General features: G+C 70.1%; 54 protein-coding genes. 30 read left to right on the plus strand and 24 right to left on the minus strand.

Annotated features, from left to right (window positions below; all coding sequences use genetic code 11):
- A partial coding sequence (locus AB0J64_RS13340; protein WP_364025314.1) for a glycoside hydrolase family 9 protein occupies positions 1 to 2,088 on the plus strand: 2,088 nt, incomplete at its 5' end.
- A gap of 433 nt (positions 2,089 to 2,521) precedes the next feature.
- Here AB0J64_RS13340 and AB0J64_RS13345 read toward each other — a convergent pair.
- The 5 genes from AB0J64_RS13345 to AB0J64_RS13365 all read right to left on the minus strand — a co-directional run bounded on the left by AB0J64_RS13345 (position 2,522) and on the right by AB0J64_RS13365 (position 8,940).
- On the minus strand, positions 2,522 to 3,049 hold the full coding sequence (locus AB0J64_RS13345; RefSeq protein ID WP_364025316.1) for a hypothetical protein: 528 nt from the start codon (positions 3,047 to 3,049) through the stop codon (positions 2,522 to 2,524).
- Positions 3,046 to 4,119, minus strand: coding sequence for a lytic polysaccharide monooxygenase (locus AB0J64_RS13350; RefSeq protein WP_364025319.1), 1,074 nt, complete (start codon positions 4,117 to 4,119; stop codon positions 3,046 to 3,048). The genes AB0J64_RS13345 and AB0J64_RS13350 overlap by 4 nt, the downstream gene beginning before the upstream one ends.
- Before the next feature lie 234 nt (positions 4,120 to 4,353).
- Positions 4,354 to 5,652 (minus strand): serine/threonine-protein kinase, encoded by a 1,299-nt coding sequence (locus AB0J64_RS13355; protein WP_364025322.1) that lies wholly within the window; start codon positions 5,650 to 5,652, stop codon positions 4,354 to 4,356.
- The gene (locus AB0J64_RS13360; protein ID WP_364025324.1) at positions 5,639 to 6,610 is read right to left on the minus strand and encodes a LacI family DNA-binding transcriptional regulator; all 972 of its coding nucleotides are present in this window, start codon (positions 6,608 to 6,610) and stop codon (positions 5,639 to 5,641) included. Before AB0J64_RS13360 ends, AB0J64_RS13355 begins: the two co-directional genes overlap by 14 nt.
- A 179-nt stretch (positions 6,611 to 6,789) precedes the next feature.
- Positions 6,790 to 8,940 (minus strand): transglycosylase domain-containing protein, encoded by a 2,151-nt coding sequence (locus AB0J64_RS13365; RefSeq protein WP_364025327.1) that lies wholly within the window; start codon positions 8,938 to 8,940, stop codon positions 6,790 to 6,792.
- A 277-nt stretch (positions 8,941 to 9,217) separates the two neighbouring features.
- Here AB0J64_RS13365 and AB0J64_RS13370 point away from each other — a divergent pair, with 277 nt between their 5' ends.
- The 3 genes from AB0J64_RS13370 (at position 9,218) to AB0J64_RS13380 (ending at position 12,011) form a co-directional block, all read left to right on the plus strand.
- Positions 9,218 to 10,495, plus strand: coding sequence for a hypothetical protein (locus tag AB0J64_RS13370; protein WP_364025330.1), 1,278 nt, complete (start codon positions 9,218 to 9,220; stop codon positions 10,493 to 10,495).
- Positions 10,492 to 11,490 carry a hypothetical protein gene (locus AB0J64_RS13375; protein ID WP_364025333.1) on the plus strand — a complete coding sequence of 333 codons (999 nt, stop codon included), beginning with the start codon at positions 10,492 to 10,494 and terminating at the stop codon, positions 11,488 to 11,490. Before AB0J64_RS13370 ends, AB0J64_RS13375 begins: the two co-directional genes overlap by 4 nt.
- A gap of 110 nt (positions 11,491 to 11,600) precedes the next feature.
- Positions 11,601 to 12,011, plus strand: a complete 411-nt coding sequence (locus AB0J64_RS13380) for an STAS domain-containing protein (protein WP_364025336.1) — start codon at positions 11,601 to 11,603, stop codon at positions 12,009 to 12,011.
- Here AB0J64_RS13380 and AB0J64_RS13385 read toward each other — a convergent pair.
- Entirely contained in the window at positions 11,999 to 13,405 is a 1,407-nt protein-coding gene (locus AB0J64_RS13385) for an NAD(P)/FAD-dependent oxidoreductase (RefSeq protein ID WP_364025339.1), read from the minus strand. The two genes, AB0J64_RS13380 and AB0J64_RS13385, sit on opposite strands and share 13 nt — an antisense overlap.
- Positions 13,406 to 13,527: 122 nt before the next feature.
- On the opposite strand from AB0J64_RS13385, the gene AB0J64_RS13390 reads away from it, so the two are divergent.
- Complete coding sequence (locus tag AB0J64_RS13390; RefSeq protein WP_364025342.1) at positions 13,528 to 14,616, plus strand: sialidase family protein; 1,089 nt, start codon at positions 13,528 to 13,530, stop codon at positions 14,614 to 14,616.
- Positions 14,617 to 14,619: 3 nt separating this feature from the next.
- On the opposite strand, the gene AB0J64_RS13395 is transcribed toward AB0J64_RS13390, so the two are convergent.
- Entirely contained in the window at positions 14,620 to 16,140 is a 1,521-nt protein-coding gene (locus AB0J64_RS13395; protein ID WP_364025345.1) for an IucA/IucC family protein, read from the minus strand.
- Between the two features lie 83 nt (positions 16,141 to 16,223).
- Between AB0J64_RS13395 and AB0J64_RS13400 the strand changes: the two genes are divergently transcribed.
- Positions 16,224 to 17,792, plus strand: coding sequence for an IucA/IucC family C-terminal-domain containing protein (locus AB0J64_RS13400; protein ID WP_364025348.1), 1,569 nt, complete (start codon positions 16,224 to 16,226; stop codon positions 17,790 to 17,792).
- Here the strand turns inward: AB0J64_RS13400 and rfaE2 are convergent.
- Positions 17,764 to 19,179, minus strand: a complete 1,416-nt coding sequence (rfaE2, locus tag AB0J64_RS13405; protein ID WP_364025351.1) for a D-glycero-beta-D-manno-heptose 1-phosphate adenylyltransferase — start codon at positions 19,177 to 19,179, stop codon at positions 17,764 to 17,766. The genes AB0J64_RS13400 and rfaE2 overlap by 29 nt on opposite strands.
- Before the next feature lie 158 nt (positions 19,180 to 19,337).
- Between rfaE2 and AB0J64_RS13410 the strand changes: the two genes are divergently transcribed.
- From AB0J64_RS13410 to AB0J64_RS13430, 5 genes are read left to right on the plus strand one after another with little or no spacing between them, the layout of a single operon-like run.
- The gene (locus AB0J64_RS13410) at positions 19,338 to 20,396 is read left to right on the plus strand and encodes a glycosyltransferase family 9 protein (protein WP_364025353.1); all 1,059 of its coding nucleotides are present in this window, start codon (positions 19,338 to 19,340) and stop codon (positions 20,394 to 20,396) included.
- A gap of 54 nt (positions 20,397 to 20,450) precedes the next feature.
- A complete protein-coding gene (locus AB0J64_RS13415; RefSeq protein ID WP_364025356.1) occupies positions 20,451 to 20,960 on the plus strand; it encodes a SigE family RNA polymerase sigma factor in 510 nt (169 codons plus the stop codon).
- Positions 20,957 to 22,174: a hypothetical protein gene (locus tag AB0J64_RS13420; protein ID WP_364025359.1), complete on the plus strand. Its 1,218-nt coding sequence runs from the start codon at positions 20,957 to 20,959 to the stop codon at positions 22,172 to 22,174. The genes AB0J64_RS13415 and AB0J64_RS13420 overlap by 4 nt, the downstream gene beginning before the upstream one ends.
- A gap of 38 nt (positions 22,175 to 22,212) precedes the next feature.
- Positions 22,213 to 22,791 carry a TetR/AcrR family transcriptional regulator gene (locus AB0J64_RS13425; protein ID WP_364025361.1) on the plus strand — a complete coding sequence of 193 codons (579 nt, stop codon included), beginning with the start codon at positions 22,213 to 22,215 and terminating at the stop codon, positions 22,789 to 22,791.
- 20 nt (positions 22,792 to 22,811) lie between these two features.
- A complete protein-coding gene (locus tag AB0J64_RS13430) occupies positions 22,812 to 23,570 on the plus strand; it encodes an SDR family oxidoreductase (protein ID WP_364025364.1) in 759 nt (252 codons plus the stop codon).
- 9 nt (positions 23,571 to 23,579) lie between these two features.
- Here the strand turns inward: AB0J64_RS13430 and AB0J64_RS13435 are convergent, their stop codons facing one another.
- Together AB0J64_RS13435 and AB0J64_RS13440 are read right to left on the minus strand one after the other, a co-directional pair.
- The gene (locus AB0J64_RS13435; protein ID WP_364025367.1) at positions 23,580 to 23,792 is read right to left on the minus strand and encodes a hypothetical protein; all 213 of its coding nucleotides are present in this window, start codon (positions 23,790 to 23,792) and stop codon (positions 23,580 to 23,582) included.
- Entirely contained in the window at positions 23,789 to 24,244 is a 456-nt protein-coding gene (locus AB0J64_RS13440) for an ATP-binding protein (RefSeq protein WP_364025370.1), read from the minus strand. Before AB0J64_RS13440 ends, AB0J64_RS13435 begins: the two co-directional genes overlap by 4 nt.
- A gap of 164 nt (positions 24,245 to 24,408) precedes the next feature.
- On the opposite strand from AB0J64_RS13440, the gene AB0J64_RS13445 reads away from it, so the two are divergent.
- The 4 genes from AB0J64_RS13445 to AB0J64_RS13460 are packed head-to-tail and all read left to right on the plus strand — an operon-like array spanning position 24,409 to position 26,661.
- Positions 24,409 to 25,203 carry a helix-turn-helix transcriptional regulator gene (locus AB0J64_RS13445; protein ID WP_364025372.1) on the plus strand — a complete coding sequence of 265 codons (795 nt, stop codon included), beginning with the start codon at positions 24,409 to 24,411 and terminating at the stop codon, positions 25,201 to 25,203.
- On the plus strand, positions 25,190 to 25,414 hold the full coding sequence (locus AB0J64_RS13450; RefSeq protein WP_364025375.1) for a DUF397 domain-containing protein: 225 nt from the start codon (positions 25,190 to 25,192) through the stop codon (positions 25,412 to 25,414). The genes AB0J64_RS13445 and AB0J64_RS13450 overlap by 14 nt, the downstream gene beginning before the upstream one ends.
- Before the next feature lie 51 nt (positions 25,415 to 25,465).
- Positions 25,466 to 25,687, plus strand: coding sequence for a hypothetical protein (locus AB0J64_RS13455; protein ID WP_364025378.1), 222 nt, complete (start codon positions 25,466 to 25,468; stop codon positions 25,685 to 25,687).
- A gap of 59 nt (positions 25,688 to 25,746) precedes the next feature.
- On the plus strand, positions 25,747 to 26,661 hold the full coding sequence (locus AB0J64_RS13460) for a hypothetical protein (RefSeq protein ID WP_364025381.1): 915 nt from the start codon (positions 25,747 to 25,749) through the stop codon (positions 26,659 to 26,661).
- Positions 26,662 to 27,227: 566 nt separating this feature from the next.
- Here the strand turns inward: AB0J64_RS13460 and AB0J64_RS13465 are convergent.
- Complete coding sequence (locus tag AB0J64_RS13465; RefSeq protein WP_364025384.1) at positions 27,228 to 27,668, minus strand: MarR family transcriptional regulator; 441 nt, start codon at positions 27,666 to 27,668, stop codon at positions 27,228 to 27,230.
- Positions 27,669 to 27,738: 70 nt separating this feature from the next.
- Between AB0J64_RS13465 and AB0J64_RS13470 the strand changes: the two genes are divergently transcribed.
- Both AB0J64_RS13470 and AB0J64_RS13475 read left to right on the plus strand, forming a co-directional pair.
- A complete protein-coding gene (locus AB0J64_RS13470; RefSeq protein WP_364025386.1) occupies positions 27,739 to 28,149 on the plus strand; it encodes a hypothetical protein in 411 nt (136 codons plus the stop codon).
- Positions 28,146 to 29,738, plus strand: coding sequence for a multicopper oxidase family protein (locus tag AB0J64_RS13475; protein ID WP_364025389.1), 1,593 nt, complete (start codon positions 28,146 to 28,148; stop codon positions 29,736 to 29,738). The genes AB0J64_RS13470 and AB0J64_RS13475 overlap by 4 nt, the downstream gene beginning before the upstream one ends.
- A 99-nt stretch (positions 29,739 to 29,837) precedes the next feature.
- On the opposite strand, the gene AB0J64_RS13480 is transcribed toward AB0J64_RS13475, so the two are convergent.
- Positions 29,838 to 30,269, minus strand: a complete 432-nt coding sequence (locus tag AB0J64_RS13480) for a helix-turn-helix domain-containing protein (protein WP_364025391.1) — start codon at positions 30,267 to 30,269, stop codon at positions 29,838 to 29,840.
- A 107-nt stretch (positions 30,270 to 30,376) separates the two neighbouring features.
- Between AB0J64_RS13480 and AB0J64_RS13485 the strand changes: the two genes are divergently transcribed.
- Positions 30,377 to 31,129 (plus strand): NADP-dependent oxidoreductase, encoded by a 753-nt coding sequence (locus AB0J64_RS13485; RefSeq protein WP_364025394.1) that lies wholly within the window; start codon positions 30,377 to 30,379, stop codon positions 31,127 to 31,129.
- 87 nt (positions 31,130 to 31,216) lie between these two features.
- Positions 31,217 to 31,414 (plus strand): hypothetical protein, encoded by a 198-nt coding sequence (locus AB0J64_RS13490; protein WP_364025397.1) that lies wholly within the window; start codon positions 31,217 to 31,219, stop codon positions 31,412 to 31,414.
- A 389-nt stretch (positions 31,415 to 31,803) separates the two neighbouring features.
- On the opposite strand, the gene AB0J64_RS13495 is transcribed toward AB0J64_RS13490, so the two are convergent.
- On the minus strand, positions 31,804 to 32,088 hold the full coding sequence (locus tag AB0J64_RS13495; RefSeq protein WP_364025400.1) for a hypothetical protein: 285 nt from the start codon (positions 32,086 to 32,088) through the stop codon (positions 31,804 to 31,806).
- A gap of 425 nt (positions 32,089 to 32,513) precedes the next feature.
- Entirely contained in the window at positions 32,514 to 34,028 is a 1,515-nt protein-coding gene (locus AB0J64_RS13500; RefSeq protein ID WP_364025403.1) for an N-acetylmuramoyl-L-alanine amidase, read from the minus strand.
- 173 nt (positions 34,029 to 34,201) lie between these two features.
- Here AB0J64_RS13500 and AB0J64_RS13505 point away from each other — a divergent pair, with 173 nt between their 5' ends.
- Complete coding sequence (locus AB0J64_RS13505) at positions 34,202 to 36,154, plus strand: family 10 glycosylhydrolase (RefSeq protein WP_364025406.1); 1,953 nt, start codon at positions 34,202 to 34,204, stop codon at positions 36,152 to 36,154.
- Positions 36,155 to 36,186: 32 nt separating this feature from the next.
- Positions 36,187 to 37,257 carry a histidine kinase gene (locus tag AB0J64_RS13510; protein WP_364025409.1) on the plus strand — a complete coding sequence of 357 codons (1,071 nt, stop codon included), beginning with the start codon at positions 36,187 to 36,189 and terminating at the stop codon, positions 37,255 to 37,257.
- A 12-nt stretch (positions 37,258 to 37,269) separates the two neighbouring features.
- On the opposite strand, the gene AB0J64_RS13515 is transcribed toward AB0J64_RS13510, so the two are convergent.
- A complete protein-coding gene (locus AB0J64_RS13515; RefSeq protein ID WP_364025411.1) occupies positions 37,270 to 38,235 on the minus strand; it encodes an ABC transporter substrate-binding protein in 966 nt (321 codons plus the stop codon).
- 73 nt (positions 38,236 to 38,308) lie between these two features.
- Between AB0J64_RS13515 and AB0J64_RS13520 the strand changes: the two genes are divergently transcribed.
- The 6 genes from AB0J64_RS13520 to AB0J64_RS13545 are packed head-to-tail and all read left to right on the plus strand — an operon-like array spanning position 38,309 to position 42,996.
- The gene (locus AB0J64_RS13520; RefSeq protein WP_364025414.1) at positions 38,309 to 38,878 is read left to right on the plus strand and encodes an RNA polymerase sigma factor; all 570 of its coding nucleotides are present in this window, start codon (positions 38,309 to 38,311) and stop codon (positions 38,876 to 38,878) included.
- A complete protein-coding gene (locus tag AB0J64_RS13525; protein ID WP_364025417.1) occupies positions 38,875 to 39,699 on the plus strand; it encodes a zf-HC2 domain-containing protein in 825 nt (274 codons plus the stop codon). Before AB0J64_RS13520 ends, AB0J64_RS13525 begins: the two co-directional genes overlap by 4 nt.
- Entirely contained in the window at positions 39,690 to 40,541 is an 852-nt protein-coding gene (locus tag AB0J64_RS13530; RefSeq protein WP_364025420.1) for an ATP-binding cassette domain-containing protein, read from the plus strand. The genes AB0J64_RS13525 and AB0J64_RS13530 overlap by 10 nt, the downstream gene beginning before the upstream one ends.
- A complete protein-coding gene (locus AB0J64_RS13535; protein WP_364025423.1) occupies positions 40,538 to 41,938 on the plus strand; it encodes a hypothetical protein in 1,401 nt (466 codons plus the stop codon). Before AB0J64_RS13530 ends, AB0J64_RS13535 begins: the two co-directional genes overlap by 4 nt.
- Positions 41,929 to 42,531, plus strand: coding sequence for a hypothetical protein (locus AB0J64_RS13540; protein ID WP_364025426.1), 603 nt, complete (start codon positions 41,929 to 41,931; stop codon positions 42,529 to 42,531). Before AB0J64_RS13535 ends, AB0J64_RS13540 begins: the two co-directional genes overlap by 10 nt.
- Before the next feature lie 54 nt (positions 42,532 to 42,585).
- Positions 42,586 to 42,996 carry a hypothetical protein gene (locus AB0J64_RS13545; protein ID WP_364025429.1) on the plus strand — a complete coding sequence of 137 codons (411 nt, stop codon included), beginning with the start codon at positions 42,586 to 42,588 and terminating at the stop codon, positions 42,994 to 42,996.
- 7 nt (positions 42,997 to 43,003) lie between these two features.
- Here the strand turns inward: AB0J64_RS13545 and AB0J64_RS13550 are convergent, their stop codons facing one another.
- From AB0J64_RS13550 to AB0J64_RS13585, 8 genes are read right to left on the minus strand one after another with little or no spacing between them, the layout of a single operon-like run.
- Positions 43,004 to 44,182, minus strand: coding sequence for an ABC transporter permease (locus tag AB0J64_RS13550; protein ID WP_364025432.1), 1,179 nt, complete (start codon positions 44,180 to 44,182; stop codon positions 43,004 to 43,006).
- Positions 44,182 to 44,856: an ABC transporter ATP-binding protein gene (locus AB0J64_RS13555; RefSeq protein ID WP_364025435.1), complete on the minus strand. Its 675-nt coding sequence runs from the start codon at positions 44,854 to 44,856 to the stop codon at positions 44,182 to 44,184. Before AB0J64_RS13555 ends, AB0J64_RS13550 begins: the two co-directional genes overlap by 1 nt.
- Positions 44,849 to 46,576 carry a peptidoglycan-binding protein gene (locus AB0J64_RS13560; RefSeq protein WP_364025437.1) on the minus strand — a complete coding sequence of 576 codons (1,728 nt, stop codon included), beginning with the start codon at positions 46,574 to 46,576 and terminating at the stop codon, positions 44,849 to 44,851. The genes AB0J64_RS13555 and AB0J64_RS13560 overlap by 8 nt, the downstream gene beginning before the upstream one ends.
- Positions 46,577 to 47,482 carry a hypothetical protein gene (locus AB0J64_RS13565; RefSeq protein WP_364025439.1) on the minus strand — a complete coding sequence of 302 codons (906 nt, stop codon included), beginning with the start codon at positions 47,480 to 47,482 and terminating at the stop codon, positions 46,577 to 46,579. It abuts the gene before it with no gap.
- Between the two features lie 41 nt (positions 47,483 to 47,523).
- Positions 47,524 to 48,423: a hypothetical protein gene (locus AB0J64_RS13570; protein WP_364025441.1), complete on the minus strand. Its 900-nt coding sequence runs from the start codon at positions 48,421 to 48,423 to the stop codon at positions 47,524 to 47,526.
- A 34-nt stretch (positions 48,424 to 48,457) separates the two neighbouring features.
- Positions 48,458 to 49,369, minus strand: coding sequence for a hypothetical protein (locus AB0J64_RS13575; protein ID WP_364025443.1), 912 nt, complete (start codon positions 49,367 to 49,369; stop codon positions 48,458 to 48,460).
- Positions 49,366 to 49,686 carry a PadR family transcriptional regulator gene (locus tag AB0J64_RS13580; RefSeq protein ID WP_364025444.1) on the minus strand — a complete coding sequence of 107 codons (321 nt, stop codon included), beginning with the start codon at positions 49,684 to 49,686 and terminating at the stop codon, positions 49,366 to 49,368. The genes AB0J64_RS13575 and AB0J64_RS13580 overlap by 4 nt, the downstream gene beginning before the upstream one ends.
- Before the next feature lie 52 nt (positions 49,687 to 49,738).
- Positions 49,739 to 51,946 carry a glycoside hydrolase family 9 protein gene (locus AB0J64_RS13585; RefSeq protein ID WP_364025447.1) on the minus strand — a complete coding sequence of 736 codons (2,208 nt, stop codon included), beginning with the start codon at positions 51,944 to 51,946 and terminating at the stop codon, positions 49,739 to 49,741.
- Positions 51,947 to 52,197: 251 nt separating this feature from the next.
- Here AB0J64_RS13585 and AB0J64_RS13590 point away from each other — a divergent pair, with 251 nt between their 5' ends.
- From AB0J64_RS13590 to AB0J64_RS13600, 3 genes are read left to right on the plus strand one after another with little or no spacing between them, the layout of a single operon-like run.
- On the plus strand, positions 52,198 to 52,830 hold the full coding sequence (locus AB0J64_RS13590) for a GPP34 family phosphoprotein (protein WP_364025450.1): 633 nt from the start codon (positions 52,198 to 52,200) through the stop codon (positions 52,828 to 52,830).
- A gap of 20 nt (positions 52,831 to 52,850) precedes the next feature.
- Complete coding sequence (locus AB0J64_RS13595; protein WP_364025453.1) at positions 52,851 to 54,323, plus strand: APC family permease; 1,473 nt, start codon at positions 52,851 to 52,853, stop codon at positions 54,321 to 54,323.
- A gap of 4 nt (positions 54,324 to 54,327) precedes the next feature.
- Positions 54,328 to 54,924 carry a GNAT family N-acetyltransferase gene (locus tag AB0J64_RS13600; protein ID WP_364025456.1) on the plus strand — a complete coding sequence of 199 codons (597 nt, stop codon included), beginning with the start codon at positions 54,328 to 54,330 and terminating at the stop codon, positions 54,922 to 54,924.
- Positions 54,925 to 54,954: 30 nt separating this feature from the next.
- Here AB0J64_RS13600 and AB0J64_RS13605 read toward each other — a convergent pair whose 3' ends face one another.
- The gene (locus AB0J64_RS13605) at positions 54,955 to 55,440 is read right to left on the minus strand and encodes a hypothetical protein (RefSeq protein WP_364025459.1); all 486 of its coding nucleotides are present in this window, start codon (positions 55,438 to 55,440) and stop codon (positions 54,955 to 54,957) included.
- Positions 55,441 to 55,592 lie beyond the last annotated feature (152 nt).

The raw sequence follows: 55,592 nt of genomic DNA on the forward strand, positions 1-55,592 counted from the left end.
CTCTACGGGCAGGTCGGCAACGGCGGCACGGACCACGCCTGGTGGGGCCCGGCCGAGGCCATGCAGATGGCGCGGCCCGCGTACAAGATCGACGCGTCGTGCGGCGGGTCGGACCTGGCGGGCGAGACGGCGGCCGCGATGGCGGCCTCGTCGATGGTCTTCCGCCCGACAAATCCGACTTATGCTGACACGCTGCTGACGCACGCCAAGCAGCTGTACTCCTTCGCCGACACCGTCAGGAAGAAGTACAGCGACTGCATCACCGACGCCCAGGGCTACTACCAATCGTGGAGCGGCTACAACGACGAGCTGGTGTGGGGCGCGATCTGGCTCTACCGGGCCACGAACGACGCCTCCTACCTGGCCAAGGCCGAAACCGGCTACGACAACCTGGGCAACGAGCCGCAGAGCACCACCAAGTCGTACAAGTGGACGATCGCGTGGGACGACAAGTCCTACGGCGCGTACGTGCTGCTGTACAAGCTGACCGGCAAGCAGCGCTACCTGGACGACGCCAACCGCTGGCTCGACTGGTGGACGGTCGGCGTGAACGGCTCCAAGGTGGCGTACTCGCCGGGCGGCCAGGCCGTACTGGACCGGTGGGGCTCGCTGCGGTACGCGGCCAACACCTCGTTCGCGGCGCTCGTGCACAGCGACTCCATCAGCGACGCCACGCGCAAGGCCCGCTACCACGACTTCGCGGTCCGGCAGATCAACTACGCGCTCGGCGACAACCCGCGCAACTCCTCGTACGTGATCGGGTTCGGCGCCAACCCGCCCAAGAACCCGCACCACCGCACGGCGCACGGCTCGTGGACCGACCAGATCACCAACCCCGAGCAGACCCGCCACACGCTGTACGGCGCACTCGTCGGAGGCCCGCCCGACCCGAACGACGCCTACACCGACAAGCGCGACGACTACGTCATGAACGAGGTCGCCACCGACTACAACGCCGGTTTCACCAGCGCGCTGGCCCGGCTCTACAAGGAGTACGGGGGCGCCCCCGCCGCGAACTTCCCGCCGCGGGAGACCCCGGACGGACCCGAGATCTTCGTCGAGGCGGGCGTGAACGCCTCGGGCACCAACTTCACCGAGATCAAGGCCATCGTCCGCAACCAGTCGGCCTGGCCCGCCAGGGTGCTGTCCGACGGCTCCTTCCGCTACTACTTCACGCTCGACGGCTCGACGACCGCCTCGCAGATCACCGTGTCGTCGGCCTACACGCAGTGCAAGGCGCCCACGCTGAACCAGGCGAGCGGCACCACGTACTACGTGAACATCGACTGCTCCGGCCAGGTCATCGCCCCGGCGGGACAGTCTCAGCACCGCAGAGAGGTGCAGTTCAGGATCGCCAGCTCGGGCACGTGGGACCCGGCGAACGACTGGTCGTACCGGAACATCCCCACCACGCCCGGCGCGACGCCGGTGCGGACCGGGAACATCACTCTCTACAGCGGCGCGACCAAGATCTGGGGTGAGCCCCCGGGTCCGGAGGAACAGGACACGACAGCGCCCAGCAAGCCGGGCAAGCCCGCGGTTTCCGGGATCACGGGCTCGACCGCCAAGCTGAGCTGGACCGCCTCCACGGACAACGTGGGCGTGAGCGGCTACGACGTCTACCTGGGGTCCACAAAGGTAGGCACGGCCACGAGCGCGTCCTTCGACCTGAGCGGGCTCACCCCGGCCACGGCCTACACCGCCTCCGTGGTGGCGCGGGACGCGGCGGGCAACACCTCGGCGCCGTCCGACAGCGTCTCGTTCACCACCACGAACACGACACCGCCGCCTCCGGGCGGGTGCGCGGCGACGTACAAGGTGACGAGCTCGTGGGGCGGCGCCTTCCAGGCCGAGGTGACGGTGAAGAACAACGGCACGGCGGCCACCACCGGCTGGACGGTCGCCTGGACGTCGGCGAACCAGATCACCCAGCTCTGGGGCGGCAAGCACACCCAGTCGGGGTCCGGCGTCACCGTGAAGAACGAGTCCTACAACGGGGCGCTGGCTCCCGGCGCCACCACCACGTTCGGCTTCATCGCGAACGGCACGCCCACCGTCCCCGACCCGATCACCTGCACTCCCGCCTGAGCGAAGACCCCCGTCCCCGTCGCAGTAGCGGCGGGGGCGGTTCCACAGCTCATTGAACCCTCCCCAGCTGAAGCAGGGGATTCCTGGCTCAGGAAGCCCCGCAGGTCAGCGACCAGCAAGGTCTTACTCCATCAACACCAGCCGGGACGGAACCTGCCCGGTTTGGTACGACAAGCTTGGAGACGCATGTGCTGTCTTGGTTCTCGATCAGCACGCGCGGGAGGCTTGGTTCTCGCAACCCGCGGACGCGACTCTACCGGACGCGGCAGCACAGCCGTCCCTTCGGGCTACACCTGGGCCAACTGAACCGCCCGTTGTATCGCTGCGTATGAGGAGGTGAGGCGAAAAGGAACCAACATCCTGCCTGATGACACCATCCCGCCCGGATGGGACGGACGCGGCCGATACCTCCAGTCGGCCGCGTCCGTTTGTTTTACTTGAATTGCGCCTTCTTGATCGCCGTGAACCGCTGGCGGGCGGCGTTGATCGCGTCCTCGTCGTCGAACTCGGCGAAGGCCTGCTCCTGGTAGCGGGCCGGGATCAGCCGCCTGACCCGGTCCGGATAGCCCATGCCCGGCTCCGGCACCCTGACCACGGGAGGGATGCCGATGCGGACGGCGATCGGGCCGGAGGCCCGTACGGAGGTCGCCCAGTCGGTGCCCGCGTCGGTGACCGCGCACATGTGGCGCGCGTACACCCACTTCACCTCGACGACGGAAGTGGCGTCCGCCGGTTCGGTGCCGAACGTCTCCACGGCGCACACGACGCGCGAGTCGAAGTCGTGGCCGTGCGCGTGGTGCTCACCGAGCGAGGACTGCTCCAGCACCAGCGTCACCTGGGCGGCGAGCTCCTTGTACAGCTGCGACGACGGCTGCCGGCCGACGAAGAACATCACCCCGGCCAGGGTCAGGCCGGCCAGGGTGACGATCGTCGCGATCAGCCCGCGACGTGACTTGATCACGGGCTGGTGCAGGTCAGGGCCGGTGCCGGGTTCGGGATCGAGCCCGTGGCGTTGAATCCGAACGATGTCGTCGCGTTCGGCGCCAGCTGCCCGTTGTAGGTGGCGTTCTTGACCACCACGTTGGGCGGCTGCCCGGACAGCACGCCGTTCCACGGCGAGCCGTCGAAGCCCTGGCCGCCGGAGTAGGTCCACTTGACGGTCCAGCCGTTGATGGAGGAGGAGCTCGTGTTCTTCACTGTCACCTCGCCCTGGAAGTGGCCGGCCCAGCCGGTGTCGGTGGCCTTCCACGTGGCGGTGCAGGCACCCGGGTTCGGGGTGACCGTCGGCGTCACCGTCGGCGTCACTGTCGGGGTGGCCGTGGGCGTGCCCTGGTTCGGGCCGACGCCGGTGACCTCGCCGTTGCCGCCGTCGAAGACGACGTCGGAGCAGCTGTAGAAGTTCTCGTTGCTGTCGGAGCGGATCCAGTGCGTGTAGATGATGTGCCGCCCGGTCTTGCCGGACGGGAGCTGGGCGTTCCAGTAGTAGTAGTTGAGCGCGCCGGCGGGGCCGGTGTCGGGCGGGTTCGTGACGCTGCCGAACGGCTCCAGGTCGGACCACTTCAGCGGCCCGTTCGGGTTCCAGCCGTTCTTGGTGATGTAGTAGTTGAAAGATCCGGGGTGCTTGGCCCAGTTGCTGTGCCGCATCTGGATGGTCGCACCCGAGGTCAGGTGGGTAACCGGCCAGTCACTGCGCACCGCGTTGTAGGCCGTGAAGTCGTAGGGGCCGCCGGTGCCGCCGCTGCAGAGCTGCCCGTCCGGGATGAATCCGGAGGTACGGCCCGCGCCGTCGGAGCGCAGCACCGCGAACCAGTTGTACAGCGGGGTCGAGCCGCTCTGCGCGACGGCCGCCGCGCACGCGGGGTTGTAGGGGATGATCTGCCCGTTCTCCCGCAGGCCGTCCTGCCAGCACAGGAACGTCCTGGCGCCGGGGAACATCGACACCCCGTGCGCCTGTGCCTGCATGGGCACGATCAGGACAGTCGCGATCAGTACCGTGACGGCGGTGATCGCCGCCGACTTGAATAACCTCATGGGGATTCCCTTGCGCTGTCGACAGAGGAAACCTGCCCCACGACCTGCCCGCCCGGCGAGCGCATTGAATCACGCGCCTGACTGCTCCGACAACGCACTGTGAAAGTTTCATCCGATCTTGGATACGGTGCCCTATGCTTGGGAGCGCTCCCATTCAGGGACATGGCGCCGGTCGTGCCAGCGAGGGGCGCGGACGACGTTAGAGGGGTACGGCGGGTGCTGCCGTACCCCTCATCAATCCCGCTCGAGCGCGGCGTCGATCTCATCGAGCCTGGCCTGGAGCTCGCTCAGGCAGGCAGGTGCGAGCCGGCCCTCGGCCATGCGGTCGGAGAGCTTCCTGCGTACGCCCGCGGTCGTCGACGCCGACGGGCCGTGCGGTGACACCGCGGCGTGCAGCACCTGCTTGAGGTCCAGCACGACGTCGGCGTCGGTCGCGCCGCACGGCGTCCTCGCCTCCAGCACGGTCCTGAAGTCGTCCACGGCTTGCTCCACGGTGTCCCCCGTGACCGGCGTGCTCTCCACGAGCGCCGGCGTGCTCTCGATGTGCTTGGCCATCGGAGAGGGCATGACCGCCGTCGGCGAGGGCATGACCGCGGTCGGTGGCGGCATGACCATTCCCTCCAGGTCCTGGAACCCCGTCCGCTGGAACCACAGCAGGGCGGAGAGCGCGAGGGCCGCCGATCCGGCGACCGTGAGACCGCGCCTCACATGCCGGCCCAGCGTCGCCGTGCCGAGCGCGGAGGTCAGCGCCGAGACGATCTCGGCCGCGGTCGGCCGTGCCTCCGGCCGGTACGCCAGGCAGCGCTGGCAGAGCGAGGCCACGGCGTGCGGCACGCCGGGGATGCGGGGCGGGGGATAGGTCCTGCGGGCCGCCTCGATCTCCTCCCACGTCGTCTCCGGGTACGGCGTGTGCCCCGTGAGCATGGCGTACAGCAGCACGCCCAGGGCGTACACGTCGACCGCCGGGTGGGTCGGCGCGCCGAGCAGCCGCTCGGGGGCGACGTAGGGAGGGGTGCCGCGGTCGTCGTCGGGATCTCCGGCCCAGGCCGCGATGCCGAAGTCGAGCAGCTTGGGACCGTCCGCGGTGAGCAGCACGTTCTCGGCCGTGACGTCCCGGTGGACCAGGCCGCGGGCGTGCCCGGCCATCAGGACCCGGGCCAGCCTCAGCGCGATGGCCGCCGCCTCGGGCCACGGCAGCGGGCCCTGCTCGATGCGCTCGGCCAGCGGTGGGCCGTCGAGCAGCGGCATTACCACGTAGGCCGCGACGCCGCCGTTCGTGGTGACGGTCTCGCCGTAGTCGTAGATCTCGATGGAATCGGGATGGATGAACCTGGCGGCGGCGCGGGCCTCGCTGCGCGCGCTGACCCGCTCGCAGTCGCCGGCGTGCAGTGAGGCCGTGAGCACCTTGACGGCGATCATCCGGTGCAGTGACTGGTCGAAGGCACGCCAGATGACCGACATTCCCCCGCGGGCCAGCGGATCCAGCAACAGATACCGGCGGGCCAGCACATCCCCCGGCTCAAGCCGACTCACGGATGACCAGTTCCGTGGGGAGTATGGGGTCGATCCCCGCGGCCCCCGTCAGGAGCAGCCGGGTGGCGACCGTGGCGAGCTCCTCGACGGGCTGGCGGATGGTGGTCAGGGCGGGAACGGTGTGCCTCGCGACCGGCGCGTCGTCGAACCCGATCACCGCGACGTCCGCGGGCACCTTGCGCCCCGCCCTGCGTAATGCCTGGATCGCGCCCGCCGCCATCAGGTCGGACGCGACGAAGACGGCGTCCAGCCCGGGGGCGTGGCGTAACAGCCACTGCATGGCGTGCGTGCCTGAGGCCGCGGTGAAGTCGCCGTACGCCACGGGCACGTCCGGCAGGCCGGCTGCTTGGAGCGTGCGTACCAGACCCTCCAGGCGATCTCGGGCGCCGGGCAGGGACGGTGGGCCGCCGATGGCGGCGACGTTGCGGCGGCCGGACAGCAGGAAGTGCTCGGCCGCCTGGCGCCCGCCGTCGAGGTTGTCCACGTCGGCGAACGGGAGCTTGAGGTCGTGAGGCGGGCGGCCGATGTTGCGCACCGGGACGCCCGAGGTGGATAACTTGATCGCCAGAGGATGTCGCTCTCTGGCGCCCACGATGAGCACCGCGCCGGACAGTGCGGGCAGGGTGGATGACGTGGGCGTGACGGTGGTAACCATGAGTTGGGTGCCGTGCTCGGCGAGTACGGCGCCCGCCGCGGACAGGAGCCGGGCGTAGTAGGGCTCGGAGAAAAGGCGGGGGAGATGGTCGCAGATCACTGCCGTGACACCGTCGGCGATGGTCTTGGCGGCCGTTCCCCGTGGAGCGCGTTGGCGCACGTAACCCATGCGGGAGACGGCGTCGTAGACTTGCCGGCGGGTCGAGGTACTGACCCGCACCGAGCCCGTGAGGACTCGAGATGCGGTCGCGGGGGAAACCCCTGCAGCGGCCGCCACCTGTGCCAGTGTGGGCTGCTCGGTCATGGAGCACCTCGCGGGAAGATCCTGGGAGCGCTCCCACGTTACCAATGTTTCGTCGCTGTTAATAGGGCCTTTGCTAGGAGTGCGTCCGCTTGTGCGGACGCACTCCGAATTTCCTCAGCTAGGAGGCATCGGTAACCGACAGGCTTTTCTGAGTTTTCCCAGTTTTCCGCCGCTGTTGATCAGTGGTTAAGCGTCGTGTCGATGTCCGCCTCGTCCAGTTGGTTATCCGGGCGGTCGTCCCTGGGCTCCTGGCGCCGGGGCGCGCAACTCGATCCGCAGCCACCGAAACGAGAGGTGTTGACCGGCGTGAAGTCGGTCGCCGGGATGCCCTTGAGAGCGGCCTTCATGGTGTCGTTCCAGATGGGCCCGGGGATGGAGGCGCCGAAGACCGAGCCGTAGTAACGGCCGCCGATTTTGATGTTGTTCAGCTTGTGGGTGGCCGCGCCGCGCGGGTCGCCGATGCTGACCGCGCCCGCCAGGTCAGGGGTGAACCCGGCGAACCAGGCGGTGGACTGCTCGTCGGTGGTACCGGTCTTGCCGGCCGCCGGCCGGCCGATGCCGCCGACGCCCTTCATGGTGCCCTTGGTGAACACGCCGGACATGATGCTCGCCGCGGCGTCGGTCACCTCAGGGTCGATCGCCTGCTTGCACTTGGGCTTGTAGTTGGTGACCTTGCCGTCGCGATCCCTGATCGAGGTGATGGCCATCGGCGTGCAGTACTTGCCGCGGGCGCCGATGGCGGCGTACGCGGTGGCGACGGTCACGGGGTCCATCTCGTTGATACCGAGCGTGAACGTCTCGTACTCCTGCAGGTCCAGCCCGTCGGAGCGCTTGATGCCCAGCGACTTGGCCGTCTTGACCACGTTGCAGAGGCCCACCTTCTGCTCCAGCGCCATGAAGAAGGTGTTCACCGAGCCCCAGGTGCCGGTGGCCAGCGACTCGAAGCCCCCGTCGCCGCCCTCGGCGTTGGTGACGGTGAAGTTGGGATCGCCCACGTTGTTGCCCTTGCAGTTCTTGAACGACCAGAAGGCCGGAGCGCGGTAACCGCCGCCCACCGAGATTCCGTCGTTGATCTTCATGCCCTGCTTGAGCGCGGTGAGCAGGGTGAAGGGCTTGAACGTCGAGCCGGCCTGGAAGCCGACGCCGCCGCCGTGCAGCGCGTCGGCGACGACGTTGTAGGACATCTCGTTCTTGCTCTTGCGGATGCCGTACTTGCGGCTGGCGGCCATGGCCTTGATCTGGCCGGTCCCGGGCTGCACCAGGGCCTCCGAGGCGACCGGGTTGTCCGAGGCGAACACGTGCTTCTTGATCGCCTTCTCGGCCGCGGCCTGCATCTTCGGGTCGATCGTGGTCCTGATCTCCAGGCCGCCCCGGTTGAGGAACTGGGTCCTTTCCTTCTTCGTCTTGCCGAAGTCCGAGTTGCTGAGGATCTCGTTGCGGACGTACATGCAGAAGTACGGGTAGTCGCTGGACTCGCAGCCGCCGGGCAGCGGGGTGCCCTTGTAGCCGAGCTTCGTGGCCTTGGCCTCGGCCGCCTGCTCCGGCGTGATCTTCTTCAGCTGGGCCATCCTGTCCAGCACGACGTTGCGCCGGGACTGCAGTCGTTCCCTGTAGTCCTTGCCCCGGCTGGGGTCGGTCTGGAGCGGGTCCTGCACGGCGCCGGCCAGGGTGGCGGCCTGCGGCAGGGTCAGCTTGGCGGCGGGCACCCCGAAGAAGCGCCTGGCGGCCGATTCGATGCCGTAGGCGCGGGCGCCGAAGTACACGATGTTCAGATACTTCTCGAGGATCTGGTCCTTGGTGTACTTCTTCTCGATCGCCATCGCGTACCGCAGCTCGTTGAGCTTACGCGCGTAGCTGGCCTCGAGGGCCGCGTTCTTCTCCTTCTTGGTGGTGCCCGAGTTGAGCAGCACCTGCTTGACGTACTGCTGGGTGATGGACGAGCCGCCCTGGGAGATGCCGCCCGAGCTGAGGTTCTTGGCCAGGGCGCGCATGGTGCCCTCGATGTCGATCGGGCCGTGCTCGTAGTAGCGGTAGTCCTCGATCGAGATGATCGCCGTCTTCATGACGTCGGCGATCTGGTCGAGCGCGACGTTCTCGCGGTACTCCTCGTAGAACGTCGCGATGGGCTTGCCCTTGGCGTCCAGCACCGTCGTCTTCTCCGCGAGGGGCGGTTCCTTGAGCTCCTGGGGTTTGATGCCCAGGTCCTCCGATGCCGAGACGAACATCGCTCCTGTCCCCCCGACCGCGGGTAGCGCGATGGCCGCGGCCACCACACCGGCCGCGATCGCTGCCCCGGTCAGGCGCGCGATACTCGACACACGGGAACCCATGGTGGTAAAACCTCCCCCTCTTGGCATTTGGGTGCATCCTAAACCCCGCCATGACGTGCTCTATGTAAAACCTTGGACCCCGCTTGGGGCTGGTTTGTTCGCATGGGAGGCGGGGTTTCTCCGTCTCTGCCCGCTTAATCGGCGTTCAGGCTACCCGTGGCCTCGACGCCGGCCGTGGCGATCTTCAGTTTTCGTCAAAGAAAGCGTGTTGACGTGCGGGTGGGTGTCGGCCGCTCTGGCAATGTCGGGTTCCTACCGGTCGTGGTGGGGGGGTCATATGCGACGTGTCGGGGATGGCGAGCACTTCGATCGGCTGCTCGCCGCCGCTAGAACATACTGGGGTGAGAGCCCTGGCGGTGACAGCTGCGTCGTGGCGGAGGCGTTCGACCAGGACATCCGGGTCGTGGTGCGCACGCTCATGGTCGCGAAGGCTGTCTGTGAGCTGCTGTCGGCGCGGCTGTTCGCGCTGGTCGATCCGGAGTGGCGCGGGCTGGCCGAGGTGTTCGGGGCCGAGGCGGACGGGGGACCGCGGGTGCCGCCGGCCGCGCTGGTCACCAGCCGGGTGGACCCCGGCGTGCCCAGGGACATCCCGGTCGTGCACGTCCACGGGAAGGGGTCGCTGAAGGCGTACGCGCTCTTCCCCGATCAGGGTCCCTGCTCCTTCCACGAGGAGCTGCCCGCCCGGGTCGGAGCCTTCTTCGAGCGGCACGTCTGGCCGCACAGGCACGTGATCGCGCCCGACGCGGAGCGGACGGCCTGGCGGGCGAAGAGCGGCTACCAGGTCCGTACGGACACCGAGCGCCGCCAGCTCCGCCAACACGGCTGCGCCCGTCTGGGGCTCGACCCCGGCCTGCCGACGATCGCGGTCCTCGGCCACCAGCCGGAGCAGGACACGGAGCTGTTCCAGGCGACGGTGGACTACGCCGCCTCCGACGTGTCGGCGAACTGGCTCTTCCTCGACCCCGTCACCAGGTCGCACTCCCGGATCAGGTGCGTGGCCGGCGCCCTGTCCACGAATCTGCTCTGGAGCATGACCGACGCGGGCGTCGCGTTCGGCAACAGCGATCTGCCCGCGTTCGGCATCCCCGTCATCCAGGCAGGCTGGTCGGTGGGCAGGGCCTGCCGCACCACGCACGTCGCGCTGCAGCCGTCGGACATCCGCCTGCTGCTCGACGAGGCCATCGCCAAGCACGACAAGGGGGAGTCCATCCTCGAGCCGGAGCAGCGCGAGCGCGCCCGCCTGTGGCTCTGGCTGCGCCGCTGCGGCGCGGACGTGCCCACCGGGCTCCTGCCGCACTGGGAGCACGGCGCGGACTACGCACGGGCGCTCGCCGTCAACCTGTGGCACGTGGAGCGCGACGGCGACCCTCTCTACAGCGCCGTCGCACGCATGTGGGACCGGCGCGAGCCCATGCTCACCCGTTTCGACTTCCACGACCCGGCGGGGCCGTACATCAGGAACGCCCACGATCGGTTCCGCCGGCTCGGCCACGCCGTTCCGCACCATGAGTTTCCCGACCCGGAAGGGCCGTTCGTCCCCAGGAGCACCCCATGACCAGCCCAGGATCCGCCACCGAGCTCGACCAGCTGATTCTTCCCGCCATCCCGCCCGTCCACCTCAACAACGGCCAGGTCTCCGCGCTGCAGGTGACCGACAGGTTCCACCGGGGCGCCCAGATCGTGGGCAGGTTCGAGACCTCGGGGCTGGCGGGGTTCAAGGTCTCCGCGCAGGGGCGCTCGCTGCGGGTGCTGCTGTCGCTGTCGCTGGACGAGCGGTCCCTGACCGGCTGGCACGACGGCAAGGCCGAGGCCGCGACCTTGCTGCCCCGGCTGGTGCAGGTCCGCTCCCAGGGGCGGCTGCGCCAGTGCGTGGTGCTCAAGGGGAAGCGGGCGCACGCCCGCGTGACCTTCGACCTGTCGCCCGACGAGATCCCGGACGACGGGCTGATCTGTGTCGAGCTGCTCGACATCATGGAGGGCGACGGAGTCTGCCCGGAGGTGCGCCAGGCCGTGTCGGGGCGCGTCATGCCCGACGGGGTGGCCGGGGTGCGGCTGAACAAGGTGGTGTTCGAGGAGCCGCCGGCGGTGGACTTCGACCCGGACACTCTCGACGGTCTCCGCTGCGAGCACTCCTCGCTGATCAGCGCGGGCGGTCTGGCGAACTTCAACCGGCAGGGCGTGCGCGTGCTGCGCTCGGGCCTGTTCGTGGTCAACCCGCCGCTGAAGGACACGTTCGGGTCGAGCGGCCGCCTCACGCTCAGGCTGGGCACCAAGGCGGAGCCCGCGAGCGTCATCCCCGCGACATGGGGACGGGTCAACAGCGAGCTGCGCTGGATGCGCCACGCCACCAGGAAGCTGCTGGGCATGGCGGCGCCGCCCGTCAAGCGGGTGCTCAGCATCAGGGACGGGAACATGGGAGTGCCCGAGGAACGGGTCGACGGCAACGTGACCCAGCTCGTGCTGCCCAGCCCCACCAACTCGCCGTTCCTGGTGATCATGGGACCCTGCCTCGGCGCCATGCCCACGCTGGAGTCGGCCATCGCGCGCTAGCCGCAGAGCTTGGTAACCCTGGGGACAGGGGAGTGTAATGCGGCGGGAAAAATGAGGATTGCCGGTGATAATGCCGCTCAGCGGGCAGTTTTCCCTGTGTGAGGAGCGGCTTGCGAATCGAGACCATCCGGCACGTCCATTGCACGGTCCTGCGCGCCACCGGCGAGCTGGACCACGCGGGCCGGGTCCGGTTCAGCGCCTGCATCAACGCCGTGTGGGACTGGACGCAGGGCCCCGTCCTCGTGTTCGACCTTGCTGATCTGGACTTTTACGATTCGTCCGTCATCGGGGTGCTCGCGATGGCCATGCAGCGGATGGAGGAAGAGGGAGGCGGGCGCATCATCGTGGTGCGGCCCTCCGCCCACCTGCTGTCGGTGCTGCGGCTGACCGACCTGCTGTCGCACGTCGAGCTGCGGGGCAGCGTCGACGACACGGTGGCGGAGCTGACGCTGCAGTCGAGAGCGACCGCCGCCGCGGCACATGGAGGCCGGGCGGCGGCCGGCAGATATCAGAGGCCGTAGGCCTCCAGCAGCCTCAGCCACACCTCGCTCACCGTCGGGAAGGATGGGACCGCGTGCCAGAGGCGGTCGAGCGGCACCTCGGCCGTGACCGCGATCGTGGCCGAGTGCAGCAGGTCGGACGCGCCCGGCGCGGCGAACGTGACGCCGAGCAGCACCTTCCTGTCCTCGTCCACCACGGCCCTGGCCCGGCCGCGGTAGCCGTCGCCCATCAGGTAACCGCCGGTGACCTTCCCCATGTCGTAGTCCACCACGCGCACGCGGAACCCGTCGGCCCGAGCCACCGCCTCGGTCCGGCCGACCGCGCAGATCTGCGGATCGGTGAAGACGACCTGCGGCGCGCCGTACCCGTCCGCCAGATCCCGCATCCCGGGCAGCTCGTCACCGCGGGCCCGCGCGGCGATCACGTCACCGCAGATCCTGGCCTGGTACTTGCCCATGTGCGTGAGGAGCGCGCGTCCGTTGACGTCGCCCACGGCGTACAGCCAGCCGTCGGAGATCGCGGTGGCCCGCATGCTGTCGTCCACCTCGACGTACTTGCCGTCGGGCAGGCCGACCGTGCTGAGCCCCACGTCGCGGGTCGCCGGCCGGCGGCCGGTCGCCACCAGCAGCTCGTCGGCCTCCAGCGGCGGCCCGTCCGGCAGGTGCACCGTCACCTTTCCGCCGGGCTCCGGGCGCTCGACCCTGACGGCCTCGACCTGGTCGCGCACCTCGATGCCGGCCTCCGCGAACGACTCGGCCAGCAGCTCTCCCGCGAACGGCTCCATCCTGGGCAGCAGCCCGCGGCCGCGCACCAGCACGGTGGTCTGGCGCGCGCCGAGCCCGTGCATGGCCTGGGCCATCTCGCAGGCGACCACGCCGCCGCCGATCACGACCAGCCGCTCGGGGATGGAGTCGGTCACGGTCACGTCATGGCTGGTCCAGGGCTCCGCCTCGGCCAGGCCCGGAGTGGGCGGTATGGCGGGCGTGCTGCCGGTGGCCAGCACGACGGCCTGCCGGGCGGTCAGCACGCGTTCGCCGCCGTCCTCGGTGGTGACGCGTACGCGCTTGGGGCCGTCGAGGCGCCCGCGCCCCCGTACGTACTCGGCCGGCACGCTCTCGATCCACCGCACCTGCCCGGAGTCGTCGAAGCGCCCGATGGCCTCGTCACGCCTGGCCAGCACGGCCGCCACGTCGACGGGCCCGAGCGACAGCCCCGGGACGCGCGCCACCTCGCCCACCAGATCGATCGGCCGCAGCAGCGCCTTGCTCGGGACGCACGCCCAGTAGGAGCACTCGCCGCCGGCCAGCCGCTCCTCGACGATCGCCGCGGTCAGCCCGCCGCGCACGGCCCGGTCCACGACGTTCTCGCCTGCGGGACCGGCGCCGATCACAATGACGTCGAACTCGTCAGCCACCCTGCCTCCAGAAGCACTCGCCCATGAATGGCACTCTTTCATGCCTGACCTGCGACCACCTCGTCGCGCCCCGTTCGCCGGACTTCACGCCGCGTTCACCCGGGGCCCGTACCGTGCCCCGCATGGTTGATCGTTACCCGACGTCGGTGCCGTACCGGCAGCGGACGGATGGCTATCACACGTACCGGATCCCCGCGGCGGTGGTGACCGGGGCGGGCACGGTGCTGGCGTTCGCGGAGGGGCGGCACGCCTCGGCCGGGGACTCCGGCCACATCGACATCGTGCTCAAGCGCTCCACGGACGGCGGCAGGACCTGGGGCGCGCTCCAGGTGGTCGCCACGGAGCCGCGCCGGGGCACCGCGGGCAACCCCGCGCCCGTGGCACTGGCCGACGGCCGGATCGTGCTCGTCCACGTCAGGCAGGGGCCGTCGGCCACGGAGGACAAGATCCGGCGTGGCCAGGTGGCGGCGGCCGAAGGGCGGCGGGTGTTCGTACAGGTCAGCTCGGACGACGGGGTCACCTGGCCGGCGCCTCGCGAGATCACCGGCAGCGTGAAGCGCGCCGAGTGGCGCTGGTACGCGACCGCGCCCGGGCACGCCGTCGCGCTGCGCAGCGGTCGGATCGTGGTGCCCGCCAACCACTCGCTGCCGCCCGCCGGGTCCGACAACGGGACCGAGGGCAAGTACAACGGCGGCCACGGGCTGCTGAGCGACGACGGCGGCCAGACCTGGCGCATCGGGTACGTCGACGACAACCCGGACGGATACGTCAACGTCAACGAGACCACGGCCACCGAGCTGCCGGACGGGCGCCTCTACCTCAACACGCGCACCGAGTCCACCGCCCCCGGCACCAGGGCCGACGCCTACTCGGCCGACGGCGGCCAGACTCTCCTGCTGCCCTTCCGGCCCCAGGCGGGGCTGGTGGGGCCGGTGGTGGAGGGCAGCACGCTGTGGTGCTCGTCGCCGGACGTGCTGCTGTTCTCGGGGCCGGCCGCTCCGGACGCGCGGGCGCTGATGACGGTACGCGCCAGCGACGACCTGGGGGTGACCTGGCGGGTCGCGCACACGGTGTCGGGGCTGCCGGCGGCCTACTCCGACCTGGTCCGGGTGGACGGGGACACGGTGGGCCTGCTGTTCGAGACCGGTGACTTCGGCCCGTACGAGAGCATCGCCTTCCGCCGCCTCCCCATCGCCGAACTCGCCCCCTGACCGTCAGGCGCCGAGCGGGTTGGGCAGCCTGGTCCAGCTGTCACCCGGTGGCGCGCCCTCCAGGCGGGTGAGCAGGTGGGCCTTGACCGTGAGATGCGGGCCGAACAGGGCTCTGCGGTCGATGGCGCACGGGAACTCCACGGAGCGTGCGGCCGTGGCCACGACGTCCCAGAGGCGGGACTCTTCGGCCCGGTCGCCCCGGCCGAAGAGCGCGATCAGGCTGCCGAACGTCGTGCCGACGAGCCCGCCGAAGAGCTTGGCGTGCAGGGTTCCGGGGTCGTCCGCGAGGAGCCGGGCGCTGACCGGCGGGAGCTCGACGCCGTTGCGGGCGAGCCTGGCGGGGCTGATCCGGACGTCGGCCAGGTCGCGGTAGACCAGCCGGTACGGCATGCCGTCCCGGTCCAGCTCCACCAGCAGATTCTGGCCGTGCGCCTCGAGCGCCACGCCGAGCGCCAGCAGGCCCAGCAGGTCGCTCAAGGTCAGCCGGGCGAACGCGGCCAGCCACGCCGCCGGGTCGCGGACCATGGCGGCGGTGACCGCCCCGACGGGGATGGCGGGTCCCGTCGGCTCGCGGAGCATGGCCGCCAGGTCGGGGCTGTGCTCGCCGTTCACCATGGCGGCCGCCCCGGCCAGGTAGCGGGCGATGCGCGGCCGTCCCCCCTGCCGCGCGGACAGGACGGTGAGCAGGTGCGACAGGTGGACGCAGTCGCGGACCGAGCCGGGCGAGATGTCCCTGACACCGGACGTCATCCGGGTGCTGAACGCCGTCTTGATGTGCGGGCCGCCGTCGAGCGGGGCGAGAGTGCGTACGGACATGAGCGGACGGGCCGGGACGGCGGCGGTGACGTGCGGACGCAGGCCCAGGCCGGGCAGGACGTGGGCGCTCTGCCAGGGATGCACGGGGAGCAGGAGCCGGTCGCCGTCCATGAGGGAGCCCGGCCACGGGCCCGAGACCAGGCAGTCGGCGGCGGGGACCGCGAGCAGGTCCAGGTGGACGACCGGCCGGTGCTCCGGCATGTACGCCAGCTGCTCGGCCACGGAGACGCCGGGACGACTGCGGCAACCCGGGTGGTACGGATGGCCGTCCACCACACTCTGCTCGTGCTCCTCCGGGGTGCCAGGGGTGTGGAGAGGCTGTGCGCGGGACAGCGCCAGCGAGGCCACGCTGTTGTCCAGGTCCGCCACCAGCTGGTCCGTGCCCGGCAGGCCGAGGGCGGCCAGGAGCTCGGCCGGGTGGGTGTACGGGTGGCCGTTCAGCCAGAGCGCGGGCTCGCCTCCGAGGTCGTACGGCTTCCGCGCCCGCCCCATGAGCCTGCGCCCGTCCGCCAGCGGGACCTGGACCCGCGCGGCCGGACGCCACTCCGAGGAGGTCACCAGGCCGGGCAGGGGCTCGTACAGGAGGCTGCGCCACAGGCGGCCCAGGACGGCGGCGCGGGCGTCCGGGAGTGCCGCCATGTACGCTGCGGACAGCTCAGGGCGCAGGAGGGCCAGGTCGGCCGCGAACTCCGCCTCAGAGCGCCTCATATTTCACACTATTTCCAGATAAGACCGGCTGATAGCTACCCTTGTTGGCACCAATGGGGACAAAGGGTAGGGATAAGGTCGCCATGACCGCTACCGACGGCCTGCTCCCTCTCTCCAGAGAGGCGCGAAGAGACGCCGCAGCCCTCGCCATGACGGCACTGCTCAACTGCCTCATACGCGAAGTGGCCCGTCCCGCGTGGGACGGCACGTTCCTGCTGCCCGGGACCGGACACGTCCTGCGTGCCGACGACGGGCGGTTCCCCGGCAGGCCCGCGCTCCACACGCCGGACGGCTGGTGCCCGCTGTCGCTGGACGACCTGGTCGCGCTGGCGGCCGCCGAGCTGCGCGCCGGCACGGGGGTCGCCAACGACGCGCTGCCGGCGGAGATCGCGCACAGCCGGGACGTCATGGCCGCCCTGCTGGCCGCCAGGCGGTCCGCGACGCCGCCCGCGGACCTGTACCTGCGCTCCGAGCAGGCCCTCGTCGCGGGCCACCGCTACCATCCCGCGCCCAAGGCCCGCGGCGGTTCGGATCCCCGAGCGTGGCTCCGGTACTCGCCGGAGGCGCACGCGAGCTTCGCGCTGCCGCTGCTCGGCGTGCCCGCGCAACAGCTGGTGGAGGAGGGGGACGCGAGCGCGCTCGACCGGCTGGGCCCGCCGCCGGGGGACGGCCTGGCCCTGCTGCCCGCGCATCCCTGGCAGGTGGAGCTGCTGGGCGGCCCGCCGCTGCGCCGCCTGGGCGTCACGCCGGCCGTGGCGTGGCCGACCTCGTCGATCCGCACGGTGTACCTGCCGGAGCCGGATCTGTTCTGCAAGTTCAGCCTCGACGTACGGATCACGAACGACGTCCGCCGGCTCTGGCTGCACGACCTGAAGAAGCTGGCCGCGATCGCCGACCTCGTGGGGCGCGCGTTCGACGACCTGCCGGAGCGCGTGCCCCGCCCCGCCGTGCTGCGCGACCGCGGCTACCGCAGCGCGGAGCTGGGCCGGGACGGCGGCGAGGCGCTGGCGGTCATCGTCCGCGACGGGCTGCGCGAGCACCTGCGCCCGGGGCTGACGCCGCTGCTGGCAGCGGGGATCAGCGAGGGCTTCTCCGGCAACCCCATCGACGGGCTGAGCGAGGACCAGGCGCTCGCGTGGTGGGAGCGCTACCTCGATCACGTGGTGCCCCCGGTCCTGCACGCCTACTTCCGCCACGGGATCGTGCTCGAATGCCACCTGCAGAACGTGCTGATCGCGGTGGATGGGCACGGCAGCCCCGCGCAGGCGGTCTTCCGCGATCACGAGGGCGTCAAGGTGCTCGCGGACCGGCATCCGCCGCTGCCGGGCATGGACGGCTCGCGGGCGTGGGAGCGGCTGGTGTACTGCCTGGTGACCAACAACCTCTGCGAGATCGCCGGGGCGCTCGCGGAGCGCCGTCCGGGAGTGCGGGAGGAGCTGTGGGCGCGGGCCAGGGAGGTGTTCTCGGCGTGCGGCGCGGACTACGGCGACCCGGACGAGCTGCGTGACCTGCTGTCCGCCGCGCACATTCCCGCCAAGGCCAATCTCCTGCTGCGCTGGCTGGACGCCCCGGGCGGTGACATGCGGTGCGTGCCCGTGCCCAACCCGCTGAGGCTCGGCCGTCTCAGGGAAGCGAGCGCATGCGGCCGATGATGGCCGTGGTCGAGTGGTCGGACAGGTAGCCGAGCACTCTCACCTCGCCGCCCAGCGAGCGGACCAGCGGCGCCTCGGGCAGCATCTCCGCGGTGTAGTCGCCGCCTTTCACATAGAGCTCGGGGCGGATCATCCTGAGCAGCCGTTCGGGCGTGTCCTCGTCGAACTCCGTCACGTAGTCCACGTCGTTCAGCGCCGCCAGCACGGACATGCGGTCCTCGCACGGGTTGAGCGGGCGGCCCGGCCCTTTCAGCCTGGCCACGCTGGCGTCGCTGTTGACCGCCACCACCAGCACGTCGCCGAGCCGGCCCGCCTGCTCCAGGTACGTCACGTGTCCCCGGTGCAGCACGTCGAAGCAGCCGTTGGTGAACACCACCCGCTCGCCCCTGCGCCGGTGCCCGTCCAGGAGCTGAGCCAGGCGCTCGGCCGGCTGCACGGCGCCCTCAGGGCTGCGCAGGGCGCGCAGCAGCTCGTGCCGGGTGCAGACGGCCGTCCCCGGGCGGCGTACGACGACGCCGGCCGCCGCCTGGCCCGCCTCCGCGGCCTCCTCCGGCGACGCGCCTCCGGCCAGCCAGAGCGCGAACGCGGCCGTGTAGGTGTCGCCCGCGCCCGTGGCCATGTGCTGGGGCGCGGGCCGGGCGTAGGTGCGGTACGGCGGGCGGCCGCGCCTGTGCAGCAGCGTGCCCTCGCCGTCCAGCGTGGTCACCACGATCGCGGCGCGGGTCAGCTCCATGAGCCGGTCGGAGCGGGCCGTCAGGTACGCCAGGCGGTCGGCCGGCTCGCCGGTGTCGCCCAGCAGGCGTACCACCTCCGCGTAGTTCGGCAGCACCGCGGCGGGAGCGCATTCGCCCCACGGGGCCACCGCGTGCGCGTCCACCACCAGCAGCGGGGACCCGGCGAGCGCCCGGCGCACGGCCGGGGTGAACACGCCGCCGCCGTAGTCGCACGCGACCACCACGTCGGCGCCGCGCACGGCCTCGCCCAGCCGGCCGAGCAGCTCCCGCTCGGCCTGCTCGGAGAGCATGTCGAGGTCCTCCTCGTCGTAGCGGGCGGTGAGCTGGCCGCCGCTGACCAGCCGCCGCTTGTGCGCGGTACGCCGGCCCGGCACGGTCACCAGGTCCGTCTCGACGCCCAGCAGGTGGAGCGACTGTACGAGCTTGTCCCCGCAGGCGTCGTCGCCCACGGCGCCCAGGAGCCGTACGCGGGCGCCGAGCGCCACGAGGTTGGCGGCGGTGTTGGCGGCCCCGCCGGGGGCCTCCTCGGTGGCCTCCAGGCTCATCACGGGCACGGGCGCCTCCTGTGCCAGGCGCTTGGCCGAGCAGCGCAGCCAGGAGTCGAGCATGACGTCGCCGACGACCACGGCGCTGATGGTCCTGTCAGTGGCCATGATGAGCGAATACCTGAGAAAGCGCAGCTCAAAACCGGTTTGGTCGCAACCGCCCACCCCTGCGGAGGTTCGCGGCTCCTCACCGCGGCCCGTCCATGGCACCCCAACCGAGGTGCGGCGGGTTAAACGTGTGAACCCGCCGGGTAGCACGGGCGGCTATGCGAGGCACATCCGGTCTGGTCGAAAACGTCGAACGGATCGCCGTGCTGCGCGCCAACGCGCTCGGTGACTTCCTGCTCGCCGTCCCCGCCCTCAAGGCGCTCAAACACGCCTATCCGGGCGCGAGCCTGACGCTGCTCGGCACCCCGTGGCACGCCGAGTTCCTCGAGGGCCGCCCGGGGCCGGTGGACGACGTGGTGGCGCTGCCCCCGATCTCGGGCGTGTCGACACAGGCAGACGGGTGCCCGGCGCCGGAGGAGCTGTGCGAGAGGCTGCGGGAGCGCCGGTTCGACCTGGCGGTGCAGATCCACGGCGGCGGCCGCTACTCCAACCCGTTCGTCCGCAGGCTGGGCGCCAGGGTGACCGCCGGAATGCGTGCTCCCGGGGCGGAGAGCCTGGACCGCTGGGTGCCGTACACGGACTATCACCACGAGACCCTGCGCTTCCTCCAGGTCACCGCGCTGGTCGGAGCGGTCGCGGGCGACCTGGAGGCGCGGGTGGCCGTGACCGCGGACGACAGGGCGGAGCTCGCCGAGGCGCTCGGTGAGCCGCCGCGCGGGCTGGTGGCTGTGCACCCGGGTGCGAGAGACCCGCGGCGGCGCTGGCCGGTGGAGCGCTTCGCCGAGGTGGCGGACGCGATCGACCGCCCCATCGCCGTCACGGGCGCTCCGGAGGAGAAGGACCTCGTCATGGGCGTGGTCGGCGCGATGCGCCGGCCCGCGATCCCCGTCGTGGGCGCGCTCGGCATCGGCGGCCTGGCCGCACTCTACGAGCGCTGCGACCTGGTGATCGCCAACGACACGGGCCCGCGTCACCTGGCCGCCGCCGTCGGCACGCCCACGGTGGCCGTCTACTGGTGCGGCAACCTGATCACCTACGGGCCGCTCAGCAGGGTCAGGCACCGGCCGCTGATCTCCTGGACCACGGCCTGCCCGGTCTGCGGCGCCGACGGCATGGACCCGCGTGCCGAGCGCTGCCCGCACGACCTGCCATGGGTGACCGACGTGCCGGCGGACAGCGTGACGGAGCAGGTTCGCGATCTGCTGGACGACGCATAGCGAGGGGCGAGCGCGGGCGTCTGAGAGGGTGATGTCAATCCCCTGGAGGTGACCGTGGACTCCGCGGACGAGCAACGTTTCCGCGAGTTCGTCTCTGCGCGCTCTCCCGCCCTGATGCGGCTCGGGTTCCTGCTCACCGGTGGTGACCAGCACGCGGCCGAGGACCTGGTGCAGACCGCGCTGGCGAAGCTGGCGAGCAGATGGCGGCGGGTGGAGACGCCCGAGGCGTACGCCAAGCAGATCATGTACCGCCAGCAGATCAGCTGGTGGCGGGCGAGCACGCGGCGCGGCGAGGTGGTGCAGGCGACGCCGCCCGAGCTGGCGGACCGGGACGCCAACCACCAGAGCGAGCTGCGCATGGTGCTGCGGAGCGCGCTGGCCAGGCTCACCGCGCGGCAGCGCGCGGTGGTGGTGCTGAGGTATTTCGAGGATCAGCCCGAGCAGGAGGTCGCACGGACGCTGGGCTGCTCCGTCGGCACGGTCAGAAGCACGGCGCACAGGTCGCTGGCCCGCCTGCGTGAGATCGCCCCCGAGCTGGCCCAGGAACTGGAGGTGGCCAAGTGACCCGAGTGCTCCGCGAGACCCTGCGGGAGTGGGCCGACGAGACCAGGGTGCCGCACGATCTGGCCGACCGGGCGCTGCGGAGGCGCGCCTGGAAGCCCGTCGGCATGGTGGTGCTCGCCGTGGGGCTGGTGGCGGCGATCGCCGTGTCCGCCGCCGTGGGCCTGAGGGACGTACATAACGCGCCGGACACCGTACGCCCGGCCAACGGCATCACTCTGCCCGCCCGCCCGTCGCCCGCGCCGACCGACGTGCGGACCGACACGGAGCACAGCCCGCCGACCAAGCTGATCGCCGCCGGGCGCATGGCCGTCTCCGCCTACTACACCATCAGGCGGGAGAAGATCTCGGACAACGAGCAGCGGGTCAGGTACACGTGGTCGCTGTACGACCCGCGCAACGACGGCTACGAGGAGACCCAGTGGGCCTGGGTGGACGTGGCTCCGGGGCTGCAGGTGGCGGCCGTGCTGGAGGGCGACCTGATCAGCAAGCGGCTGGGCATCCTCGACATGAACACCCGGCAGATCCTGAAGTGGATCGATCTGGAGCACCCGGTGGGGTCGGTCACGTGGTCTCCCGACGGCACCAAGGTCCTGGCCACCGCCTACTCCAGCTACCCGGACATCCTGGAGGGGAAGGGTGCCCAGGTGGCCCCCCGACCCGGGAGCAGCCCGCGCACCGGCTACTACATCGTCGACGCCGAGGCGGGCACGGCCGATTACCACGAACTGCCGCCGATGGCCGACGAGGGGATCAACGACGAGAAGAAGCCCTTCAACATGAACGGCCGCCAGGACCTCGGCTGGAGCCTGGACGGCACGATGCTCTGGGCGCCCACCAGCACCACGCCGGACCGCGTCTTCTACAGCCTCGACGGCGAGCCGCGCGAGGCGCCCAAGGGGGACCGGTACGTGGCTTACTCGGGTATCTCGTCGACCTCGCCGAACGGCCGCCTGGTCCTGGGGGCCGACGGCCTGCCAACCAAGATCACCGACGCCGAGACGGGTCAGATCGCCGGGCGGCAGAAGGTGTTGCAGCTGCACGCCTGGGCGGACGACGACAACGTCATCGCGCTGGGCTGCGCCGGGGAGTGCAAGAACGAGTTCGACAACGGGCTGGTGCTGGTGAGCGTGGACGGTCAGCGGATGACCCAGCTCGCCGCCAACCGTGACTCCAACAAGGACGGTGCCTGGAGATGGGTGCTGACTCCTAGATAACTAGACCGATCGTTCTTGAATATGCTAGCTTCGGCGGTGTGGCGAGGAGCAAGGAGTTCGATCCCGAGGTCGCGTTGCAGAAGGCGCTCGAGCTGTTCTGGGAGCGCGGGTACGAGGCCACGTCGATGGCGGACCTCGTGGAGCACCTCGGGATCGCTCGGGCGAGCATCTACGGCACCTTCGGTGGCAAGCGCGAGCTCTACCTGAGGGCGCTGGAGCGCTACCTGGAACAACACAACGTGGTCGAGCGGCTGTCCCAGCCTGGGCCCGCGCTGCCCGCCGTCCGGGCCTTCCTCGACTCGTACGTCGCGGAGTGCCTGGCCGACGAGCTGCGGCGGGGCTGCATGGTGGTGAACACGGCGGTGGAGTTCGCCTCGCGCGACGCCGCCGTGTCCCGCAAGGTGACGGAGAGCTGGGCGGGGCTGGAGACCACGCTGGCCGCCACCCTCGTCAGGGCGCGCGCCCAGGGGGAGATCCCGCCGGGGAAGGACCCGTACGCGCTGGCCAGGTTCCTGCTCGTGCTCCTTCAGGGTCTCCGGGTGCTCGGCAGGGCCGATCCGGACCCGCGCCGGCTGCGTGACGCGGTCGAACAGGCCATGGTTGCCGTGGAAATTTGAGAACGATTGGTATGGAATAGATGAGCCGTTTTGCAGGCAAGGTCGCTCTGGTCACCGGCGCGAGCGGCGTGCTGGGGCGTGCCGCCGCGCTGGCGTACGCGCGCGAGGGCGCGGCGGTGCTGGCCGCCGGGCGCGACGCAGCCCGGCTGGCCGAGGTCGTGAAGGTGATCGAGGAGGAGGGCGGCCGGGCGAGCGCGTTCGCCCTGGACATCACCAACTCGGCCGAGGTCGCCGCCATGGTGGAAGCGGCGCTCTCCCGGTACGGCGGGCTCCACGTCGCGCTCAACGCGGCCGGGATCTTCGGCATGCTGGCGCCGCTCGCCGACTACGACGAGGACACCTGGGACCAGGTGCTCGCGGTGAACCTCAAGGGCGTGTTCCTGTCGATGAAGCACGAGATCGAGCACATGCGCGCGCACGGCGGGGGCGTGATCGTCAACGTCTCCTCCAACCTCGGCGCGCACTGGCGGCTGCCCGGGGCGGCCGCGTACGCCGCCTCGAAGGCCGGGGTGAGCTTCCTGACCCGCACGGCGGCCCGCGACCACATCGCCGACGGGGTGCGGATCAACGCCGTCAGCCCCGGCCCGATCGACTCGCCCATGTCGACGCGCCCCGGCGAGACCCGGGAGCAGCGGGACGAGCGCATGAAGGGCGCGCTGCCGATCGGCCGGGTCGCCGCGCCGGAGGAGGTCGCCGCCGCGGCGCTCTGGCTGTCGTCGCCGGAGTCCGGTTTCGTCGTGGGCCAGGACCACGTGATCGACGGCGGCGCCACCGCCTGACCGGCCGGGTCATCCCGCTCGATCACGGGCTCTGCCCTGCAGTCCGTTCGAGTCGGCGCGCGCTTCCTCCTCCAGATGCTTGAACAACTCCGGTAGGGTCGCGCCGCAGCGTACGTTGGACAGCGCGCTGTGCTCGGGCATCTGGACGGCGCGGATGGCGATGTAGCCGCCTCCGGCGCCTTCGATGATCTCCCAGCCGGGAAATCTTCTGGTCGCCGTCACGGCACGCCCGCTGCGATGTCGGCCCATACGACGCGATGGCCCTTCTCGGTGACGTGCGTGCCACATCTGGTGCTGAGCCGGGCCACGATGCCAAGGCCACGGCCCGACTCCTCCATGAGACCCACCTGGTGAGAGGTGAAACATGGCTCCGGCTCCGGAGTGCCAGGGTCGATCACTTCCAGGCGGACAAGGCCGTCACCGAGGCCAAGCCGGATCTTGACCCAGTCGCGCCCCCTGCCGCCCGGGACGTGCTGGAGGACGTTGGCCACCAGTTCGGAGACGATCTGGAGCGCGTCGGAGCGGACCGATGGATCGTGGTCGGTGAGCCATAGCCCGGTGGCCTGCCGCGCCTGCCATGACGTCTTGTCATTTCGGCGCAGCGTCGTACCGCGCCATTGGACGATATCTGGCAGCTCCGTTGGTGTGGTTGCTGCACGCACAAAATCACCCACCTTGTTCTGTTACGCCGCCATTTGGCTCGGACAGAGAGCTGAGCAAGTGTCCGGAGGCACTCCCATAGAGTGCCGTCTCCTCGCTATTCTGTAATCAGCGCGTCACGGTCCGTTTCCGGACAGACGTGCTGGCGTTTGTCCGGGTCCTGCGAAAGGGCGGTGGCATGACGACAGAGGTGTATGGCGAGGTACTGAAGAAGGCGCGTAACACAGCAGGTCTTTCTCAAACGGCCCTGGGAGAACTGCTTTCATGCAGCGAGAGCCTGGTCGGCCTGATCGAGCGCGGTAAGCGGAGGCCGAGCAAGAAGTTCACCCTCGCGGTCGAAGCGGTGCTGGGGCTGAACGGGGAGCTCTTCGGGCTGCTGCCCAACACCACGGTCATGTCCACCCCGAAGTGGTTCAGCGAGTGGCCGAAGGTGGAGGAGAAGGCGCACACCATACGAACCTGGCAACCGCTCGTGGTACCGGGACTCCTCCAGACAGCTCGCTACGCGCGGGCCATACTCTCTGCCGAGCCAGGGGTCACCGAGCAGTGGGTCGAAGCGGCCGTCGAGACGCGACTTCGGCGGCAGTCCGTGTTCGAGCGCGAAAATCCGCCCATGTACTGGGCCTTGCTCGACGAATGCGCTCTCCTTCGGCCGGTCGGTGGGAAGGAAGTGATGCGAGAGCAACTGGAGCACCTGCTGATGATGACCGAGCGACCCAATATCTCTTTCCAGGTCGTGCCGCTGGAGGTGGGCGCCACAGCAGGTCTGCTGGGAGGATTCGCCCTTGCCCAGAGTGACGACATACCGGACCACATCTCCCTCGAAGACGCCGCACTAGGCTCTGTGTCCGCCCACGAGGACACCGTGCGCCGCGTTAGTCTCAGATACGACGCAATTCACAAATGGGCGCATCCCCTACACATGAGCCAGCGACTAGTACGTGAGGTGGCGGCAACGTATGAAGATCAGTGACGAGCTGCGCGCCGAGTTGGATGCGGCGCATTGGACGAAATCCACGCTCTCCGGCTCCAGCGGAGGAGACTGCCTCTACGCGGCCAAGCTGAGCGGCGACCGGTACGCGATCCGGGATTCCGAGCAGCCCGATGTCCCGCCGATGATCGTACGCGGAGGTGTCTTCCGCGCCTTCGTGGGCGGCGCGAAACTCGGCGAATTCGACTTCTGACCCGTCCCTTGCAGATGAGGTCGGCGGAAGGGTCGCGCTGACATGCCACCTTTGGAGGTGGTGACGTCGATGACGGTCCGCCCGGCGACCCCGGTGAACAACAACCTGGGCGAGTTCATCGAATTCCTCGGAGCTCTGCCGGCCTTGAGAAACGTGGCCTGGAAGGGCGCCGCGCGGGCGAAACAGGCCCTTGGGCCTGTTTCTTGGATCAAGTGCGAGCCTGATGAGCAAGACGCCGTTGGTAAGGATGCCCTGCCGTCGTTCGTGACGTGACCCAGTGATCGAGGCGATTCTCGCGTACACGCAGATTGTGATCATTATCGTGTCGTGTCATGAGCGACATGACGGATATCGAGTCGGTGCGTAGGGCGGCTGGCGTGTCCCTTCGGTACTTCTGGGAGGCCACTGAGCACGGCACGCTTGATGACCTGGAAGACGAGGACAGGCTGAGAAACGCCTACGCAGCCATCCAGGCTGCCGTTCCCGACGACTCCACCAGCGCCGTGTGCCTGACGGTGCTGGCCTTGGGGAAGCTGCGGGCCCACTTGAACGACGTCTCTGCCGGCGGCGAGGACCACTTCGAGGCGCATGACGATCCGCCTGCCGGGTTGGATGAAGACGACGAGTTCGGACGGGAGTTGGCGAGGGAGGTGGTGGAGGCCGCGCGACATGCCCTCAGACTTCAGCCGGACGACAACCTCGCGGCGTTCTCGCTCGCGTGCGCGTTGCACTGGCTGGGCGAAGATCAGTCCGCGGCGGCCGCGTACCGTGAGGCGCTGCGTATCGACCCTCACGATGACATCGCCAGGGCGCGTGTGGAAGAACTGGAGGACGTCGAACTTCCCGATCCACCGACAAGTATCACCACCCGTCATCCCTACGGATTTCACCTGTTGGAGATGACCCGCGTGGTGGGCCATAGCGGAAGCACCAAGGGGCGGGTCTGGCTACTGAACGACGTGTCCACCGTCCGGAGCGCTGCGGAGGACTATCTCGCCGGATGGCTGGACGGTCGTGGCCAGGGACTGGACGAAGACTTCGGGGTGTGGACCCACGTCCCCGGCGGCCAAAGCGGAGGAACGGAGCTGGCCGAGGTGATTCGGCAAGCCCCAGCCGGTGGTCCGGAGATCGACTGGTCCCGAGTGTTCCTGCCGTCCTTGATGCCCGAACGGAGGCTTCGAACCGGCCACCCACTCCGCTGGCTGGGGCAGCTGCACTTCTTCGGCTGTACCGAGCATGACGATTAAGGCGTGCGCCGCGTTAGTGTCAGGTACGACGCAATTCACAAATGGGCACATCCCATACATGTGAGCCAGCGACTAGTTCGTGAGGTGGCCGCAAGGTATGAAGATCAGTGACGAGTTGCATGCCGAGCTGGATGCGGCGCAGTGGAAGAAGTCCTCGCTCTCCGGCTCCAGCGGAGGGGACTGCCTCTACGCGGCCAAGTTGAGCGGCGACCGGTAGGCGATCCGGGATTCCGAGCAGCCCGACGTCCCGCCGGTGATCGTACGCGGAGGCGTCTTCCGCGCCTTCGTGGGCGGCGCGAAGCTCGGCGAATTCGACTTCTGACCCGTCCCTTGTGGTTGAAGCTGACATGCAGCCTGGACATGTCGATGTGGACGGGGTTCCAGCCGTCATGTCCAGAGGGAAGGGGGGCCCGCCGGCCGCCGACCGGGGAGTCGTCTTAAGAGCCTGCTGACAAAGGGTTTGGTCGCTGAGCCGGAGACGAGGCGCGCCTTGGTCGAGGCCATCTTCGAGTGATACGCCCTCGCCCTGGGCGAGCCCGGGCCCGTGCTTGCCCGTGTCAGGCGAGTCATGTGTCGCGTTCTGCCGGAGCGACGAACCTGGTCAGGAGAGTTCGGAGGGTTTCGAGCTCGGCGTCGGTGAATGATCCGAACAGGTCTTCCGCGGCGCCGGCCGCGAGGCGCTGGGCGGTGTCGAGAGCGTCGATGCCCTTGTCGGTCAGGCTGAGATGGGCCACCCGTTTGTCGGTGGTGGACCGGGCCCGGGAGAGGTATCCGAGGGTTTCGAGGTCTTCGACGGTACGGACCATGCCCGCCTTGTCGCTGCCGGTCTGTCGGATCAGGTCGCGCTGGGTCGAGATGCCGTTGCGGCCCAAGAGCATCATCACGCCGAAGTGGCGGCCGGTCAGGCCGAGTGAGGACAGGGCGTTGTTCAGCGCCCCGGCGGCTCGTTGGTGCGACTGGCGCAGCAACAGGCCGAGTTGGAGGTCGACTCCGCGCGGCTTCGGCATGGTTCCATACTATGTTAGATTCACATGGATCGGATTCAAGTGAATCTATTTGGCGAGGCGAGGACGGCGTGTGACGACGACACAATCAAGGGCGGATGCCCCCGTGGTACGCAGGCACGCGCCGCGCTGGCCGTGCTGGGTGTTCCGCATCACCAGCACAGTCGCGGCGATCATGCTGTTCGATCAGACGGTCTTCGCCGGTCAGTTCCTCTCCGGCAGCTACGACTCACTGCACGTTCACCGTGAGAACGCGACCTTCGCCGGCATCTCCGTCCTCATCTCCGCCGTCGCGGCCGTACTTCAGCGGTGGCCCGGACGCGGACCCTGGTGGCCCATCTTGGCCTACCTCGGCCTCTTCGGCCTGATCGGGCTGCAGATCGTTCTCGGTTTCTCCCGAGCGATCAGCCTGCACATCCCGCTCGGTGTGGCGATCATCCTCCTCGCCACCGCTCTGGCTGTCTGGGCCTGGAGACGCCGATGACCGAGGAGAACCGCCGGATCACGTTGAGCCGCCGGGCGTTCATCGGCGCCGGCCTTGTCACCGGCATCGGCCTGGGAGTGGGGATCCCGTTCTCCCTCGGCGCGGCCGGATCCACCTCGACCGGCAACCTGCTCCGCAGCCGATTGCCGCTCCCGCAGCCCTTCACGATGCCCTTCCAGACCCCGCCCGTCCTGAAGCCGGTGCGCAGCGACGCCGATACCGACTACTACGAGATCACTCAGACCGCGGCGACGGCCTCGATCCTGCCGGGGGTGAAGACGGCGATCTGGGGCTACAACGGGATCTTCCCCGGCCCCACCATCGTCAGCCGACGTGCACGCACGACCGTGGTGAGGCACACCAACAACCTTCCCGTCCCCACGGTCGTGCACTTGCACGGCGGCCGTACCCCGCCCGACAGCGACGGATATCCGCTCGACTTCATCTACCCCGTCGACAGGTCCTACATGAACCAGCACATGAACATGGACCACATGAACATGGGCGGCTCGATGGCCGGAGACACCACCGAAGGCCGCCGCTCCTACACCTATCCACTCGACCAGCGCGCGGCGATGCTCTGGTACCACGACCACCGCATGGACTTCACCGGCCCGAGCGTATGGCGCGGACTCGCCGGCCTCCACATCGTGCGAGACGACGAAGAGGACGCTCTCGGCCTGCCCTCCGGCCCACGCGAGCTCCCTGTCATGATCACCGATCGCAGCTTCGCCGCTGACGGCTCTCTGTCCTACCCGAGCATCGACGGGAGCCTGATGAGGACACCCGGCGTCACCGGCTCATTCGTCGCCGGCGTCCTTGGAGACGTCATGCTCGTCAACGGCACGCCCTGGCCGGTTGCGAGAGTCGACGGCGCCACATACCGCCTGCGCATCATCAACGCCTGCAATGCCAGACGCCTCGACCTGCGTCTTGACCCGCAACCTGATGGCCTCCTGACACAGATCGGCACGGACGGCGGCCTCCTTGCCGCACCGATTCGTCATGAACATGTCGAGCTCGCCCCCGCGCAACGTCTCGACGTCATCATCGACTTCTCCAGCTACAGACCCGGAACCGCGGTGACGCTGCTCAACGACTTCGGTGACGGGAACATGTCCCAGGTCATGCGCTTCATCGTCGGTGAGAAAGCCGACGAGCCGTTCACCGTTCCCGACAAACTCTCCACAGTCGAACCGCTCACCGCGGCCCACGCCGTCACGACCCGCACCTTCCGCTTTCAATCGGGAGACGTCAACCACATGAAGGGCTGGCTCATCGACGGGCGGCCATTCAGCCCCAACGGCATCGCCGCCGCGCCGAAGCTCGGCACCGTCGAGGTCTGGCGGCTCATCGCGGACTTCCATCACCCCGTGCACCTCCACCTCAGCCCCTTCCAGGTGCTCTCCCGAGGTATCGGCGGCCCCGGGGCTTTCGACGCCGGATGGAAGGACACCATCGACCTGCGGGCCTCGGAAGAAGCAGCAATCGCGATCAGATTCGACGGTTATCCCGGCAAGTACGTCTTCCACTGCCACAATCTGGAACACGAGGACATGGCCATGATGGCCAACTTCACCACCCGATGACCGAGGAGACCTTCGGTGCGGCCGGATCCCTACCGGCTGGCAGCCAAGCGGAGAAGACTCGTCTCGGGACGCCCAGCGGCTTCGGCATACACAGGATGCTCATCGGCTGTACGTGGAGGGAAGGGGCGCGGCGTCGGCGGGTGTGCGGGCGTCGAAGGCTCGGCGGCCGGCCAGGATCTCCGAGGCGTGCGCGATCGACCAGTCGGCGATCGCGGTGGTCAGCTGTCCGACGTCGACGCCCAGCTCGGTCAGCGCGTACTCCACCCGGGGCGGAATGGTGGGATAGACCGTGCGGCTGACCAGGCCGTCGCGTTCCAGCGCGCGCAGCGTCTGGGTCAGCATCTTCTGCGTGATGCCCTCCAGGAGTCGGCGCAGGTCGTTGAACCGCATAGGGCCGTCCTGTCGCCGCAGCGCCGCCAAGACGTACAGCGTCCACTTGTTGGCCAGGACCTCGATGACGGTGCGCGACGGGCAGTCGCGACGATAGGTGAGGGCCAGGCGTCTGGGATCACGCCCGGAGTTGGTATCCATAAGGTACTTAGATATCAAACAGGTGCCTTCTTTACAATCGGTACCGCACGCGGCCAGCATGGACGCCGGGCGACCGGGGGTCGCCAGACCATGGATGGACGTGAACAATGAGTACGCGCATGCTGGCCGTGAGCCAGCGGGCCTTCGGCGGCCCGCAGGTTCTGGAGATCATCGAGACAGAGCGGCCCGAGCCAGGACCGCACGAGGTGCTGGTTCGGATCAAGGCGGCCGGAGTGAACCCCGCCGACTGGAAGATCCGCTCCGGCCAGATCCGACGGTTGGGCCAACCGCCGTTCACGCTTGGGCTGGACCTGTCCGGGGTGGTGGAGGCGGTCGGCGAGGCAGTGACACGTTTGCGCGCCGCCGCCGGCGGCATCGGCCACCTGGCCGTGCAGATCGCCAAGGCACGTGGCGCGTACGTGATCGGCACCGCCCGAGCCGACAAGCACGCCTTCCTCCACCGGCTGGGCGCCGACGAGCTCATCGATTACACACGGGCCGACTTCGCTACGGTCGCACGTGACATCGATGTCGTCCTGGACCCGATCGCCGAAGACTACGGCCCCCGTTCGCTGGACACGCTCGCGCCCGGCGGAATACTCATCGACGTGCGAGGCGCCGGCCCGGACCGCAGTGACGTACGAAAGTTGGCCGACGAGCGCGGCCTGCGGTTCGTCGAGTTCGGCTTCACCCCCTCGACGGCCGACCTGGAGGCGATCGCCGGGCTGGTGCGGCAGGGCGCCCTGCGGGCCGCCGTCGAGACCGTCCTGCCGCTGGCGCAGGCGGCCAGGGCGCACGAGCTCAGCGAGACCGGCCGGGTCAAAGGCAAGATCGTCCTAACGGTGAACGAGGCCGTCTGAGATCGCCGGTGTGGACGGGCGCCGATGGCCTTGACTGGATCTTCGTCGGAAACCTGCTCGACGTCCGGCAGAAGACGAAGGGATGACGTGCCCGCACACGAGGAAATGGCGGCGCTCTACGGTCGTGCGAACAACGACAGCTCCCCGTTCTTCACCACCGAGGTCCTGCGCGGACCGGAGTTCCTGACCGTCATCGACGTCACCACCGCCAAAGGCGTGGACCACCGAGAGGTGATCATCGGCGGTCGCCGAGTCCATCGAATTCCTCAACGCCGCTGCGTTTGAGGGGGGCTTGATATCAAGATCCGGCACCTGCTCAAGGCTGAAGGATCCTGAACACCTTCCGACCGCCTCGTGAAAGGCCCGCTGATGGACACGCCAGGCCTAACCCGATTCGATGAACTCGTCCAGTCCGCAGCCGAGCTGAGACGGATGGTCGATCTCCTGCAGAAAGCTGACCTACAGGCACGCCGCTCCCATGCCGCGATCGGCCGCATCGTGCAGGTCGACCCCGAACAACAGGGCCAGCACGCACAGCGCGGCGGCCCCGGTGACGGTGAGCTTCTTGGTCTGCATGAGTCCGTAGAGTAATTAGGGCAAATCACTCATGGGTCACGCGGGTGATGAACACCCGGATCAGTTCCGTGACCTTGGCCGGCTGCTCGTGCAGGGCATCAGCTGGAGCCGTACCACCAGCCGCCGCCGATCCAGGGCTCAAACCACTCGAAGTGGCACTCGCTCTTGACCCTGGCCGGGTTCCGGGCCCAGGAGGCGTGGCACTCCTCGTACGTGTCGTAGGGGCCCCAGGAGACGTACATGGCCGGCGCGACGTCGGTCACTCTCGTACCGTCGGGCGTGGGTGATGCGAAAGCAGCGGCGGGGGCGGCGAGGGCGAGGCCGGCGGACATCGCCGTGCCGACAATGCACGCGGTAGCGAGGCGCCGAAGCCGTGTGGACATGAAGGCATCCTTTCGTCTGGGAAACAGCACACACGTTATGGACGCGTCCTTACAGATCGTTGGCGCGTCCCTGTCGTCTCGCTGTCGGCCCCAGAGCGTGCACGTGCGCAGCCTGCGCCGAGGTCACAGAGCCTTGACCGAGGCGTCCTCCGAGGGGATCTTGTTCTGGCCCTCACGCTCTGGCGCCGGCCTGCGATACGGCGGCGGACTGATACCCATCTCCTCCATGGAAGTCTGCCTCTACATAAGCGACTGGCCCGCTGTTTCGACCACTCAAGCAGCACCTGTTCAAAGGTAGGAAGCCTTCTCTCCCAAGGCGGTCGACGCACGCCATCGGAGGGAGATGCGGGCGAAGTCGCCGTGGTGGATGAGGGAACGGCCCGCGCCCCCGCTGCGGAGGGGACGCGGGCCGTACGAGGTGATTCTCAGACCCGGCTGATGCGGACCGCGTCGGCGATCACGAGGCCCGTGCCCGAGGTCCAGCGGCTCACGCCGACGGCGTTGTAGGTGCCGGCGTTGAGCGAGAAGGTGCCCAGGCTCTTCCAGGCCCCTCCTCCGGAGCGTTGGTCGACGTAGACCGTCTGGTTGCCGCCCGACGCCGCCACGATGTACGGCGCCGAGCTGTTGTATCCGGGATCGTCCGGATACCAGACCTCGACCCGGTACGTGCCCGCGCTGGGGATGGTGGCCGAGTACCACGCCGGGTCGCTGGTGGCGAGGGGGTCGGCGAAGCGGTAGTCGGCGCCGTAGCGCTGGCTGGAGTAGGTGGAGGTGCCCCAGTTCGTGCTGGCGGTGAACTGGCCGGAGGTGCTGTTGTCGATGGTCGTGGACCACGACGGGGTGCTGCCACCGGTCACGTAGTTCATGTACGTGGTCCAGTTCCAGTACGGACCCGGGTCGGTATGGGTCGCGCCGGGAACCTCCTTGTGCCCGATGATGTGGCTGCGGTCCTTCGGGATGCCGTACTTGTCGCAGATGGCCCTGGTCAGGGCAGCCGAGGCCCGGTACATCGCGTCGGTGAACCACGAGGCGTCGTCGATGTAGCCCTCGTGCTCGATGCCGATGGACCTGGTGTTGTAGGTCCAGTTGCCGGCGTGCCAGGCGATGTCCTTCTCGCGCACCATCTGGGTGATGTCGCCGTTGGAGGACTTGACCACGTAGTGGGCGGAGACCTGCGCGCTGGAGTTCTGGAACCAGGAGATGGTGCCCGCGTACGAGCCCTGGGTGACATGGATGATCACCCGGTCGATGGCGTAGGCGGACGGCCGGCTGGAGGCGGTGTAGTTGCTGGAGCTGGCGGCCACCCAGGACGCCGGCGGGTAGTCGGCGCTGGCCACCTCGGCCTGCGCGTTCAGCTGGCGGGCGTTGGCGAGGTCGCCGCGGTCGGCGGTGACCTCCTGCGGCTTGACCCGCACGCCGCGGGTGTCGATGCCGAGGCCGAGCTGCTCGTACACGGCGTCGGCGTAGAGCCGGGCCGTCTCGGGGGAGGAGGCGTTGCCGTACTTGGCCACGGCCTGGTACCAGCGGCCGATGTCCTTCCTGGCCGTCTCGTCGAGACCCAGTGCGTCGGCCTGGGTGCGGAGCACGGCCGCGCCGCCGAGGATGTTCGCCTCGTCGTCGGCCTTGAGCTTGTCGACCGGGAGCTTGGTGAGCTCGGCGGCCTTCTCGAGCGAGTGGTTGGTCGGGTTGCTGACCAGGTGCATGACGCCGTAGCCGCCGCTGGCACTGGGCTTGCCCTGGTGCCCGTCGAGGTGGGTCTCGCCGTAGGCGAGCGCGACGAGCAGGTCGCGGGGCACGTCCTGCGCGGCCGCCGCCTTGGCGAAGGCGGCTTGGAGCGGGCTGTCCTTGGTCACCGCCAGCGCGGGCTGGCCTGCGGCGATGAGGAGGGCGGCGAGGGTCGAGGTGGCGAGAGTGGCTAATCCCGTGCGGGCGAGGGTCATAGGTGCTCCTCGTAAAGGGGGGACGGCTGCACCGTAAGACATCTCCTGACATATGTCGATAATTGACATTACTCGGGAGGTAGGTGAAACTTTTCTCCCTCGCCCGAGAGGCCAGTGGATCTCGGGGAAGAAAACTATTGCGCTTTCGGGTGATCGCGCTGAAACTTCCTTTCGTGACCGCGCTCGTGCGTACCGTACTGGCGGCCCTCACCGCCGCACTCGTCAGCATCGTGGCCCCCACCGCCTCCCCGGCCGCCGCCATGGCCTGCGCGACCGATCCCGCCACCCCGAAGCGGCAGCTCAGGGCCATGTGGATCTCATCGGTCGCGAACATCGACTGGCCCAGCCGCACGGGGCTGAGCGCCTCGGCGCAGCAGGCCGAGTTCCGCGCCTGGCTGGACCTGGCCGTCCAGAAACGCATGAACGCCGTCGTGGTGCAGATCAGGCCCACGGCCGACGCGTTCTGGCCGTCACCGTACGAGCCGTGGTCGCAGTGGCTGACCGGCACCCAGGGCGGGAACCCCGGGTACGACCCGCTGGCCTTCATGGTCAACGAGGCTCACGCCCGCAACCTGGAGTTCCACGCCTGGTTCAACCCGTACCGGGTGGCCAACAACGACGACCCGAGCAAGCTCGTGTCCACGCATCCGGCCCGGCAGCACCCCGACTGGCGCTTCGCGTACGGCGGGAAGCTCTACTACAACCCCGGCATCCCCGAGGTGCGGGACTTCATCGAAGACGCGATCATGGACGCCGTCTCCAAGTACGACGTGGACGGCGTGCACCTCGACGACTACTTCTACCCCTATCCGGTGAGCGGCCAGAGCATCCCCGACTCCGCCGCGTACGCCCAGTACGGCGGCTCGTTCACCAACGTCGGCGACTGGCGGCGCAACAACGTCAACCTGCTTGTACGCGAGCTCGACCAGCGCATCCACGCGGCCAAGCCGCACGTGTCGTTCGGGATCAGCCCGTTCGGCATCTGGCGCAACGCCGCGACGGACCCGCTCGGCTCGCGTACCTCGGGGCTGCAGTCGTACGACGCGATCTACGCCGACAGCCGGCAATGGGTGAAGCAGGGCTGGGTGGACTACCTGTCGCCCCAGATCTACTGGAACATCGGTTACTCCGCGGCCGCGTACGAGGTGCTCACCGCCTGGTGGTCCGACGTGGTGAAGGGGACCGGCGTGCAGCTCGTGGTCGGCCAGGCCGCCTACCGCGCCGGCGCCTCCGGGCAGGACGCGGCCTGGCAGGACCCGGCGGAGCTGAGCGACCACCTGACCGACAACCGAAAGCATCCCGAGGTGGTCGGTGACATCTTCTTCAGTGCCAAGGACGTCAAGGCCGACCGGATCGGGGCGATCACCAAGCTGGTGAACACCCACTACTCGCGTCCCGCGCTGTTACCGGCCCGGGGTTCGTCGGCCGCGCCGTCCGCGCCCGCGCTCACCTCGGCCGTCCAGGGCTCGAACGGCGTCCAGCTCGCGTGGACGGGCTCTGGCACGTCGTACGCGGTGTACCGGGTGGCCGGGGCACAGTCCACGGCGGACCCGTGCTTCTTCGCCGACGCCCGGAACCTGATCACCACGACCCGGCAGACGTCCTTCACGGACACGACCGCCGCGTCCGGGTCCTACACGTACTACGTGACAGCGCTCACCCGCACCCACCAGGAGAGCTCGCCCAGCGCGGGCAAGGCGGTGGGCGAAGGAGGCTCCGCCTTCAGCGTGGTGATCGACAACTCCGACGCGGGCTTCACCGCCGGCTCGAACTGGGGCACGTCCACCTACTCCGCACAGCTGCACGGCACCGACTACCGCTTCGCCAATCCGGTCTCGGCCAGCGACCCCGCCTGGTATCAGGCGACCATTCCGAGTGCCGGGAGCTATCGGGTGGAGGTGTGGTATCCGGCCAACTCCGGGTACAACAGCGCGACCCCGTACATCGTCGCGGCCTCCGGCGGCAACCAGACGGTCACCGTGGACCAGCGCAGCGGCGGCGGGCAGTGGCGGGTGCTGGGGACGTACACGCTGGCGGCGGGCACGTACAACGTGGTCGGGGTGAGCCGCTGGACCTCCACGACGGGCTACGTGATCGCCGACGCCGTACGCATCACCAAGACATAGCCGTCAGGGAACGATGATCGTACGATGAGCCGGTGGACGGTGCCCGTCCGCGGCCCATCGACGCGGTCGCGGCCCTCGTCGCTGGGGGCTTGACGCTGGCGACCGGCTACACCGGCCCGGTCCTCGTGGTCCTGCTGGCGGCGGCGGTGCCGGTGCTGTGGATGCGCAGGATGCCGCTCGCCGTCGCCTGGACCAGTGCGGGCACGGCGGTCGCCCTCCTCGTGCTGGCGGTGGTCGCGGGCGTGCCGCCGCCGGCCGGGGCGCCGATCTGGCCGCCCACGTGCGCGTTCGCCGCGTACGGCGCGATGGCGTACGCGGATCGGCGCGGCACCCGGCGCTGGCTTCCCGTGCTGGTCCTGGCCCTCGCCGTCCTGGCCCTCCCCGACCACCTCCCCCTGGTCCTCCGCACCGAGACGGCGATCGCGCTGGCCGCCCTCTACGGCATGTACGTGGCCGTCAGCGAACGCCTGCGCCGCGAACTGGCCGAGCGGGCCGAGCGGGTGGAGCGCGAGCGGCTGGCGGGCGAGATGCACGACGTGGTCACCCACCGGGTCAGCCGGATGGTGCTGCAGGCCGGAGTCCTGGCCATGACGTCGGGCGACGAGCGTGCCAGGGCGGTCGCCGAGGAGTTGCGCGCCACCGGGGGCGAGGCGCTGGAGGAGCTGCGTCACATGGTGGTGCTGCTCCGGCGCGGCACAGGAGAGGGGTTCGACCTGGGGCTGCCCCTGCCCGACCTGCGGCCGCTGGTCACGGAGTCGGCCCAGGCGGGCGTGCCGGTGGAGCTGGCGGTGGACGGGACGCCGGTGCCCGTGGCCGGCTGCGTGGGGCGTACCGCGTACCTGCTGGTCCAGGAGGCTCTCGCCAACGTCCGCAAGCACGCGCCCGGCGCGGAGGCGCGGGTGCTGGTCCGTTACCTCCCGGGATCGGTACGGATCACCGTCCGCAACACCCCCGGCCGGCCGGCCGCCTGGATCGCATCCGGCGGCCCCGGCATGGGGCTGCTGGACCTGCGGCAGCGGGTGGAGCTGGCCGGCGGCACCCTGGAGGCGGGCGAGGACGACGACGGCGGCTTCCGCGTCGAGGCCGTCCTGCCCACGTCATAGGCGGGCTCCCCATCAGACCGCGACGGGTCCGTCGCTCTCCCACCGGATGAGCACCGTCCTGTGCCCGGTCTGCGCGCCGGTGCGCAAGTCGATCGCGAAATCGCCGAACAAGGTGGCCGTCCGCAGGCCGGCGGCGGCCGGCCACAGCTCCGCGCGCCGGGTGCCGCCCGCCTGTTCTGCGCAGTGGGCCGCGATGATCGCGGCGGCGACCGCCTGGACGGCGGGATAGTCGGGTGGCCTCCCGGCCCTTTCCTGGTACGCGTCGAGGAAGTCCCGCTCGGAGATCCCCACGGCCGCCTCGCCCCCAAGACCGGGGAACCACTGCGCGATCCCGTAAACCCCCCGGGGATCGCCCACGGCCGTGCCGAACTCCCGCACCCCCGCGGCCACGGCACAGATCACCCGGGAGCGACCGGCCCGCTCGACGGCCGCCACGTCCTCGTCGAAGGACCCGGCGCACAGGAGATTCCAGGAGTCCTCCACCGGGCCGCCGCGCACCACCGGGATGCCCTGCTCGTTCGCGGCCCGCGCGGCGCCGTCGGCCACCTGCCGGGCGAAGCCGCCCTTGCCGTAGACGATCCGGAGCGGACTGCGATCGCCGGTCTCCACGAGGTGGCGGATGAACGGCTCGGCGTACCGGCCGGCCGGGGTCAGCACCGAGACGACATGTCCGGGGCGCGCCGCCTGGACGTCGTCCCCGGCGCCGCCGTGGTTCCAGATCAGGTGGTTCAGCGCGGCGCCGAGGCGGGCCGCCCGCCGCATGAGCTGCGTCGAGTACGGCCCCAGCAGGAGGTCGCACTGCCCCGCCAACCGGGGGAGCACGACGTCCAGGGTTCCGGGCTGGCTGCGGTCGTCCTCGACGATCAGCTCCACGGACGGGCTGAGCGCGCGCCAGGTCGCGAGCCCGAGCGCGACCTGCTCGCCGAAACGGGCGTGCCTGCCTGACAGCGACACGGGCGCCCCGATCCGTAGTGCCACGTGTTCCTCCTGCCCGAGACACTGAGGGCCACTCGGCTGAACCGATCCCGTCTCATGATGCGATAGAGCGGACATGCACCTCTTTTCGGTACGCCGCCGAGAGCCGCCTCCCATCGGCCCGGACAGCGACGACGCCGAGCTGCTGGCAGGGGTGGCCGCCGGTCGTGTGGAGGCGCTGCGGCTGCTGCACCAGCGGCACGCCCCCTGGCTGCGGGCCCGGCTGGCGCGCCGCTGCGCCGATCCCGACCTGGTGGACGACGCGCTGCAGGACACGTTCGTGTCCGTCTGGCGGGACGCCCGCCGCTTCCGCGCCTCGGAAGGCGAGGCGGCCGCCTGGATCTGGACCATCGCGATCCGCCGCCTGATCTCGGCCCTGCGCCGCCCCGCGGCCCCGGCCGTACCTCAGCCCGACGCCCGTCTGATCACCGAGTCGGCCGAGGACACCGTCCTGGTCGGGGTGGAGCACGGCCGCCTGGGCGAGGCGCTGGCCAGGCTGTCGCCCGAGCTGCGCGCCGCGATCCAGGCCACCGTACTCGACGGGCTCACCACCAGAGAGGCCGCCGAGCTGCTCGGCGTGCCCGTGGGGACCGTGAAGACCCGCGTCATGCGGGCCAAGGCACAGCTCAGGGGGTTTCTGGCATGAACCGTCAATGGCACCTCCCGGCCGAGCTCATGGAGCACTACGTCACCGGCCATCTGGAACCCGCCCAGGTCATGTCCGTCGAGAGCCATCTCGCCGGATGCGCGCGTTGCCGGGCGGCGGTGCCGTACGGCGTGGAGTGGCTCGACGCGAGCTGGGCCGGGATCGAGGACGTGGTCGACCGGCCGAGGCCTCGGCCGCTCGCGCGGGTGCTGCGGCGCGTCGGGGTGCCCGAGCACGTGGCGGTGTTCCTCGCGGCCACACCCGCGCTGGCCAGGGGATGGCTGGTGGCCATCGCCTCGACGCTGGCGTTCGCGGTGGGCGCCGGGCAACTGGCCGCCCGCCACCCGGCTCTGGAGCCGTACGCGATGCTGCCCTTCCTCGCGGTCGCGCCCGTGCTGCCGCTGGCCGGCGTGGCGCTGGCCTACGGGAGGCACGTCGATCCCGTCTACGAGTTGCAGGCCGCCACGCCCATGGCCGGCGTCAGGTCGCTGTTGCTGCGCGCGGTCGCGGTGCTGACCACGGCCCTCGTGCTGACGGGGCTGGCCACGCCACTGCTGCCGGGGCCGCCCGGGCTCGCCGCCGCGTGGCTGCTGCCCGCGCTGGCCCTGACCGTCGCCATGCTCGCGCTCTCGACGTGGGTGTCGCCGCCGATCTCCGCGTCGGTGTTCGGGGCCGGGTGGATCTGCGCGGTGGTGGGCGGCGAGCAGCTGGCGTTCTCGCTCGAAGCCCAGATCGGGTACGCCCTCGCCGCGCTGATCCTGATTCCCCTCGTCTACCTGCGGCGCGCCCGCTTCGACCCTGGAGAACCCGTATGGAACTGACCGTTCGCGGCCTGACCAAGAGCTTCGGCCGCAGACTCGTGCTCGACTCGCTCGACCTGGACTTCGGCAAGGGCGTGACGGGGCTGCTCGGCCGGAACGGCGCGGGCAAGACCACGCTGCTCCGCACGCTGGCGACCACCCTGGCGCCGGACGGCGGGCAGGTGCGTGCGCTCGGGCTGGATCCCGCCGACCGCGCGCAGCGCACCGAACTGCGCCGCCGCCTCGGCTACCTGCCGCAGAACCCGGGTTTCTATCCGCACTTCACGGTGTTCGAGCTGGTGGAGTACGTGGCGATCCTGAAAGAGCTGACCGACAGGCGGGACCGGCACCGCGAGGTACGCAGGGTGCTGGCGGAGGTGGACCTGGCCGACCGGGCGAGGACCAAGGTACGCAAGCTGTCGGGAGGCATGCGCCAGCGGCTGGCCCTGGCGCAGTCGCTGCTCGGCGACCCTGCCCTGCTCATACTCGACGAGCCGACGGTGGGCCTCGACCCGGAGCAGCGGATGCGCTTCAGGGCGCTCGTCTCCAGGCTCGGCGAGAGCCGTACCGTCCTGCTGTCCACCCATCAGACCGAGGACGTCGCCGCCCTGTGCGAGCGGGTCGTGGTGATGAAGGGCGGCAGGAGCGTGTTCGAGGGCACGCCGGGAGAGCTGGCCGGGACCGCGCGGGGGCAGGTCTGGCTGTCGGACCGGGCGCCGGACGCGGCGCGGCTGTTCTGGCGGACGGCCGACGGCCGCTACCGCGCGCTCGGCGACCGGCCGCCGGGCGGCGTGCCCGCGGAGCCGGGCGTCGAGGACGGCTACCTGCTGCTGCTCGACGAGCCTGTGGAGGTGACCGCGTGACCGGCTCGCTGGCGCTCTTCGAGGCGCGGCGGCTGCTGCGCAGCCCTGTCCTGTGGGGCGCGGCGGTGCTGGCGCTGGCCGCGGCGGTCGCCGGGAGCAGCTCCTGGCTGCCCGACATGACGATGGTGACGATCGGCTCCGTCACGGCCTCGACGATCGTGGGGGCCGCCGTCCTGATCTCCGCCAACCTGGCCGCCGGGCGCGACCGCCGCCACGGCCTGCCGGAGACGCTGGGCGCGCTGCCGGGGCGGGCGGTGACCCGTACGAGGGCGGTGGTGCTGGCGGCTCCCGCCGTGGGCGCGCTCGTCGCGGTCGTGATGCTCGCCGCGCACCTGGGGTACGTGTGGGCGACGGGCCCGGTGGCCGGGCGGATCGACGTCTACGAGGCGCTGGGCGGGGTGGCCCTGGCTACGCTGGCCGCCGGCATCGGGGCGGCGCTGGCCCGCTGGACGCCGTGGCTGGTCATGCCGCCGCTGCTGATCTGCCTGCTGGCCTTCGCCGTGGCTGTGAACCCGCGGGGCGAGTACGCGGGCGGGTTCCTGCCGCTGGTGCTGAACCACAGCCCGGAGTGGGGACCCAGGCCGTCCGGGCAGCACCTGGCCTATCTCGTGGCGGTCGGGGTCGTCCTGGCCGCCGCGGCGCTGCTCAGGCACGGCCTGCGCCCGGTCCGGACCGTGGTGCTGCCGGCCGCGCTGGCCGTGGCGGTGACCACGGGGATGGCGGCCACCGCCTCGGCCAGAAGCGGAGCCAAGCTGCCCGCACAGGTGTGCCGGACCTACGAGGGCGTCTCCTACTGCGTGTATCCGGACTATGCGGCCTGGATTCCGGTCTGGGGCAAGGCGCTGCACCCTCTCCTGTCCGCCGTGCCGGAACGCGTCCGCGCCCGGATCCCGGCCATCCGCCAGCGAGTGTTCGGCCACGGCGCCATCGCGGACATGGATGAGCCGACCACCTGGACCGTCTGGTCGACCGATCCCGCCCTGCACCAGGCGTTGCTGGTCGGTCAGGTGGCCGGCGTGGTCACGGGCCTCGCTGGGTGCGGCGCCGGCCGGGCCCAGACGATGGTGGCGCTCTGGCTGGTCGGGCGGGCAGGTCCGCTGCTCGACGCCCCGCCGCCGCAGGCCTGGAGACCTTCCGGAGCGGCTCTCCCGGAGGGCATGAGGGAGGTGCCGATGGGGGCCAACGGCTCGCTCGTCATGCCCGGCCAGCTCCACGGCGCACGGTACGGGGCCGCCGAGGTCGGATACGCCCGCCGCCTGCTGGAGCGGCCGGACGCGGCCGAGCGCGTACGAGCCCACTGGGACACGCTCACCGCGCCCGGCACCACCATCAAGCAGGCGCTGCCGCTGCTGGGCCTGCGCGAGGAGTTCCAGGTGAAGGAGGAGCCGTGCCCCTGATCGCTCTGCTGCGCCCGCTCGCCCGCGCCATCGACTGGCTGCCCGTCGCGGTCGCCGCCGCGCTCGCCCTGCTGCTGGCCGTCGTGGTGAGCCCAGGTGCGGACCTCGAGCCCGGCCACGGGCTGCTGCTGCTCAGGATGGCCGGGGTGATGCTCGGGGCGGCCGCCGCGTTCGCCCTGGTGGACGCGATGGAGGCGAGTACAGGGGCCGTGCCGGTGCCCCGCTGGGTCCGGCAGTGGGCCAGGACCCTCATGGCGGGCACGGCAGTCGCCGTCGCCTGGGCCGCCACGTACGCGGTCGTCGCCCTGCGGGTGCCGGCCGGCAGCCCGTCCCTGGCCGGGGCGGCGGTGGAGGCGGCGCTCTGCGTGCTCGCCGGCCTCGCCGGGGCGGCGCCCGCGGTGCGGCGGAACCACGCCAGGCCGGCAGGGCTGGCCGGAGCCGTCGTCGCGCTCGTCCTGTACGTGGTGACGCAGCTCGCCGGCGCCTGGCCGGTGCCCAGCAGCGCCGAGTGGGACGCGGTCCACGCATGGTGGGCGGCGGCGATGCCGCTCCCGCTCCTGGTGCTCGCCGCTGCCCACCGTGATGTGCGTTGAGGAGTGTCGCGCTTGAGCCGTCCGGCCTTCATGTACGTCAATGGAGATGTGAAGATGTGGCGAATCGCGCTCCTGCCGGTGCTCCTGTTGGCGCTGACCGCGTCCATGGCGCCCGCGCAGGCGGCCGTGCGGAAGAAGGTGCTGGTCGACTTCAGCAAAGAAGGGGGGTTCGCGGGGTTCCACGATCGCGTGATCGTCTACGACAACTTCTGCGTCCGGCTGAGCCGCCGTACCGGGCCGGCCGTCGCCAAGTGCCTCACCGCCAAGGAGAAGCGCACGCTCCAGACGTACCTCAAGAGCCTGAAGATCGGCCCCTCCGAGCCCCAGCCGCAGGGGGCGGACTTCCTTAAGTACACGCTTGTTTATAAGAAGCAGCGCGCCACCCGCTACACGCTGCCGCCCAGCTGGCAGCCGGTGGTGCGGGAGCTGGAAAAGATCATGCAGAAGTACTGGGCGCCGGACTGAGCGGCCCTTACCTGAGCGCGTCCACCGGCTCCATCCTGGCCGCCCGCAGCGCCGGGTAGAGCCCGGCCAGCAGGCCCACCACGGCGCCCGCGACCGGGGCCGCGACCGCCAGTCGCAGGTCCAGGAGGGGCGTCCACTGCTTGGCGGCGGAGACCGCGACGATCGTGACGATGCCCAGGGCGGCGCCTATCACGCCGCCCGTGAGGCCGATCAGCGTCGACTCCAGCAGGAACTGCGCCGCGATGTGTCGCCTCGCGGCGCCGAGCGAGCGGCGCAGGCCGATCTCCGGGACGCGCTCCATCACCGTGACGAGCGTGACGTTCGCGATGCCGACCGCCCCGACCACGAGCGAGACCAGTCCGAGGATCAGGAAGAGCGCGTTGACGTCGTCCTGCGCCTGGTCACGTGCCCTGGTCGGGCTGGGTGGGGCGACGACCTGCAGCATGTCGCCGTTCCCCGGGCTGAGCGCGGTGGGCGCCTGCCGGGCGATCAGCCCGGCGGCGCCCAGGCTCGTGTTGACCAGCACCCTGGTGACGTCGCCCAGCCCGAACTGCCTGCCCACGGTGGGCGGCACGAGCACGGCGGTGCTCAGGTTGCGCTCACGGCGCAGGTCGCCCAGGATCCCGATGACCGTGTACGCGTGCTTGCCGATGAAGATCGCCGGTGCCCGGTCCAGCCGGGTGACGCCGAGCATTTTGGCCGCCTGGTCGCCGATCACCGCCACGCGGTCGCGCCGCGCGATGTGCCCGGTGTCGTAGAACCGGCCCTGCACCATCCGGCCGCGGGCCGCCTCCGGCAGGCCGGTCGTCGCGGCCAGCACGGTAAGGGTCTGCGTGGTGACCCGGGTCGGGTCCACGATGTCGTTGGAGCGCACGGACACGTTCTCGCCGTCCTTGGAGTCGGCCACCGCGGCGGCGGACTCGACGCCGCGCAGCCTGGTCAGCCGGTCGATCGCGTCCCACTCGACGAGCGGGGCGCCCGGCGACTCCGGCACCTCGACCGTGATGGCCGTGGCCACCAGCGCGTCGAACCGGCCGACGATCTGGTTGCCCGCGGTGGCGGCCACGCCGAGCGTGATGACCAGCGTGGTGATGCCGAGCACGGTCCCGAGCGTGGTGAGCGCCGAGCGCACCGGCCTGGCGAGCATGCCGGCGACGGATTCGCCGATCAGGTCTCGTACGTACATCACTCCTCCACCAGCAGGCCGTCGGTGATCCGCACCCGCCGGCCGGCCCGCTCGCTGACCTCGTGCTCGTGCGTGATCACCACGATCGTCAGTCCCTGCCCCCGCAGCTCGTCGAACAGGTCCAGCACCGCCTCCGTGTTGCGGCTGTCGAGGTTGCCGGTGGGCTCGTCGCACAGCAGCAGCGACGGCTCGCCCATGAGGGCCCTGGCGATGGCCGTACGCTGGCGCTCGCCGCCGGACAGCCGGTCGGGGAGGAAGCCCGTCCGGTGGCCGAGGCCGACTCGCTCCAGCGCCGCCAGGGCCCGCTCCCGCCTGCCCCCACGCCGCTGCTTCCGATAGATCTCGGCGAGCATGACGTTCTCCACCACGCTGCGGTGGGAGAGCAGATGGAAGGCCTGGAAGACGAAGCCGATCCGGTCGCCGCGCAGCCGGGTCCTGGCCCCGTCGCGCAGGGTCGTGGTCTCCGTCCCGTCGAGCCGGTAGCTGCCCGAGGTGGGCCGGTCGAGCAGGCCGAGCACGTTGAGGAGGGTGGACTTGCCGGAGCCCGACGGGCCCACGATGGCGAGGTAGTCGCCCTTTTCCACCCGGAGCGTCACCCCGTCGAGCGCCAGGACCGGCGGCTGCGCGGGGAACTCCCTGCCGACGTCCACCAGCGAGATCACCGGCTCAGGCACCGCTGACCACCACCCGGTCGCCCTCCTTGAGCGCGCCGATGACCTCGACGTTCCCGTCGGCGGTCAGGCCCGTACGCACCTCGACCTCCTTGGTCTTGTCGGTGGCGTACTCGACCTGCACCCGCGCCTTCCCGTCCGCGGCGGTGATCACGGCGGCCACGGGCACGACCAGCACCGGACTCTTGGTCGCCCCCACCGTCACGCGGGCCGTCACCGCGGTGCCCGCCTTGAGCCCCTTCGCCGAGGCAGGCGTGAGCAGGACCGGCTGCTGCCCGTTCGGGGGCTCCTCGGCACCGGGGATCTTGGCCTGATCGCCGATGGCGGTGAGCGCCGCCTTGTACGTCTTGCCGCTGTCGAGCTCGATGCTCGCCTCCATGCCCGTGCGCAGCAGGTCGGACTCCGTCGCCTCGACCGACCCGGTCACCATGAACGTCGAGCCGGTCACCGTGGCGATCTCGTTCTGGACCTGCTGCCCCGCCTTCACGGAGATCTTCTCCACCCGTGCCGGCAGCTTCGGCAGGAACACCACCTCGCCGGGCGGGATGGAGGTCCCGTACGTACGCGCGAACTCCGCCAGCATCCCCTTGGCCGCGGCCACGTCCTTCCTGGCGCCGGCGACCTTGAGCCTGGTGGGGGAGAGCTGCCTGGCCTGGCGCAGCGCCTGCTCGGCGGTGGCCTTGGCCTCCTTCGCCGTGCGCACGGCCCTGCGCAGCTCTTCGAGCCGCTTCTCCCTGGCCTGCCGCGCCTCCTCCGAGGCCCGGTCGCGGGCCTCCTGCGCCGCCGCCAGGTCCGCTCTCGCGTTCTCGACCCGCATCTCCAGCAGGCTCGTGTCAGTGGAGGCGGTGGGCTGCGGCGTGGCAGTGGCTCCGGAGGTGCCTCCCGAGGCCGGCGGGGTCGGCGGGTTCCTGGCCGCGGCGAGCTCCTGCTCCGCCTGCGCGAGCTTCTCCTCCGCCGCGCGCACGGCCGCGTCCGCGGCCGCCAGCTTGGTCTCGTCCTCGGGCGTCGTCTCCTGCGACTCGGCCTCCTTCAGCGCCCGCTCGGCCGACTTCAGGTCCACCTTGGCGTTGGTCAGCTTGATCTTGAGAGGCAGGACGTCACGTCCCTGGTCGAGGGTCTGCTGCTCGGTCGCCAGGGTCTCCTGCGCGGTCTGTACGGCCTTGCGCAACGTGTCGTACTGCTGCCGGTCGACCAGCGTGGGCTGCTGGGCCTCGTACCCCTTCTTCGTGTACATCCGGGTGACCGCCGAGATCGTGCCCCGGTCGAACACGCCGGTGACGGGGGCGCCGTACCCCAGCCGGCGCAGTGCCCGCTGGAGCTGCCGGACGTCGTCCCCCTTGGTGCCGGGGGCGATCGTGCGGTGCATCGGCACGGACCCGCGCAGCGCGAACACCGGGCGGCCGTTGACCTCCATCAGCACCGCGCCCTCCTTGAGCCTGCCCCGGTGCGGGGCTCGGGTGGCGCGCTGCAGCTCGGACGTGCCGCCGACCACCCCGGCCAGGCTGATCGGCAGCGGTGAGCCGTACTCCAGCGTGCCGCTGACCACGACGGTGCTGACGAGCTTGCGGCGTTCGACGGCGGCGGTGATCAGCGACGCGCTGGGCGCGGCCCGGCGGGCCGCCTCGTCGGCGGGGGAGCGTAACCGGGTGCTGACCGCCCACCCCGCCCCGGCGACGAGCACGACACCGGCGATGACGCCGGCGAGGAGATTGCGTGGTCTCATTCACATGCCGTACTGCTCGTCGACCCGCGCCCTGACCGCCGACTCCTTCGGGAGGTAGGAGGGGTAGAAGTCCTTGCCGCACTCCACGTCGTCGAGTGCCGCCTTGATCTCCTTGGCCAGGTACGGCTTGGCGTCCTCGGGGGTGAGCGTCGGCGCGTAGTACATCGGCACCTCGTCCTCCTTCCGCGGAGGCGCGACGTCGGGAACATCCTTCATCTGCGCCCTGCCCAGCTTGTCCTCCTGGGCGTGGAACTCCGTCGGACCGCGCTCCGCCATGGCCATCGGCGTGGTGTCCGCGATCGCGTAGCCCTTGCCCTTGAGGCACGTGGCCATGGAGGCGGCCAGCTCCACGAGCTTGGGGTCGCTGTTGATCGTGGTCCGGACGGCCCGGTTCGAGGCCTTGCCCGCCTGGCTGTAGAAGTCGGTGCCCTGCTTCAGATTCAGGCCGTAGAGCTGGTTGGCCGCCGTGATCTCGCAGGCCTCCATCGCTTTCCGGTACGCCTGACCCTGCGCCTTGGAGAGCGAGGACTGGATCTTCCAGTTGGGGTCGACTGCTGCGGGGTTGTCGGGCTTGACCTGCGGGTTGCCCAGCTCTTTGGGGTAGACGTACATGGCGAAGACCCCGAAACCGTATTTTTCGCGATATTTCCGCATTGCCTGGTAATCGCCGGATTCCCGGAGGCGCCCCTCCTCGGTGCCCTTCGGCTCCGGGTACACGTACGGGATGTACTTGAAGCCCTTCTGCTTCATGCAGTCGGCCTTGGCCGCTTGGAACTGGTGCTTCTTGTCCTTGGCCGCCGTCGCGCCGGCCGAGGGCGGGGCGGCGGTCTCAGTGGCGCTCCCGCAGCCGGAGAGCGCGGCCAGAGCCAGCAGGGCGGCAGCGGTCACGGGGAATCTGGTGGGCATGGCGAAGGTCGTCCTTAGTTCATGGGGTAGGGCCGGCGGTGTCAGTAGGCGAACTGGGCCCTGATCTGTGTGTCGATCGCCGACTTCCGGGGCGTGTAGGCCGCGTAGAAGTCCTTGCCGCATTCCAGGTCTTCGAGCGCGGCCTTGATCTCCTTGGCCAGGTACGGCTTGGCCTGCTCGGAGGTGAGCCTCGGCATGTTGATCGGCTGGCCCTGGCCCTTCTTCGTCGGAGGCGGGACGTCGGGCACGCTGTCGTCCTGCTCCCGGCCCACCTTGTCCAGCTGCTCGTAGAACACGTTCTCGCCGCGCTTGGCCATGGCCGTCGGCGTGGTGTCACCGACGGTGTAGCCCTTGCCCTTCAGGCAGGTGGCCATGGCGGTGGCCAGCTCCATCAGCTTGGGGTCGGTGTCGAGCGTGCTGGAGGTCGCCCGCTTCCTGGCCAGCGCTATCTGGTTGTAGTAGTCGATATTCGATTTCACGGTCACGCCGAGGACCTGCTTGCTAGCCGTGATCATGCAGGCGTCCTTGGCTTTGTGGTAGGCGCCCAGCTGAGTCTCGGAGAGCGCCTCCTGGACCTTCATGTTCGGGTCTGCGGCGCCGCGTTCGCTCTGGGCCTCCGGGGTGTCCATCTCCTTGGGGTAGATGAACTCGGCGAAGATCCCGAAGCCGTACTTTTCGCGATATTTCCGCATGGCTTGGTAGTCGCCGGCGCTCCGGCTGCGGTCCTCTTCGGTCTCCGGCAACTCGGGCTTCACCCACGCGACGTACTTGAAGCCCTTCTGCTTCATGCAGTCGGCCTTGGCCGCTTCGAGTTGGTGTTTCTTGTCCTTGGCCGCCGCCGTCGCGCTGGGAGACGGCGGGGCGGCGGTCTCTGCGGCGCCCCCGCAGCCGCAGAGGACGGCGAGGGCGAGCAGCGCAGTAGGCAGCGTCTTTCTCGTCATGGCGGGAGACCATACTCCGTTTAACGAAGCATGGTCAATCCAGACAGTGCCGCCGCCTCCGGAACGGCGCGGAGGTGGCCCCGAGGGTCAGCACGGTCAGCACGCCCCAGTAGGCCAGGTGCTGCCTGGTCAGCGCCTCGGCGTGGGTGGTCAGCTCAATGGACGTCACCAGCAGGTAGATGCCCGACGCGAGCGCCCACCGGTGATCGCGCGTCAGGTAGCAGCACGCCAAGGCCAGCCCGAGAGCCGCCGCCTCCACCGCCAGCCTGCTCAGGCTGAGCGGGAACGTCGTGTCCTCCTCCATCCAGTGGGGGCCCGCCCACGCGATGGCCACGGCGGCCGGCCACCACCACCACGACCGGATCCGCAGCGCCTCCCGCCGTCTCGACGCGAGCACCAGCAGCCCGATCAGCACCACCGCGTAGCTTGCGGCGACGGCGAAGGGACTGCTGTTCGCGAACAGGCCCTGGGGAGTGAGAAAGGAGGGCTCGACCGGGAGCAGCGTCACGCCGAACGCCTGCCAGCCGCCCGCGACGGCGACCGCCTTCACGCCCGTGACGAGGCTGAGCGGGAACGCCGCCAGCACCCGTCCGCGCAGGACGGCCAGTAACGCGAGTGCCGACAGCAGTGTCCACAGCGGCATGGCCGCCGCATAGGGGAGCAGCGCCGCGAGGTTCGCCGTCGCCACGGCCGTGATGCCCAGGTGCAGGCCGTCCACCCAGGCGCTGCCTGTCGCCTGGTGGGCGACGCGGCTGCGCACGCCGCCCGTCAGCAGGCCCCACGCCTCCGTGAGCGCGGGGACCGTCCTGCCGGCGTCGGCCGACTCCAGCAGGACGTCGAGCAACTCGTCACCGTGCGCCGCCCGGTACTTCCGCGGATACGCGAGCAGCAGCCTGCGGTAGCGACGTTCGAGAGCGGTCGCGGGCTGGGGTGCGGTGGCGGTCATGTGCTGGGGCGCAGCACGAGTTGGGCGGCCTCGTGCATGCGCCTCGCCTCGGCCTCGACCAGCGTCTGGCCCTCGTCGGTGATCCGGAAGTAGCGCCGGTTGCGGCCGTTGACCGTCTCCTCTCTGTCCACGGCGATCACGCCCCGCTCGTTCAGGCGCTCCAGGATGCCGTAGAGGGTGCCGACCGAGGGCTTGACCCGGCCCCCGGACAGCTCCTTGATCGACTTGCTGATCGCATGACCGTGCAGCGGGCCCGCGCGTAGGGCGGTGAGCACGAAGTACATCGGCTCGCTGACTTCAGAGGTTCCCCTGGGCATGCGCAGACAGTATTCCGTTGAACGGAGCGTCCGCAACGCCGGGCCCTCGTGATCATCTGCCCTTGTCCGCCAGGAACGCGGAGACCCAGGCCAGCGGGGAGTTCCAGTTGATGGTCAGCTCGTTCGTGGCCCAGGACTCGATGTCGTCGATGTAGCAGAACTGGGGCTTGCAGCCCTTGAGCAGCCGCTGCGCGAGCGGGTCCTGGATGCCGGAGTTGGGGCCGCCGGCCAGCGTGCCGCGCGGCGGGTTGGGCAGCGCGGGGTCGAGCTGGTGCGCGTACCAGCGGCTGTGCTGGTTGTGCGAGGCCACCTCGCCGTAGCCGGTCACGTACGACTGGTTGAGCGCGTTGCGGCCGAGGAGGTAGTCCATGCCCTCGCGGACGGCCGCCCGGTACTTCTCGTGCCCGGTCAGGTCGTAGGCCGTGGCGAGGACGACCAGGTTGTTCAGCACCAGGTTGTTCGAGCCCCAGTCGAAGTCCGGCGGGTTGTACGGCAGCCCGTACGGGTGCGCCCGCTGGATCGCCAGATACTTCTCCGCCCCCTCGACCACGGACCGCCGCACCCGCGCCCGGTCGGGGAGGCCGTTGGGCACGGTGGCCAGGTCGAGGCGGCCGAGCTGGGCGGTGTTGCCCCAGTCGAAGCCCCTGTCGCGCCAGATGTCGCCGGTGTGGTGCGGGGAGGCCAGCAGGAAGTCCTTGAACTCCTTCCCGCCGGTCGTGATGTACAGCTCCGCCGCCGCCCAGTAGAACTCGTCGCTCACGTCGTTGTCGTTGTAGGCGCCGCCGCCGGTGCCGTCGTTCGGGTCGGCATACCTGGCCGGGTTGGCCTTGGCGGCCGCCCACGCCCTGCGGGCCGCTCTGAGGTTCCTGGCGGCGAACGCCGGGTCGTACCGGGCGAACAGCCTGGCCGCCTGCGCCGCCGTCGCGGCCAGGTTGAGGGTGGCGGCCGTCGAGGTGGGGTGCAACTCGCGGAGCTGCGGGTCCAGGTGCGGCAGCAGCGGCAGACCCGTCCAGTTCTGGTCGTGGATCTTGTGGTGCGCCATCCCCGCGTACGGCTTGCCCTCCGGCACCTGCATGCTCAGCAGGAACTCCTGCTCCCAGCGGGCCTCGTCCAGGATGTCCGGCGTGCCGTTGCCGCTCTCCGGGATGTTCAACCGGCCGTCCTTGAAGGCGGACCTGTCCCGTTCGTACGCGGCCATGAGCTGGTAGACCGAGATGCCGCCGTTGACGACGTACTTGCCGTGGTCGCCGGCGTCGTACCAGCCGCCCTTGACGTTCAGCGAGTAGTCGCAGACGCCGGGCTGGCACGGGACGCTCACGTCGCCCTGGTTCGGCGCCACGCCGACGTGCCCGGCGGGCCTGGCGTAGCCCGGCCTGAGCCGGTCGAGGATCTCGATGCCGCTGCGCTGGGTGTAGTAGAACTTCAGCGCGTCCGTGGGGAGCTGGTCGTAGATGTCGGCGGCGATGTCGAACGGCCTGCTCGTCTCGCCGTCCGCCGTCAGCGTGTAACCCCTGCCCGGCCTGCGGTAGGAGCCGAAGTCGAGGGTGTGCACGTTCTGGCCGGAGCTGGCGTCCACGCCTCTGGGGGTGGTTCTGCCCCTGGCGACCGTCTGGTTGGCGGCGTTCTTGAGCTCCCAGTCGAGCGCCGTGGTCGCGGTGGTGACCACGGTGGCCTTCTTGGGGCCCTGCGGGAGGTAGCCGACCATGTTCACGCGGACGCGCGGTCCGGTGTCCGGCTCGTACGTCTCGGGCTCCGCGCCGCCCTTGAGCGAGACGTCGTCCAGGCAGAACCGCCACGGCTCGGCGCTGCCGCCCAGCTGGAAGGCGACCTGGGCGTTGGGCAGCGACACGGGGGCGGTGAAGGTGTAGGAGTAGTCGTTGCCGGAGACGCTGAGCTCCGGATTGGCCGACAGATACTGCGTCCACGGGTCCACCGGGAGCTGGATCAGCGCCTTGCCGACCTTGGCGGCGCTCGCCGACGCGCTGAACCGGTACGCGTACGTGTCGCCCGCCACCAGCGGGAGGTCGTTCTGGCCGATGATGACGTCCCAGGGGTTGGTGGTGCCGCCGGGGATGTCGGCGCAGAGCCGGCCGGCGTCCACCGCCAGGGTGAGGTTGCCGGTGCTCCACCAGGGGGCGGTGCCGGTGTCGAAGGTGCCGTTGACGATCTGCTCGGGACCCTCGTCCGCCTGCGCTGTGGGGGCGGGGGACAGGGCGACCATGGTGAGGAGGGCCAGTATGGCGGCCCGGCTTCGGGGCATGGAGGTCCTTCGGGGTGGGAGCGCTCCCAAGAGGCGGAGCCATCTGATCCTCCTGTCTCATCGCCGCCTCGTCAACGCCCGCAAGCAATGCGGATAAATGACGATTTCATCGTTAATATCGTCATTTTTCGAACTCGTCGGAAATGGGCCTACCCGGGCGATGATGTTCTTGGTAGAAATTGCGGCTGGTGACCACGCCCGGTCGCCTGACGGTTGTCCTTTAAAGGTGATAGTGAGCGGACCGATTCAAGGTGCTTGCCGATGATTTCTTTCTCGTCTCGTGGGACACGACCGGTTCGGGCCGGCCCCGTCTGCACGTCCAGGGCATCGCGCTCGGCCTGGCCGGAGCCCTGATCGGCGAGCTGGTGCTGCACCAGAGGGTCACCGTGCGGGGCATGCGGCTCACCGTGGTCGATCCGCGGCAGGTCATGGAGAACGTGGCCGACAAGGCGCTGGCCGATATCGGCAATTCGCCGCACCATACCGACGTGCGTACGTGGCTGGCGTACCTCGCGCGGCGTTCGGTGGACGACGTGAGCGGGCGGCTGGTGGCGACCGGGCTGCTGGAGCGCGAAACCCCGAAACTGCTCAAACGCAAACAACATCGCTTTTTCTCCACCGACTTCAGCAAGGCCATGTGGCCCGCCACCCGGCTACGGCTGGCGCTGGTCCGCTGGGAGCCGCTGTCGCCGCAGGACATGGCGCTGGCCACGCTGGTGGACGCCTGCGACATGACCGACACCGTGCTCGACGACCCCGCCGACCGGCGGCTGGCCCGCCAGTACCTCGCCCGGCTGCAGGAGGCGATCCCCCAGCCGCTGGGCGACCTGAGCCGCCAGGTGAGCGCCGCGGTCGGCGACGCCGTACTGACCTATCGCACCTGATCCCCTCCGGAAGGAAATCGATGCGTCTTGTGAAGACCGGGCCCGACCCGATCGCCGGCGCGCTCGCCGCCGACCGGCTCGGCGCGCCCTCGGTCGTCTACTTCGTGCTCTCCGCCGCCGCACCGCTCACCGTCGTCGCCGGGGTGGTCACCACCGCGTACGCGGTCACCGGGATCACCGGGCTGCCCATCGCGTTCCTGGTGGTCGGGGTGGTGCTGGCGGTCTTCGCGGTCGGGTACGTGGCGATGGCCCGGCACATGGCGAACGCCGGCGCGTTCTACACCTACATCAGCCGCGGCCTGGGCCGGCCCGCGGGCATCGCGGCCGCCTGGGTGGCGTTGATCGCGTACAACGCTCTGCAGGTCGGCCTGTACGGCGCGTTCGGGACGGCGGCCACGCCGCTGATCGAACGGTGGCTGGGCGTCACGCCGCCCTGGTGGATCATCTCGCTGGTCGCCTGGGCCCTGGTCGCGGCCCTGGGCATGATGCGGGTGGACGTCAACGGACGCCTGCTCGCCGTGCTGCTGACCGCGGAGGTGGCGGTCATCCTGCTGTTCGACCTCGCGGACCTGGCCAACCCGGCGACCTCCGGGTTCTCGGCGGAGACGCTGTCACCGAGCGCGCTGTTCGCGCCCGGCGTGGGGGCGCTGCTGGTGATCGCGACGCTGGGGTTCGTCGGGTTCGAGTCGTCCGTGGTGTTCTCGGAGGAGAGCCGGGAGCCGCGCCGTACCGTGCCGCTGGCCACGTACTCGGCGGTGGCGATCATCGCGGTCGTGTACGCGCTGTCGTCGTGGGCGATGACGGTCGCCACCGGACCCGCGAACATCGTGGCCACGGCCAGGCGCGACCAGGCCGACACCATCTTCCAGCTCGCCGGCGCGCACCTGGGCGGCGCCGTGGTGGACGTCGCCCGGGTGCTCTTCGTGACCAGCCTCTTCGCGGCGATGATCTCGTTCCACAACACCACCGCCCGCTACTTCTTCGCGCTCGGGCGGGAACGGGTGCTCCCGTCGGCCTTCGGCAGGACGAGGGCGCGCAGCGGGGCCCCCAAGGCGGGCTCGATCGCCCAGAGCGTGTTGGGGCTGGTCGTCATCCTGGCCTACGCGCTGCTGGGGCTCGATCCGCTGGTGCAGCTCTTCTTCTACGGCGGCTCGTTCGGCGGGTTCGGCGTGCTGCTGCTGGTCTTCGTGACGAGCATCGCGATCATCGTCTTCTTCGCGAGGGAGCCGAGCGGCGAGACGTTCTCGCGGCGGGTCGCCGCGCCCGTGCCCGCCGCCCTGGCGCTGGCCGTGATGGTGTGGCTGGCCGTGGAGAACTTCGGGGCGCTGCTCGGCGTGCCCGAGGGCGATCCGCTGGCGTGGATCCTGCCCACGGTGTACGGCGTGGCCGCGGTGATCGGGGTGGTGTGGGCTCTGGTACTTCGCGCCGGACAGCCCGCCGTTTACTCCCTGGTGGGAATGGGCGCCAAGGCGGCGATCCGGGATGGGGTGTGACACGATGGCAGAATCCTGGACGATGCGGCCGGTCATCCGGCCGGCGACGGCCGACGACGCGGGGAGGGTGGCGGAGCTCATCGCGACCGCGTTCTCCGGACTGAGGGCGATCCACTACCTCGTGCCCGTCCGCAGGGAACGTCACCAGGTGATGACCGCCAACTTCCGGATCCTCGTCGACCACGCCGTCGAGCACGGCGAGATCCACCTCGTCGACGACGGGTCCGCGGTCGCGGTCTGGTTCCCCCACACCGCGCCGTTGCCCGAGCCGCCCGACTACGACCGGCGGCTGGCCGAGGCCACGGGCCATTGGGCCGAGCGCTTCCGGGTGCTCGACGCGCTGTTCGCGGCGAACCATCCCGCGCAGCCGTACCACCACCTGGCCTTCCTGGCGGTCCACCCGAGCTACCAGAACCAGGGGCTCGGTTCGGCGCTGCTGCGGCACCAGCACGCCCGGCTGGGCGGCGTGCCCGCGTACCTGGAGGCCAGCGACCCGCGCAACCGCGACCTGTACGCGCGCCACGGCTACCGGGCGCGGGAGCCGTTCGCGCTGCCGGACGGGACCCTGTTCTGGCCGATGTGGCGGCCCGCGGACGGGTAGCCCCGCCGCGGGGCCTTCCCACGGTGGTGGTTACTGGCGGGTCTGCCGGAGCGTGACCGTGTAGGTGTACTTCGTCTCGTCAGTGCCCGAGATGATGGACACGTCGTCGGCGTGCTGGCCGGTGGAGAGCCCCCGGCAGGTGGACTCGTACGCCGTCGCCGAGCCGAGGCTGTCGCCCTCCCCCACGATGGGCGGGGTGACCTCGCGCAGGTTGAAGCGCACGTTCCCGCTGTCCAGGACGAGGAGCGTGGTCGGGTTGCCGAAGTCGGCGCCGTCCGCCGAGTCACCGCTCTTCATGGTGTGGAACTTGTCGCCGAACTTCGGGAACAGGTTCCCGTCCACCTTGAAGCGGAGCTCGTCCTTCCCGTCCCGCTCCGCCACGTTGTTGGCCACGATCTTGTGCAGGTCCACGCGGCATGACGCGGGCGCGGCCTGCGCCGGGATCGCGGCCAGCGCCGCCGGCGCGGCGAGACCGGTGGCCAGTGCGAGCCCGGCGATCAGCTTGTGAGAGCGCATGCTGTCTTCTCCTTGATGTCGGTACGCCTCGCGGCCCTCGCGAAGCGCGGCATCAGGCTGCGGCGGGCATCGTGAGCGCATCGTTAAAGCCCAGGTCAGTCATGTACGGCACGCGCCATCCGCGCCTTTTTCCACAGCGGTGCGCCAGCTGC

Source organism: Nonomuraea sp. NPDC049695 (genome assembly GCF_040674955.1).
Taxonomy (GTDB): domain Bacteria; phylum Actinomycetota; class Actinomycetes; order Streptosporangiales; family Streptosporangiaceae; genus Nonomuraea; species Nonomuraea helvata.

What these genes read in the sequence shown, in the direction of transcription:
- AB0J64_RS13350 (WP_364025319.1), bottom strand. Translation starts at nt 4,119, where the DNA reads ATGAGGTTATTCAAGTCGGCGGCGATCACCGCCGTCACGGTACTGATC.
- AB0J64_RS13360 (WP_364025324.1), bottom strand. Translation starts at nt 6,610, where the DNA reads ATGACCGAGCAGCCCACACTGGCACAGGTGGCGGCCGCTGCAGGGGTT.
- AB0J64_RS13365 (WP_364025327.1), bottom strand. Translation starts at nt 8,940, where the DNA reads ATGGGTTCCCGTGTGTCGAGTATCGCGCGCCTGACCGGGGCAGCGATC.
- AB0J64_RS13370 (WP_364025330.1), top strand. Translation starts at nt 9,218, where the DNA reads ATGCGACGTGTCGGGGATGGCGAGCACTTCGATCGGCTGCTCGCCGCC.
- AB0J64_RS13375 (WP_364025333.1), top strand. Translation starts at nt 10,492, where the DNA reads ATGACCAGCCCAGGATCCGCCACCGAGCTCGACCAGCTGATTCTTCCC.
- AB0J64_RS13390 (WP_364025342.1), top strand. Translation starts at nt 13,528, where the DNA reads ATGGTTGATCGTTACCCGACGTCGGTGCCGTACCGGCAGCGGACGGAT.
- AB0J64_RS13395 (WP_364025345.1), bottom strand. Translation starts at nt 16,140, where the DNA reads ATGAGGCGCTCTGAGGCGGAGTTCGCGGCCGACCTGGCCCTCCTGCGC.
- AB0J64_RS13400 (WP_364025348.1), top strand. Translation starts at nt 16,224, where the DNA reads ATGACCGCTACCGACGGCCTGCTCCCTCTCTCCAGAGAGGCGCGAAGA.
- rfaE2 (WP_364025351.1), bottom strand. Translation starts at nt 19,179, where the DNA reads ATGGCCACTGACAGGACCATCAGCGCCGTGGTCGTCGGCGACGTCATG.
- AB0J64_RS13410 (WP_364025353.1), top strand. Translation starts at nt 19,338, where the DNA reads ATGCGAGGCACATCCGGTCTGGTCGAAAACGTCGAACGGATCGCCGTG.
- AB0J64_RS13430 (WP_364025364.1), top strand. Translation starts at nt 22,812, where the DNA reads ATGAGCCGTTTTGCAGGCAAGGTCGCTCTGGTCACCGGCGCGAGCGGC.
- AB0J64_RS13445 (WP_364025372.1), top strand. Translation starts at nt 24,409, where the DNA reads ATGACGACAGAGGTGTATGGCGAGGTACTGAAGAAGGCGCGTAACACA.
- AB0J64_RS13450 (WP_364025375.1), top strand. Translation starts at nt 25,190, where the DNA reads ATGAAGATCAGTGACGAGCTGCGCGCCGAGTTGGATGCGGCGCATTGG.
- AB0J64_RS13460 (WP_364025381.1), top strand. Translation starts at nt 25,747, where the DNA reads ATGAGCGACATGACGGATATCGAGTCGGTGCGTAGGGCGGCTGGCGTG.
- AB0J64_RS13465 (WP_364025384.1), bottom strand. Translation starts at nt 27,668, where the DNA reads ATGCCGAAGCCGCGCGGAGTCGACCTCCAACTCGGCCTGTTGCTGCGC.
- AB0J64_RS13475 (WP_364025389.1), top strand. Translation starts at nt 28,146, where the DNA reads ATGACCGAGGAGAACCGCCGGATCACGTTGAGCCGCCGGGCGTTCATC.
- AB0J64_RS13480 (WP_364025391.1), bottom strand. Translation starts at nt 30,269, where the DNA reads ATGGATACCAACTCCGGGCGTGATCCCAGACGCCTGGCCCTCACCTAT.
- AB0J64_RS13485 (WP_364025394.1), top strand. Translation starts at nt 30,377, where the DNA reads ATGAGTACGCGCATGCTGGCCGTGAGCCAGCGGGCCTTCGGCGGCCCG.
- AB0J64_RS13495 (WP_364025400.1), bottom strand. Translation starts at nt 32,088, where the DNA reads ATGTCCACACGGCTTCGGCGCCTCGCTACCGCGTGCATTGTCGGCACG.
- AB0J64_RS13500 (WP_364025403.1), bottom strand. Translation starts at nt 34,028, where the DNA reads ATGACCCTCGCCCGCACGGGATTAGCCACTCTCGCCACCTCGACCCTC.
- AB0J64_RS13520 (WP_364025414.1), top strand. Translation starts at nt 38,309, where the DNA reads ATGCACCTCTTTTCGGTACGCCGCCGAGAGCCGCCTCCCATCGGCCCG.
- AB0J64_RS13525 (WP_364025417.1), top strand. Translation starts at nt 38,875, where the DNA reads ATGAACCGTCAATGGCACCTCCCGGCCGAGCTCATGGAGCACTACGTC.
- AB0J64_RS13530 (WP_364025420.1), top strand. Translation starts at nt 39,690, where the DNA reads ATGGAACTGACCGTTCGCGGCCTGACCAAGAGCTTCGGCCGCAGACTC.
- AB0J64_RS13545 (WP_364025429.1), top strand. Translation starts at nt 42,586, where the DNA reads ATGTGGCGAATCGCGCTCCTGCCGGTGCTCCTGTTGGCGCTGACCGCG.
- AB0J64_RS13550 (WP_364025432.1), bottom strand. Translation starts at nt 44,182, where the DNA reads ATGTACGTACGAGACCTGATCGGCGAATCCGTCGCCGGCATGCTCGCC.
- AB0J64_RS13560 (WP_364025437.1), bottom strand. Translation starts at nt 46,576, where the DNA reads ATGAGACCACGCAATCTCCTCGCCGGCGTCATCGCCGGTGTCGTGCTC.
- AB0J64_RS13565 (WP_364025439.1), bottom strand. Translation starts at nt 47,482, where the DNA reads ATGCCCACCAGATTCCCCGTGACCGCTGCCGCCCTGCTGGCTCTGGCC.
- AB0J64_RS13570 (WP_364025441.1), bottom strand. Translation starts at nt 48,423, where the DNA reads ATGACGAGAAAGACGCTGCCTACTGCGCTGCTCGCCCTCGCCGTCCTC.
- AB0J64_RS13575 (WP_364025443.1), bottom strand. Translation starts at nt 49,369, where the DNA reads ATGACCGCCACCGCACCCCAGCCCGCGACCGCTCTCGAACGTCGCTAC.
- AB0J64_RS13580 (WP_364025444.1), bottom strand. Translation starts at nt 49,686, where the DNA reads ATGCCCAGGGGAACCTCTGAAGTCAGCGAGCCGATGTACTTCGTGCTC.
- AB0J64_RS13585 (WP_364025447.1), bottom strand. Translation starts at nt 51,946, where the DNA reads ATGCCCCGAAGCCGGGCCGCCATACTGGCCCTCCTCACCATGGTCGCC.
- AB0J64_RS13595 (WP_364025453.1), top strand. Translation starts at nt 52,851, where the DNA reads ATGCGTCTTGTGAAGACCGGGCCCGACCCGATCGCCGGCGCGCTCGCC.
- AB0J64_RS13600 (WP_364025456.1), top strand. Translation starts at nt 54,328, where the DNA reads ATGGCAGAATCCTGGACGATGCGGCCGGTCATCCGGCCGGCGACGGCC.
- AB0J64_RS13605 (WP_364025459.1), bottom strand. Translation starts at nt 55,440, where the DNA reads ATGCGCTCTCACAAGCTGATCGCCGGGCTCGCACTGGCCACCGGTCTC.